Raw genomic sequence first — 57671 nt, forward strand, 5'->3', positions numbered from 1 at the left:
GCCTTGGCTGCGCCAACAGCCCGATCAATCACCGAACGCGCGCGCCTGAACCCCAAATACCCCGCAGGATCGGATCCAGCGCAGCAAAATCTATTCCCTTCAACCACATAGACAGATGGGTGTTCTATTGCGCAGTTGTAGAAGGTCATCCAGCGTCCGATCCCGGCCTTCGCCTGCGAGCCCGTCTCCCAAGCATGCAGGTAAACGCACTCGTATTTCAACGATCGCCAGAGCCGTTCGATAAAGATGTTGTCGATGCAACGGCCTTTTCCGTCCATCGAGATATTGGCGCCGACGCGCTTCAGTCGGTCGGTCCAGGCGAAGGACGTGAACTGGCTGCCCTGGTCGGTATTCACGATCTCGGGCGCCCCGAAGCGATGGATCGCCTCGTTCAGGGCCTCGACGCAGAACTCGGCCTCATAGGTATTTGATACCCGCCAGGCCAGCACCTTGCGGGTGCACCAGTCCATGATGGCGATCAGATACAGGAAGCCGCGTTTCATCGGCAGATAGGTGATGTCAGCGCACCAGACCTGATTGGGGCGGTCGACCCGCAGCCCCCGCAACAGGTAGGGATAGGTCTTGTGTCCCTTCGCCGGCTTGCTGGTGTTGGGCTTCTGGTAGATCGGCATCAGGCCCATCAGGCGCATGAGCCGCCGGATGCGCTTCACGTTCACCGGATGGCCTTCATTCTGCAAATGCCAGGTCATCTGCTGGACGCCGTAAAACGGCGTCTCCAAAAACTGCTTATCGATCAGCAGCATCAGCGCGAGGTTCAGCTCTGTCTCGCCCTGCGGCTCGTAATAGAACGATGACCGCGAGATCGACAGCAAGCGACACTGCATGCCGATCGATAGCGCTGGGTGGTGAGGCTCGATCATGCCGCGCCTCACTTCCCGGTCCAGGGCTTGAGCTTTCTGGACAAAAAATCGTTGGCTACCGCCAACTCCCCGATCTTCGCGTGCAAGTCGCGGACAGCGCCCTCGTCGATCTCGGCCTTCTTCTTGGCTCCACGTTCGAAGATGTCGGTCGCTCCTTCGAGCAGCGCCTTTTTCCATTGGTGGATCATGGTGGGATGCACGCCATAAGCTGTCGCCAGCTCGGCAGCGGTCTTCTCGCCCTTCAGGGCTTCCAGCGCGACGCGCGCCTTGAACGCGCCGTCATGATTTCTCCGCTTCGACATGCCTGATCTCCTCTCTGTTGGAGACCAGCAGACATCAGATTGTAGCTTCCGTCAGTGTCCGATTTTCGGGGAGGTGCTCACTTTCTGACCAAATTAGCGAGCGCCAAGAGCCCCGGCGATCTGATTCAAATCCAGACCGACTATGCTCAGGCGGCGTTCGAGGCCACGCTCGCACGGTCGAACAAGATCCGCGTGCTGCTCGGCGAGCTTTCCCGCGACACGATCGCCTCAGTGACCGCGGGCGCGGAACAGGCGAAAGTCGAAGCGAAAACACTCCCGGTCGCCAAGAAGCTCGAGGCCGCCGAATAGCGCATCTTCGTCCGCCGATGCCGGAAACAAGAAAGCGGCGCAAACGCGCCGCTTTCCCGTCAGCATCCCACGCGAATTGGACTCAACGCACCCGCATATCGCCCCTGGCGGCGCTCATGCGTGCAGCCCCGCTCATTCGTCCCGCGTTGACGTGGTTCGGGGCAATGCGCCCTCCGGCTGAAAAACCGCCGCCTGAACGCGCGGGCATGTTCCTGTTGGCGACCGGCCCCCGGAAAGAGCCAGGACGAGCCATGTCCGCTGCCCCACCGACTGCTCCCCAACGTTGTCCGCCAACGCGACGGCCATAATATTCGCTCCCCCGATTGCCGCCGAAAATTCCAAAGCCGAAGCTGTCGAAAGGATAGCTGGAATTATAGTAGCCATAATCGTCGCCAGCGAAGGCGGCATTATCGCCGTTATAATAGACGTAACGGCCGCCATAGCCCGAGCATCCTGCGTCGAATGAGGGATCGCATGCGGCGCCCGATGAAAACTCCGTGCGGTCTCTATAAACCACGGTCGGAGTTATCGGCGCGGGCGCGACGATCGCCCGTCGCGGCCCGAACGCAATGAGCGTCGAGGAAAGATAGCCTTCGGCCCCTTCCCAATTCACTCGACACCACGAGCCTGAGCATGAGCCGACCTCGATCTGCGCTTGGTCGGGAACGATGCCGACAATAGCGCTTCCGACCCCGGGACCGCTCCGCAGATTTGCGTTAAAGGTCGCGAACGCCGGCCGTGCGAGAGCGCTCGCACATGAGCTGGCCATGAGCCCGCCGACAAGTACCGCTACTGTTTTGTAAGGCATGTGATCCCCTCCATACTGGGTCGCACACGCGTACAGAAATATTTAGCTGAAGCCGATGAATGGTTGCGTTCTAGACTCTCGCTAAACGGCCGGACGCGCGCTGTTTATCGTTATAAAACTGCTATTGAGCTAGTCTGTTCCAAAAATTGTTTGCTTATTTCGTGCTTGAACTTTTCTTATTCCGAAACAAATAACAACATGAAGCGTTAAATACATGCCGCCGCCGTCTTGAGCGATGGCTAAAGCTCGAAAGCGAGGATGGCGCGGCGGGATTCATTTCAGCCGGAAGGAACAATCTTCATCGACGGCTGTTCGCTAAATAGGTTCAATTTCGGATCGGGAGACGTTCCAATGAACAAAGACAATCTGGAAGGCGCTGTGCGCTCGGCGGTGGGCCAGGGTGAAAAATTCGTGGGCCAGGCGATCGGCGATAGGGCGACGACGGCTCAGGGCCGTTACGACGATGCGGCCGGCAAGGCGCAGTCAGCGTTTGGGAGTGCGCAGGATGCGGTCAGCGGGACCGTGAGCGCTATTTCCGCACTCGACTTTTCCGGCATGCGCGATGAGATCAGCAAGCTGACCCAGCAGGTCTCGGATCTCGCACAAAACCAGCTCTCCACGAGCCGCGACCAGGTGGTCGGGGCGATGGGAGCGGCGCGCGACAATCTGTCGGAGTCCGCCACCGTTGCGCAGGATCGGTTCATAGCAATCGAGAAGGATGTCGAATCGCGGATCAAGGGAAATCCCTGGGGCGCGGTGGCCGTCGCCGGCCTGGTTGGACTTCTGATCGGAAAGATGAGCTAGCCCATGCGCTCGACACTCGAACTGTCCCATGACGTCATCAATCAGGTTCAGGATTTGGTGCGCGTGGAGCTCGCCTTGTTCCGCGCCGAGATGGGCGAGCGCACCAGCGGGATTCCGTCCAGTCTGGCCGCGGTGGGGATTGGAGTCGTTCTTCTCCCCGTCGGCATAGGTATGGTTCTGGTCGCCGCCAGCCTGTTTCTTTTTCGTTACGGACTTCCGCTCGATCTGGCGTTTCTGATCGTCGCGGTGGTTGCGATCGTCATGAGCCTGATCCTGCTCCGCTCGGGCGTCGCGAGATTGAAGCTGTCGCGCTTCGTCCCAACCAAAAGCATCTCGCAAATCTCATCCTTGTTTGGAGGGCTTTAGCGTGGGCGTGAACTTCGCGACTTCGAGCGAATATGAAGCGGAAGCCAATCGCTTGAGGTCGGAAATCGGCGCGACCATCGGCGCCTTGCGCACCAGCCTTACGCCTTCGAACCTGATGTCGGAGGCGGCGGCGCGCGCTGGGGTCGCCGATATGTCCTGGGCAGGCGCGTTCGATTATGCGAGCAAGCGGCATCCGATTCCAACCGCCGTCATCGGATTGGGTCTTGCGCTACTGACGATGTCGGCGATTCGAAAGCGGGCGACGCGTGGAAATGTCGCAGCCCTGACGACAAGCTTGCGCGAATCGTCCGATTCACTTTTCGAAACTGCGAGCCAGGCGTTTCGGGAGCGAGCGGAGCTCAAACGGAAGGAATTTCTCGACGTCGCGCGGACGCAGGTCGCGACAGGCGCGGCAATGCTGTCCGATGAAATCGAGAAAGGGCTGGAGGGCGTCATGGGGCATGCGCCGGGCGGACCGAAGGTTCGATCTCTCATCGAATCGTCAATTCAGCTTGCGCTTGCGGCTGCGCTTGAGGGTCTGTTTGCTGCGCGCATGACGCCGCGCCCATCGCAGCATGGCGACCAAGAACTATAGGTTCAGGCCGCACGGTCTTTGCGTTGGGGCTGCATTGCTCCCTCCTGCCCCCAATTCGCGACTAGATCCGGCAATCGCTCTGGAATGCGGAGTGGTAGGCCCTGCCCAAGTCTAGAATTGTGCCGGCCAACGCCTCGACGGGAGCGCTGGGCCGGCGCACGGCCGGAACGACCACGAATTCTGTCGCGCCAAGGGCGGGAAGACCGGCCTCCGGTCCCAGCGCAACGACGCCATCGGCCTTCAGGCAAGCCGATTGCGCGCCAACGCCGAGGCCCCCGGCGACGGCGCCCACCAGACCGGAGAGCGAACCGCATGAGCAGGCGATGCGCCAGGGAATGTCGGCGCCTTCGAGGGCGATCAGGACAGCCTCGCGGGTGATGCTGCGCGGCGGATAGACGACGATCGGCAAAGGCCGATCCGGATCGCGACGCCAGTCCTTCGCAGCCACCCAGACCATGTCTTCACGCCACACACTGCGCCCGCGTTCTTCGCCAGCCCTGCGCTTGGCGAAAATGAGGTCGAGCGATCCCTGATCCATCCGCTCGTAAAGATCGGCCGCCAGCCCGACGGTCATTTCCAGATCGACTGCGGGATGTCTCGACGCAAAGGCGCGAAGAACCTCGGGCAGCAAAGGCGAAAGCGCGAAATCCTCCGACGCGCCGAAACGCACGCGGCCGCGCAGTTCGGCATGGGAGAAATAACGTTCGGCGCGCGAATGGGCGACGAGAATATCTGACGCCAGCAGGGTCAGCGCCTGTCCGTCGACGGTCAGGGCGACGCTATGCGTGTCGCGGTCGAACAGACGCCGTCGCGTCGCCTGTTCGAGCCGGCGCACATGCTGGCTGACGGTCGATTGCCGCAAGCCCCGGCGGCGCGCCGCCTCGGAAAAGGAGCCGGCTTCCGTGACAGCGAGGAAGGAGACGAGCAGGTTCGGATCGTAAAGCATGGCTATCATGATACACGATAACTGATACCTTCAATAGAGCCATTCAGAATGAGCAAAAACTGGGGCATTGTCGGGCTCTCCCGTCACAGGACCCGTCAGACCCATGCGCCAGTTCCTGCTTCGCGTATCGCCCGATCGCTTCACGCTTCTGCTCATCGGCACCGTTGCGCTGGCGAGCGTTGCGCCGCCCTCGGAGGCTTTCGAGACGCCGGTGAAGATCGCGACGTCCGTCGCGATCGCCTTGATGTTTTTCCTTTACGGCGCCCGCCTCGCCACGGCGAATGTCGTCGCCGGGATCGGGCATTGGCGGCTGCATTTGGTTGTGCTCGCCTCGACTTTCGTGATGTTCCCCTTGGTCGGAATTGTCCTGGGGCGCCTGCCACAGCAGGTCATGCCGGCGCCGTTGGCGTTGGGAATGCTCTATCTGTGCCTGTTGCCCTCGACCATTCAGTCGTCGCTCGCCTTCACCTCGATCGCGGGCGGGAATGTCCCCGCCGCCATGTGTGCGGCGACATTGTCGAGCCTTGTCGGCACGGTGCTGACGCCGATCCTTGTCGCAGTCCTCGCTTCGGCCCATGGCGCAGCGCCGGCGGGCGCCGCCATACGCGAGATTGTCTTTCTCCTGGTCGTGCCCTTCCTCGCCGGGCAATTGCTGCGGCCCTGGATCGGCGGCTTCGTGGCGCGGCACAGAGCGCTGCTTGGCGCGACCGATCGCGGGTCGATCCTTCTGGTGGTCTATTCCGCTTTCGGCCATGCGGTGCGGGCAGGCCTTTGGAGCGCATTGCCGCCGGGCGGTTTGGTCGCAATGCTCGCGCTTGAAGCGCTTGTTCTGGCCGCCGCGCTGCTGGGCACGCATTTCGCCGCCGAGCGACTCGGTTTCAATCGCGCCGACAGGATCGCCATCGTTTTCTGTGGATCGAAGAAAAGCCTCGCCGCGGGCGTGCCGATGGCCGGCGTGCTTTTCCCCGGTCCGGATCTCGGCATGATCATCCTTCCGACCATGCTCTTTCATCAGATGCAGTTGATGGTTTGCGCCGTTCTGGCCAAAAGATGGTCTCACGAGACATTGGCCGAAGCGCCGGAACTGACGAGCGCAGCGCAGGCGCCGTCGCCATAGCCGCCCCGCTTTCGACTGGCAGTCTCACCCACGAAAGTCTGAAATTCTTGAAATATGTTCTAAGCGCTGCGCCCGATCGCGTGGGCAATTCCGGCATATTGGCAGCCGGCGGCGATGGCGACGAAGCAATGCCAGATGGCGTTCTGATATTTCAGACTGTTCCATTTATAAAACAGCACGCCGACCGAATAGAACAACCCGCCGACGATGAGCAGGATCATCGTCGGCGCGGGTAGGATGGCGACCAATTGTTTTCCCGCGAAAATAGCCACCCAGCCGAGCGCCAGATAGACGACGATCGAGGCGCGGTCGAACCGGCCCGGCAGCAGGATTTTCACCGCCGCGCCACCGAGCGAAACGATCCACACGATCGCCGCCAGCGTCCAGGCGAGGGCGCCGTTCGGCAATTGCGACAGCAGCGCCGTATAGGTGCCGGCAATCATCAAATAAATCGAAGCGTGGTCGAACCGCCGAAGCTGCCATTTCAGATGCGATGGCGGAGTCATGTTGTAGGCCAGGGAAAAACCGAACAGCAGGAAAAAGCCGGCCGCATAGACGCCCATGGCGAGGGCGTCGGAAAGTTCGCCCTGCCGGACGACGCTCCCGATCAGCACGGCAAAGGCGATCAACCCCGCGACAATGGCGACGGCATGGACAAAGGCGTCGGCGATCAGCTCGGCATGACTATAGCCGCGTTTGAATAGGCGAGGATGGTCTTCGGGTAGCGTCATTGAGGCCCCCAACGCCTACGGACTGTCGCAACTTCCCGCAGCTAAGCAAAGGCTTGTGGCGAGGGCATGGCGGGAGAATTTGATGCTTGCGGCTTGCCAGCCGCATTCGCTCGGATCGGCGGTGCCGGATCATCAGGATTCCGCCCGATCGCGCCAAAGCCTGTGTCGTCCTAAGCGGCGAGCCTTCTGTCAAGTCGCCTGCTTGAGCGCGATCGTGTCCACGGGCAGCTTTCTGAGACGCTTGCCTGTCGCCGCGAATATCGCGTTTGTGACCGCCGGCGCGATGGCTGACGTTCCGGCTTCGCCCATGCCGCCTGGCGGCTCGGAGTTTTTGACGATGTGGACTTCTATGGCAGGCGCCTCGTTCATCCGAACCATTTTGTAGTCATCGAAGTTGTTTTGTTCGACGCGGCCGTTCTTCAACGTAATATTGCCATAGAGCGCCGCCGTGATGCCGAAGATGACCGCGCTCTGTATTTGCGCGCGTACGGTATCTGGATTGACGACGGTCCCGCAATCGACCGCGCAGACGACCCGCCTGACCCGAACTACACCTTCCTTCGACACTTCGACCTCGGCCACATGCGCCATATAGCTTGCGAAGACGAACTGGAGAGAGACGCCGCGACCGACTCTTTCGGGCAATGGGTCGCCCCATCCGGCTTTTTCCGCAGCGAGTTCGAGGACGGCTTTGGCGCGGGGGGAATTGCCGAGCAACGCGCGCCTGTAGACGACGGGATCCTGCTTCGCGGCAGCGGCCAATTCATCCATGAAGCTTTCGGTAACGAAAACATTATGCGATGGCCCCACGCTGCGCCAGAAAGCCGTCGGAACGCCCGGCGGCTCCACCCGCAGATATTCGACGTGAAGGTTCGGGAGCGCGTATGTCAGATCAATCGCGCCTTCGGTGGTGTCCGGGTCGAGGCCGTCCTTGAACGCCGGAGGGAGATATCTCGCGATAATCGAGGAGCCTGCGAAACGATGCCTCCAGAATATCGGCATTCCCTTTTCGTCGAGGCCGGCGGACAACCGGTCGAGGAAGGCGGGCCGATACATGTCGTGCTGGATATCTTCCTCGCGCGTCCACACCACCTTGACGGGGCCGTTGACGTGCTGGGCGATCTGCACGGCGCGGGCGACGTAGTCGGACTCGAGCCGACGGCCGAACCCTCCGCCGAGGTAATGGTTATGGACCGCAACCTTCTCCGGCGGAATGCCGGCGGCATTCGCGGCCGCCGCTTGCGCCCGCGCGATCGCCTGCGTGCCAACCCAGATCTCGCAGCCGCCCTCCTTGACGTGGACCGTGCAGTTCACAGGCTCCATCGGGGCGTGGGCAAGAAACGGAACCTGATAGATCGCCTCGACCTTTGAGGCCGCGCTCGCTTCCGCCTTCTCGACATCGCCAATATTCTGTGCGACCGCACCTGAACTGAGCGTCGCCTTCTCGAGTTCCGCAAATATTTCTTCGGTGGTGAGGCTGGCGTGCGGCCCGCCGTCCCATTCGATCACCAAGGCTTCCAACCCCTTCTTCGCCGCGCCCATGTGATCAGCGACAACAGCGACGGCATCATCGAGCCGCACGATCTGACTTACGCCCTTGACGGCTTTCGCCGCGCGGTCATCGACGCTTTTCACGTGACCGCCGAAAACAGGCGACTGCGCCAGCGTCGCAATCTTCATTCCCGGTAGCCGGACGTCGATTCCATAAATCGCGGCGCCATTGACCTTGGCCGGCGTGTCAAGACGCTTGGCTGGCGTCCCGATAAGCGTAAAATCTTCGGGACGCTTGAGCGCCACATTTGCCGGGACCGGGATTTGGGCGGCGGCGGCGGCGAGTTCGCCGTATTTGAGGCTGCGCCACGTCGGCGTGTGAAGCACTGCGCCGCTTTGCGCCCGGCAGGACACAGGATCGACGTTCCAGCGCTTCGCCGCCGCCAGCACCAACATCGTCCGCGCCGTCGCGCCAGCTTCACGCAGCGGCTTCCACGCTCCGCGTATCGCGTTCGAGTTGCCGGTCGCCTGGATGCCGAGCAAAGGGTTGGCGTAAAGCTTTTCATTGGGAGGAGCGGACTCAAGCCGAACCTGTTTCAGGTCCACCTCCAGCTCTTCGGCAATGAGCATCGGGATCGACGTGTACGTGCCTTGACCCATCTCGACATAGGGCATGGTCAGGACAATTTCCCCGTCGCCGCCTATGCGGATGAAGGCGTTCGGCGCGAATGCGATTGTCCCCGCCGTTTCCGCTTCGCAACGTCCATACGGCAAGCTCAGGCTCACCATCAGCCCGCCTCCTGCGGCCGCTCCGACCCGGAAGAATTCTCGCCGGGAAAATGCGCTCGACGATCCAGATTGTTCAGGCAAGGTCGGGCGGGATGGTTGGTTGTCGAGACTCATGGCGTGCGTCCCTGCTTGCTCGATTGCGCCGCCAACTTGATCGCTTCGCGAATTCGCGAATAGGTTCCGCAGCGACAAATGTTGCCCGACATCGCGTCGTCGATGTCGGCGTCTGTCGGATGCGGGTTCCTCGCGAGCAGCGCGGCGGCGGACATGATCTGGCCCGACTGGCAATAGCCGCATTGCGGGACCACGTCGTCGAGCCAGGCCTTCTGTATCTTCGCGCCCGCTGGGGTCCCGCCAATCGCCTCAATCGTGGTGATTTCGGATGAGCCGACGCTGTCGACGGGAGTGATGCAGGAGCGGACAGGCGCGCCATCCATATGGACTGTGCAGGCGCCGCACAGCGCCTTGCCGCAACCAAACTTCGTGCCCGTCATGCCGAGAACATCGCGCAAAACCCAGAGCAGCGGCGTGTCGTCGTCCACATCGACGGTGTGGGTCCCCCCGTTGACTCGGATCGCGAAAGTCATCACGCCCTCCTTGAACAGATCAAGCTCTTCCGACCTCGATGACGGCTTCGGCGAAGGCCTTCGGAGCTTCCTGCGGCAGATTGTGCCCTACCCCGCCCTTGATCAGCCGGTGCTCATAGCGACCCGAAAACATCTTTGCGTAAGCAGCAGCGTCCGGGTGTGGGGCGCCGTTGGCGTCGCCTTCCATGGTGATAGTCGGCGCCGAAATGATTGGGCCATCGGCAAGTCGTTTTTCCAAATCGTCGTACTTCGTTTCGCCGTCAGCCAGGCCGAGTCGCCAACGATAGTTGTGGATGACAATGGCGACATGGTCAGGATTATCGAAGGAAGCGGCGGTGCGCTCGAATGTGGCGTCATCGAATTCCCATTTCGGGGAAGCGAGGCGCCAAATGAGCCGCGAAAAATCGCGCCGGTATTTTTCGTAACCGACTCGCCCGCGTTCGGTCGCAAAATAATACTGATACCACCATTGAAGCTCGGCCTCCGGCGGCAGCGGCGCCTTGCCGGCTTTCTGGGAACCGATCAAATAACCGCTGACGGAGACCATGGCTTTGCAGCGTTCCGGCCACAGCGCCGCGATAATGTTCGCCGTTCGAGCGCCCCAGTCAAAACCGCCGATCGTCGCCTTTTCGATTTTGAGAGCGTCCATCAGCGCAATCACATCGACGGCAAGCGCCGCCTGCTCGCCATTGCGCACCGTGTCGTCTGAAAGAAATCGGGTCGCGCCATAACCGCGCAGATAAGGAACGATCACGCGATATCCGGCCTGCGCCAGAAGTGGCGTTACGTCGACGTAGCTGTAAATGTCATAGGGCCACCCATGCAGAAGAACGACCGGGGGACCGTCGCCCGGACCCGCTTCCGCGTAGCCGACATTCAATACGCCAGCGTCGATCCGGCTCAGCGGGGCGAATGATGTGTTGGTCGCCGGCTTCGACGCCGGCGAACTGGACGTTATTTCCTGCGCAGTCGTTGAATCCGACATGCCGATTTGGGCGGCGGCGAAAGATAAGGCGGCCGCGCCAACAAACCGGCGGCGATCGCGATCGATCTCTGAGGATGATTCTGGCGTAAGCACAGCCAAATCTCCTATACTGGATTCTTGCCCTGTCGTTCAGGCCGCCTTTGCCGTCCTCGCGCCGCGCAGCTCGCTCACCTCTTCGGGTAGGCAGTGAAAACATAATCCTTTGCCTTCACGATCGTATGGCACGCGTAGCCGCAGTCCGCGCCGCTCCCATTGGGCTTGAACCCGTCCGACGGGGCGTCATAGTCGAATTCGGCATATCCCCATCCGCCGGTGTCGGGAAATCTCTTGCTATCCCTGATCATGAAATCAACGTCGTGTAAGGCGCCCGAAATTGTCGTCGGCGCAGGAGCGTCAGCGCTCTTTGTTGGCGTCCAATGGATTTTCGCCATTTTTGCGCCGTCGGGAAAAGGCTTGTCCGCGCCATAACCCCCGGCCCGATAGGCCTCGATCATCACGGGATTGGCGAGGATCACGGCGATCGCGTCCTCGGTCTGACTGACGCTGACGACCCGCCAGTCTTCGTATCCCCTGAAATCCGAGAATGCGAGCCCATTCGGCACTCGGAGAGTGTATTTGTCTTGCGCGGAAATGGCGCTGCCGTCCATGACGGCGAACAATGGTAAAATGATCGTTATCTGCGAAGGCGCAAGTCTGATCATGCCCAACCCTCCCCGACGAATGGCAGGTAACGTCCCTGCCATTTGTTCATACGGCTCCGGCATTTACTGTTGAGCTTCAGTTCTTTTTAATTGTGCTCTTATGCAAATCACAACATGTCGTACAGAAAGCGCAAACGTTGCAATTACCTATCGCGCGCCACGTTTTAAACTGACGAACCGAGGAAAAGTTGCACTCAAGCAAAATTGCCGGTTCTTCCGATGGTCACTTATTCAGTGAGGGATCTTGTTCCGCGAGGGATTTTGGTCCGCTGACGAAAGGACTGTTCCGAAGATAAAAACGCAAGAGGCGGTTCGCATCCCGCGAAATGCCGATTCTAACGCTCTGCCCGATTTCGCCGGGTTCGCGGTCACACCATCCGAGCCATAGAGGGCCTTCTCGGCAAAGATCGATCCCGTCGAGCGAACGATCGACCCGCAACGCCGCCGTGAGCCTTCCAGGTCCTCGCGCCAAATCGCGCAAGCGCGCGACGCCGCGATTGAGTTGCATGATCGAAACGCCATCGAGCGGCTCGAGCGCCCTGATCAGGACGCCGGCTCCGGTCCCGGGCGTCTCGCTCGAGACATTCAACATGTACGAGACGCCATAGGCGAGATAGACATAGGCGTGCCCACGCTCAAGAAACAGCGAATGATTACGCTGCGTCATCCCCCTGTAGGCGTGCCCCGCGGCGTCGCCGACGACATAGGCCTCGGTCTCAACAATACGACCGCTGACGAAGCCTTCTGGCGCCTCCCGCACCAATAATTTGCCAATGAGATAGCGGGCCAAAGCAACCGTATCAATCGGCAGCTCTGAGCGAGCGAGCGGCAAATGGCCGTCCTGACGGCGACCCGGTTTCATGTTGTCCGCTCGACCCATTGCGCCCGCGAAGGGCCCGGCGCGAACGGATCGCCGAAATACTGGGTCTCGCGGGCGACCTTCCCATCGAGAAACTCCATGATGCTCACTGTGTAAGACGGGCGCCCGTCATAGGTGAGGACATATTCAGTGACCCAGAGGTCGCCCGCGCCAATAATCCGCCGCACTGTGAAGCGTTTCCGGTTCGGCTGCGCGGCGCGAGACGCTTCAATCTTCCGCCGCCCACGGATGCGCTCGCCCGATTGAGGATATTCGAGCACCGCGTCGTCACGGTAAATCCGGTGCTCCCCTTCGAAGTCGTTCGCATCGGAGGCGGACCAGTGGCGATCCAAAGCCGCGCGAATTTGGCGATCGTCCATGTCAAATCTCCCGCGAGCGTCAAAAATGGCTCGGCTTGTTTCCTCTAATCCGGTCCATATCCGCCCGAGCGGCTGCGCATCGTGAAATCCCGGCTCGGGCCGGGATTTCTTATTTGCATGGTCGCGAGTGCTTACGGCAGGGTCAGCACGGTCAGCTTTGTCGTTTCCTTGCCGCCCCCGAAAAAGGCGGAGACGGAGCCGGACAGGACCGCGACATATTGCCTGCCGTCCAGCGCATAGGTGAAGAGACCGCCGCCTGCGGAAGCCGGCAGTTGCTGGCGCCACAGGACCTTTCCGCTGTCCGCGTCCAGCGAATAGAGATTGCCCTTGAGGTCGCCGGCGAAGACGATTCCGCCCGAGGTCGAGGTCACATTGGCGAGCATGGGCGCCGGCGACTCGAATTTCCAGCGCAGCTTGCCAGCCGCGACATCCACCGCCGCGAGCACGCCGCGCGACTGGTCGATCGGGTCCTGCACGATGCCGCCTCCGTAGAAATGCACGCCCACCTGATGGATCGGCGCCGCAGCCTCGTGCGAAACCATCCCGCACCAATCCACCATCGGCGAGAACGCCAGCCCTCGGGCCGGGTCATAGGCGGTGCTGCTCCATTCCTGCCCGCCCAGCAGTCCGGGGCAGATGTGCGTCGGCGTTTCCGTCGCGGGCTTGTCAGCGTTTTCCTGTTTCGAAATCACGAGGTCGTAAAGCACTTCGGACGTTTCGCGATCGACGCCGCGCAGGCGCCCGTCCTTGCCGCTGACGATCAGGAGATTGCGCGTCTTGCCTTCGACCGTCGCGGTCAGCAGCGGGCTGGTTTGCGACAGATCCCAGTCATGCGTGTCATGGGGCACGAATTGCCGGGCCCAGATCAGCGTGCCGGTTTTCAGGTCAATGGCGGCGGCGGTGTTGGTGCCTTCATTGTCGCCGGGGCGGGATTCGCCATAGAAGTCCGGCGCGGGATTGCCGACGGGGACGAACAACACGCCTTTTTCACGATCCACCGCAACCGGCGTCCAGAAACTGCCGCCGCCATGGGCGATGGCTTCCGCCGAGCCCCAGCTTTTCGCGCCCGCCGCGTCCGGCGCGGGCAGAACGCCATAACGCCATAGTTCGACGCCGTCCTTGAGGCTGAAGGCGCCGATCCAGCCCTGCCCACCCCAATCGGCGCCGGCCGTACCGTAAATGATCCTGTCGTCGACAATCATCGGCGGCATGGAAAGATAATGGCTCTCCTCGGCGCTGGTGATCTGTCGGTCCCAGAGCAGACTGCCGTCCGCCATCGACAAAGCGATAAGATGCCCGTCCGCCGTGCCGCGCACGAGACGGCCTTCCTTGATCGCCGGGCCGCGATTGACGGTCGAAAGCGCCTTTCCCTTGGGCTTCCATTCATGCCGCCAGATTTCCTTGCAGCTCTGGGCGTCGATGGCGATCGTCGTCTGCGCGGCGGTGAGGTAGATGCGGCCGTCATAAAGCAGCGGCGTGGATTGCGCCTGAGCCGGCAGGCCGCTGTCGAATGTGCAGACCTGCTTGAGACTGGCGACATTGGCGGCGTTGATCTGGTCGAGCTTCGCGTGACGCCAGCCGTCATAACTCTTGTTGGTCATCAGCCAGCTATCGACGGCGGCGGCCGATTGGTCGAGTTCCACCTGGCTTGGTCCCGTCGGAGACGCCTGGGCCGCAGGGCCAGAGATCAGGGCAAGAAGGGAGGCGGCTGCGCCGAGATGGGCGAGCTTGCGGTTTTTCATTTTGAAAATTCCTGTTGGTATGGCTTGAACGCGAAAGCGCGCCGGGCTTGGCGGCCCGGCGTCGCATGGGCAGGCGTATGGCGGACCGCCTGCCGCTTCTCATCAATGCTGGAGCGGGGCCTCGGCGCCGCGGGTCGCCTCGTGCAGGAACCAGGCGCGGCGTTCCGCCTCGTCGATCCACACCTCCAGCAGGCTCGCGCTCGCGACGTCGCCGTGGCCGTCGCAGATCGCATGGGCTTCGCGGAAGGACGCAGCGAGCTGGTTGTTGTCGTCGCGCAGCTCGGCAAGCATGTCGAATGGCGCGACGGATTGCGCGTCATTGTCCTCGATGCGCTGCAAACGGGCGATGTGTCCGATCGAACGCAATGTCAGGCCGCCGATCTTGCGCACGCGCTCCGCGATGTCGTCGGAGATGGCGTAGATCTGGTCCGCCTGCTCGTCGAGCAGCAGATGATAGTCGCGGAAATGCGGCCCGGACATATGCCAATGGAAGTTCTTGGTCTTCAGATAGAGGGCGAAAATATCCGCCAGGGCCTCGTTCATGGCCGCAGAGATTTCCTGCACGGCGCTCGGGGAAAATCCGGCGCGCGTTTCCGCCGCTCCGGTTTGTTGGGGTTTACGTTCATTCGGTCTCATGTCGCGTTCCTCTCGAAATCCGGCGGCGTTCAGGCGGCGCCGCTGAGCCGCGTCCGGCCCTGGGCGCGCGCGAAGGCGAGCAGGTCGGCGTTGACCTTGTCTTTTTCCGTCGTGCACATGCCATGTGGCGCGCCAGGGTAAATCTTGAGTTCTGCATGGGGGACGAGCTTCGCCGAGAGAAGCGCGGAGGCCGCGATCGGCACGATCTGATCGTCGTCGCCATGCAGGATCAGCATCGGCACGTCGACCTTCTTCAGATCTTCCGTCATGTCGGTCTCGGAGAAGGCCTTGACGCAGAAATAGGACGCCGGCATGCCGGCCATCATGCCCTGCAGCCAGAACGACTGGCGCACGCCCTCGGAAACCTTTGCTCCTGCCCGGTTGTAACCGTAGAACGGCATGGTCAGATCCATGAAGAACTGGGAGCGGTCCGCGAGAACATTGGCGCGGATCTGATTGAAGGCCTCGATCGGCGTTCCTGCGGGATTGTTCGGCCCCTTGACCATGACCGGAGGAACGGCGCCGATCAGCACGGCCTTGGCGACCCGGGACGTCCCGTGGCGGCCGATATAGCGGACCACTTCGCCGCCGCCCGTGGAATGGCCGACATGGATTGCATCGCGCAGGTCGAGCTGCCGGACCAGTTCGGCAAGATCATCGGCATAAGTGTCCATGTCATTGCCCCGCCAGGGCTGGTCCGAACGTCCGTGGCCACGCCGGTCATGGGCGATGACGCGATAGCCCTGGCCGGCCAGGAAGAACATCTGGTCCTCGAAGGCGTCGCCGGACAAGGGCCAGCCATGGCTGAACACGATTGGCTGGCCTGAGCCCCAGTCCCGGTAATAGATCTTCGTTCCATCCGTCGTGGTGATCATCGTCATGATTGCCTCGTTTGGTTGGCTGTCCGCGCGCAGGAGTCGCGGACGCAACGGAACACCCGGGCGCGCCTTGCCGGCGCGCCGGAACCTTTCGAACGCCGGGAGGTTTTCACGCCAACAGCTGCGAGACGAGTTCAGTCTCGGGAAAAGTCGTGAAATTGCGCGAATTGCGACTTTCGTATAGCGTCATACCCGGCGCTAAGCGCGGATATGCAAGCATTCCGCGGCGGCGAATTCAGGGGTGCGTGCGATGGACGATATCAACGCCCTGCGGCAGCCAAGATCTGCGCGGGCGGAGAGTAATCGCGTCTTCGTCTTTGCCGATTTCCGTTTTTCGCCGGGCGCGCGGTCCCTCCTGCGCAATGGCGCGCCGGTCAGGCTCGGCGCGCGCGCCTTTGACATCTTGCTCATCCTGATCGAACACGCCGGCGAAGTCGTCGCCAAGGCGGAGCTGTTCGACCGCGTCTGGCCGGGCGTCTTCGTTGACGAAAGCAGCTTGCGGGTTCATGTCGCGGCGCTGCGCCGTGCGCTTGGCGACAGCGCGAGCGGCGGACATATCATCGCCAGCGTTCCGGGACGCGGCTACAGCTTCGTCGCCCCGCTCCGCGACGAAGACGGCGCCGGCGCGACCGAGAGCGATGCGGCCAATCCGCCCGCTGGCGGCAGGCCGGCCGCGCTCGAAACGATTTTCGGCCGTGACGACATCGTGCGGACCATCGCCCGGCGGCTGCCGCTCAAGCGCTGCGTCACCCTCACGGGCCCGGGCGGAATCGGCAAGACGGCGGTCGCGCTCGCGGTCGCCAATGAGGTCGCCGCGCATTACCGCGACGGCGTCCGGGTGATCGACCTGGCGCCGCTGGCCTATCCCGACGAGGTCGCCCCCCATGTCGCGTCGCTGTTGCGCATTTCCGCGCCGAACACGGAGCCGCTGCTCGCCCTCACGGCGCAATTGGGCTGCCGCAATCTGTTGATCGTCCTGGACAATTGCGAACATGTCGTCGAGGCGGCGAGCGCGATCGCCGAAGCGATCCTGGGCGCGGCGCCAGAGACCCATATCGTGGCGACGAGCCGCGAGCCGCTGCGGGCGCGGGGCGAATGGACGCAGCGTCTGGAGGCGCTCCCGCTGCCGCCAGCAGACATGGATCTGACCATCGCCGCGCTGTGTCGCTTTCCGGCCTGCGCCCTGTTCCTTGAACGCTGGGCGGCCTGCGACGGCTCGATCGAGCCCCGAGACGAAGACGCGCAACTCGTTTCCGACATCTGCCGCAAGCTCGACGGCGTGCCGCTGGCGATCGAACTCGCCGCAGCCCGCGCCTCCCTGTTCGGCCTGCGCGGCCTGCGCGAGCGGCTTGACGACCGCTTCGCCATCCTGACCAAAGGCCCGCGTTCGGCGGCGCCGCGCCATCGCACTTTGACCGCAACCATCGACTGGAGTTTTGAAACTCTGGGCGACGACGAAAGAAAATTGTGGCGTCGGCTCGGCGTCATGCGCGACGCCTTCACCCTGGAGGCCGCCGAGAGGCTCGGGCGCAATGGGCAGGACGATTTCAGCATCGTAGAAATTCTCGGCAGCCTTGTGGAGAAATCGCTCGTCGCGATCGACGCCCGCGGCGGCGAAAGGCGCTACCGCCTGCTCGAATCCCTGCGGCTTTACGCCTTCGACAAGCTGGTCCTGAGCGGTGAACTCGAATGCGCCCGGCGGCGGCACGCCGAATATTGGCTCGCGCGCTCGATTCAAGGCGGCGACGGCTGGACGGAATTACCGACGCAGGACTGGCTTCTGGCCAATGGGGGCAACATCGCCGACATTCGCGCCGCGCTGGACTGGGCGCTCGGGTCGACAGGAGACCCGGCGCTGGCGATCGCGCTGGTCACGGCCTCCGCCCCGATCTGGTTCAAGATGCTGATGATCCCCGAATTGCGCCGCTACCTTGAGCGCGCGCTCGCGCTGGCCGCGCAGCGTCCCGATATCGAACCGCGCCTCATCATGCGGATGCATGTCGCGCACGCTCACGCGGTCTTCCATACGCTCGGTCATGCGACGGAAGTGCGCGCAGCACTGGAGGCCGCCGCGACCATCGCCGAACGGCTCGGGGACACCGCGTCGCTGGCGCATATCCTGTGGGCCATGTTCGGCTGCTCCTCCGTCCATGGCGATTACGCCGCCATGACAAGCGCGGTCGAGCGGTTCGACCACCTCGAACGGGTCGATGGCGGAGCTCTCATTCACGTCACGCATGAGCGGATGTCGGCCTGGAGCGATCATTTGATGGGCCGCAACGAACTGGCCTTGCGTCATGCCGAGGCGGCCCTCGCCCACCCGGCTGTCCGCATCGGGGACGGCGGCGTGATGTTCGATCATACGCTCACGACAACATCTCATTATTGCCGTATTCTGTGGGCGCTGGGGCGGTCCAACGCCGCCGCCGAGGTCATCGACGAAGCAATCACGCGCACGCTCGCCGTCAATCAACCCTTTGCGCTCGGCTATTTCCTTAATTTCGGGGCCTGCCCCATCGCGATTTGGAGCGGGCGGATAGACGCCTTCCGCCATTATGTCGCGCTGCTCTTCGACGAGTCGATCGGCATTCCCCTGACCGTCTGGCGGAAATGCGGCGAGCTTTATCGGCAGATGCTGGTTTATCTGACCGATCCCGCCAGGGCCGAAGCGACGCGCCTCGCCCTTGCAGGGGCGCCCTTGACCGCGTCTCAGGCTGAACGACTCTCCACTTTCGATTGGCGCCTGCTGCGCCCGGAATGCGTGCAGGACGCGATGGCCGGACGGACCAACTGGTCCACGCCGGAAATCCTGCGCGCGCAGGGCGAAAATCTGCTCTCCGTCGCGCCCCTCGCGGCCAGGCCCGAGGCAGAAAGCCTGTTCCTTCGCGCAATCGAACTGAGCCGGACCCACAAGGCGCTGTCATGGGAGCTGCGGGCGGCGACAAGTCTCGCCGCGCTGTGGCGGGATGAAGGCCGGAAAAGTCAGGCCGACGAATTGCTCGGCGGCGTGGTCGACCGTTTCGCAGCGAGCGAGGACACGGCGGACCTTCGCGCCGCCAGAGCCTTGCTCGGCGAAGCGCCCCGCCCATGACGCCGGTAGTCCCAAGGCGACATGTCAGCCCCGTCTCCTTACAGCAAGTCGGACTCTCACTTCGGGGCGCCGCCGATTTCCACCTGCTGGCCCTTGGCGATCGACCCCAAATACGCTGTGATCGCCACCAGATCAGAACTGCCAAGCTCCGGCGGCGTCCCGGCCAGCCCGCCCTTGATGCAGGACTGCACCTGGCCCTCCAGGGTGATCACCTGACCGGCGCCACGGCTAAAACGGGGGTAAATTGCGGCCGCGTTGAGTAAGCTGGGCAATTTGCGGTCTCCGACCTGGCCCGGCGCCTTGCCGCCTCCCTCGTGGCAGCTCTCACAGGTTCGTCCGTTGCCGCCGAAGGTCGCGGTGGCGAACAGATGGGCCCCCTTGGCCACGGCCGTTTCCAGCGGCGTTTCAGCGGCGCTGGCGGACTGGGCGGCGGCCAGTTGCAGGGCGGCCCCAAAGGCGGCAGCCAGGATGCGAATGGCCGGCATGGGATTCCCCCTCATAGCTTTTTGACCCCTGGGCGCACCACGGTAGCCCAACCGGGGTGCGCAGGGAACCCGTGAATCCCGGCGTGGCTCGCTAGCCGCGCCGAGCCTTGGACAATCCGTGCGTCTTGGCGCGTCGAAATATGGGGCAGCTCATGGACACGGCGTGGGAAGAAACCGCCCTTCGCCGACGTTGAGCATGGCCACTTCGATCGAAGCCCTCGCCTGCTCAGTGAGTTCGAACTGGACCGACCTACGCCGCTTAGGCTCCGGACGAGTTTCGCCCGCAGAAAATCAGGTATATTCTATCTCGTTAGCCATATGGCGCCACCTTGACGGCGGCGACGACCTGATCGGGGTTCCGGCGGCTCAACAGGAGCAGTACCGTGAGCAACGCAGACGAGAAGCGTGTCAATCACTTAGCTGAGCGCAAGGGTTTTCATCTGGAGAAAGCGGGACACGGAAAGGCCCATGGCCGCTTCTACCTCATGAACGTAGCCGAAGGTTCGAGGATGCGTTCTGGCGTCGCCGACCACGAGTATTCCTTTTCGTTGGTCGAGGCCGAGGCTTGGCTTTCGGCCTACTCGAAATGATCCCGAAATTCACCGGATAGTCCTCCCGAAGCTAGCGCAGAGCCGCCGGTGATATTTCTGCCTTCCGCGTATCTTCTGCTTTTGTCATTCACGGACTCCCACTCTGAGGCCTTCTGCCGTTAGGGGGCCCCAGGCAAAACGAGTGCGTGTTGCGGTTGAGCCTGCGTAGTGATGCCGCAAACCGCGGACATCGGCTGGAACACATCTTGATTCACAGCGAAGGCATGCCCATGTGGCTTTAGTCCTTTAGCACTCACCATTGATGAGTGCCAAGCGGCGGAAACTTTCGCCCAGCGGCGCACCTTCCTGCTCAAAGCGTGCTCTGGCTCCAATCAAGGAAAACAATATGGCGTTCCGTCCCCTTCATGACCGGGTTGTGCTCAGACGCCTTGAGGGCGAAGAGAAGACCAAGGGTGGCATCATCATCCCCGATACAGCCAAGGAAAAGCCACAGGAAGGCGAAGTCGTCGCCGTCGGCCCCGGCGCGCGCGATGAAGCCGGCAAGCTCGTCCCGCTGGATGTGAAAGCCGGCGATCGTGTCCTGTTCGGCAAATGGTCCGGCACCGAAGTCAAAATCGACGGCCAGGAGCTGTTGATCATGAAGGAAAGCGACATTTTGGGAATCGTCGGCTGAACCTCCCCGCTTTCCGCATACCCAAGAATCTTTTCTTTCGGAGTTGAACCATCATGGCCGCCAAGGACATCCGTTTCTCCACTGACGCGCGCGACCGCATCCTGCGCGGCGTCGAAATCCTGAACAATGCGGTGAAAGTCACTCTTGGCCCGAAGGGCCGCAACGTCGTCATCGAAAAATCATATGGCGCGCCGCGCATCACCAAGGACGGCGTCACTGTCGCCAAGGAGATCGAGCTTGCCGACAAGTTCGAAAACCTTGGCGCCCAACTCGTGCGCGAAGTCGCGAACAAGCAGCATGACGCCGCCGGCGACGGAACCACCACGGCGACCGTCCTCGCCGCGGCAATAGCGCGCGAAGGCGCCAAGGCGGTCGCAGCCGGCCTCAACCCGATGGATTTGAAGCGCGGCATTGATCTTGCCGTCGAAGCCATTGTCGTCGATCTCAAGAAGAATTCGAAAAAGGTCACCTCCAACGACGAGATCGCCCAGGTTGGCGCCATTTCGGCGAACGGCGACAAGTCGATCGGCGACATGATCGCCAAGGCGATGCAGAAAGTGGGCAATGAAGGCGTGATCACGGTCGAAGAGGCCAAGAGCTTGGAGACCGAACTCGACGTCGTCGAGGGCATGCAGTTCGACCGCGGCTATCTCTCGCCTTACTTCATCACCAACGCCGAGAAGATGATCGCCGAGTTCGACGAGCCCTACATCCTGATTCACGAAAAAAAGCTGTCTTCGCTGCAGGCGATCTTGCCGCTGCTCGAAGCAGTCGTCCAGACGGGCAAGCCGCTGGTGATCGTCTCAGAGGATGTCGAGGGTGAGATTTTGGCCACGCTCGTCGTCAACAAGCTGCGTGGCGGCCTCAAGATCGCGGCCGTCAAGGCGCCCGGCTTCGGCGACCGCCGCAAGGCTATGCTTGAGGACATCGCCATCCTGACCGATGGCCAGGTCATTTCCGAGGATATCGGCATCAAGCTTGAGAACGTGACTCTGGCGATGCTCGGCCGCGCCAAGAAAATCCGCATCGACAAGGAAAGCACGACCATTGTCGACGGCGCCGGCGACAAAAAGGACATTGAAGGCCGGATCGCCCAGATCAAGGCGCAGATGGAAGAAACCACGTCCGATTACGATCGCGAAAAACTGCAGGAGCGTCTTGCCAAGCTGGCTGGCGGCGTCGCGATTATTCGCGTAGGCGGCTCGACCGAAACCGAGGTCAAGGAAAAGAAGGACCGCGTCGACGATGCCCTCAACGCCACCCGCGCCGCGGTTGAAGAAGGCGTGTCGCCCGGCGGGGGCGTCGCTTTGCTTCGCGCCATCCCCGCGCTCGCAGACGTAAAGGTCCAAAACCCGGATCAGAAAACCGGTGTGGACATCGTCCGCAAGGCGATCCAGGCTCCGGCCCGTCAGATCGTCGACAACGCCGGCGACGACGGCGCGGTCGTGGTCGGCAAGCTGCTCGAATCGCAGGACTACGCCTTCGGCTACAACGCCCAGACTGGCGAATATGGCGATCTGGTCAAGCTCGGCATTATCGACCCGACCAAGGTCGTGCGCACCGCGATTCAGGACGCCGCTTCGATCTCCGGCCTGATTGTAACCACCGAGGCGACGATCACCGATGCACCCAAGAAGGACGCGCCGGCAATGCCGCCCGGCGGCGGCATGGGAATGGATTACTGAAGCCCAACCCATGTCGGTAGCGACGCACGAAACAGGCCCTGGGGAGCTTTTCCCGGGGCATTTTTTCGTCACCGATCGCCGAGGGAAGGGTTCTGTCCCTGATCGAAAGGATCAGCGCGACCACGCTGGGCGCCCACGCACCGGGCGTTGACGCTATTCATTTTTAATTGAAACCCCATTGGGGCCGACGAGAATTTGCACGCCCTGCGGCTGCTTGCGGGCCTGGTAGAGCTGATAGCCGAGTATGCTGGCGATGATGACGAGGCCGCCGATGATAAGAACGTAGATGTTGCCGCGATTCATGGTTTTGATCTTGGGGATGGGAGGCGCGCCGGCTGGAAGCTAAGAAAATCTCGTCGAGGACCAAAACCACAATTTTCGGGTGACAATTTCGATCGGCCTGTCGATTGACGTCGGACCCGGCTGCGACGGCAAAGGAGGTCGTTTATTGGACGCCGCACGCCATGAAACTTCGAAAGCGACGACAGCATTTCGAATCATAGATCCGTCAGAATTTCCGCCGTTTCCATCACAGCCGCCTCACGTACGGGCGGCGCATTTGAGGTCAGGGTATCGAGCAACGATCCTGTCAAACAGTTTCGGAAACTACTCAATCGGTTCGGCTGGCGTTTCGCCGGGCGCAACGGTCATCACATCTTGCCATTCTGGAGATTTCTCATACCGCGAACGAACGTAGGAGCAGTGCGGGATGATCCGGAAACCCACGGTTCGCGCGTCGGCGATCAGATAGTCAACCAGCGCCGCCGCCGCGCCCGTTCCCTTTAAGCTTGCGGGGGCGACAGTATGGTCCGCGCTGATAAGGCCGGGACCGGAATGTGTGAAGGTCAATTCGGCCTCGGCTTTATTTCCTGAGACACGAGCGACATAGCGACCGCTATGACCATCGTCCTCCTTACTGATGTTGATCTCCGTCACGCCTCTCTCCTTCGTCGCCAATCACGTTCCTATCGCACAGTCGACGTCCTGGCCGGTCTCTTCGTCTCGGCAAGGTCGGCGAGCCAACGAGATCGTTGGTCTGCTTCCGTACCCAACCAAGCTCATAACGATCGACTACGGCCGGCATGAGTATTTTCCGAGTCTGCTGCCATATGTGAACTGGAGCAAAGCTAGCGCCTCATTGCACGGAGCGCGCCGCCTTAACTCGGCTCCGCCACGTGATGAAGGAGACGGAAGCTCATGCGAACCTTCTTTCTTGCGGCGGCGGCGATCTCGCTGACTGGCTGTGCCAATCTCTATGCCAATTCTGCGGAAGCCGCGCCTTTTTTCAATGGGCTGCGCGACCCAGTCCCGGCGAGCGACATCGAAAACATCCATTAACGCTTCGGCGGCCGTCGGTACTGCTGGTACGCCTATGGATGGCAAGGACCCGGCTGGTACTGGTGCGGTTATGCGAGGCGGCACGGCATAGGTTGGGGCGGCGGTTATGGCTGGCAGGGCTGGGGCTCTCCCGGTCACCGGCCGGGCGCCGACGTGCGCCGAGGCCCCGCGCCCGGATTTGTTGCGCCTGGCGCTCCGCGAGGCGGTGTTGGCGCCGGACCTGGAGCGAGGCCAGGGACAGGACCCGGAGCGGGACATGATGCAGGCACCGGCAGCGGCCCGACAGGGGGGCGTTCTGGAATGGGGCCGGGTGCTGGCCAAGGCCGCGCGCCCGGAGGCGGCGGTCCCGGCGGTGGCAGTCCCATGCGAGGCGGCGCTCCGGGCGGTGGCAGTCCAGGTGGCGGCGGTCCGGGTGGCGGTGGCGGACCGGGCGGCGAACGCTGATCGACGCGCCGACGCCGGAACATTTCTCCGGCCCGGACCGCAAAAGGGAAGAGGCGCGAATGTAGCGCGACAACCAACCGGATGGAGTTTTCTGCGATGAACGAATGCCTCCTGCCGGGAGAGCCCGTCGTGCTCATCGCCGATGACGTGGTCGAGCACATCCAACGCATGTCGGATGATATCGCCCGCGAAGGCTGCCGACGTGTCGCATGACGCCGCCGTCGCGGCCTTCGATCAAAAGTATCCGGACCAGCCGCCTATCGGCGACGCTGAGACCATCGCGCGGCGCGATCCAGGGCCGACCAAGAAAATTCTGTTCGAAACAACTGTTGAGCTTTGGGCCGATCGCACGGGTGAGCCGGTGGCGCCCTTTAATCAGGAGAAGGTTATTCCTTCCCCCGACGATCCCAAAAAGGGCAAGCTCAGGGTTTCGCGCGACTTTGCGGAAGACGTCGACCTGCGCCCGTTCCGCCGTGTCGAATTCTTGCCGGCGCAAAGCGGGTGGGCGCCGCCACGGCTCGACGCATCTTTGATTCTGCCGGGCTTTTTTGGCTCAGAGCCGACCATCTACGCCCCCAACGTCAGGACGGAACTGCTCACTCGCGGAACGGGGCAGAAACTGACCGTTGTTCCCACCGTCTCGCGCGTGCCTGAGGCCGAGTTCATCCCGATTGCTTCAACCTCGGCGACGACGGCGGACGATTCCGCAGCTGCCGGCACCGACTCATCGATCAGCGCGGCATGATCTGCCCCGCGTCTCAACTTCTCATCGAAAAGGAACGCAAATGACTTACTCGAACAGCGCCATCAATTCCGGCAGATCGTCGCCCGAACTGCGCGAGGCCATGGTCGACGGCATCGTGATGCGCGCGCTCGGTTACGCGCCGAACGGCAAGAACGGGACGCCTAAGATCGCCAATGAGCAGAGCTCGCGCGAATTCGCCAACATGGGCCTGTTGGAAATGGGCGCGGAGCTGGCTGGCGTGCCCAATTCGCACCGCATGTCTCGCATTCGGCTCTATGATGAGCTGGCGCAGCGCTCCATGCTCGGCTCGTCGGATTATCCGCTGCTTCTGTCGGCCGCCGCCAACAAGTTCCTGCTGGCGCAATATCAATATCAGGCGCCGTCCTACCGCAGCTTCTCGGCGAAAAAGACCTTCCAAGACTTCAAGGCGCACAATTTCCTGCGCGCCGGCGATTTTCCGATCCTGGAACAGCTGTCGGAAGGCGGCGAATTCCGCAGCGGCGCCATCTCGGAAAACCGCGAGCAGGTCTACGCGCTGACCTACGGCAAGATCGTCGGCCTGTCGCGCCAGATGTTCGTCAATGACGACCTCTCGGCCTTCGCCGATCTGACCGGCATGGCCGGGCGCCGCGTGGCGGATTTCGAGAACTCCATCGCGTGGGGCGTCATCCTGTCGAACACCAAGGGCGGCCCGACTCTCTCGGACGGCGGCAACCTCTGGAACTCGACGGCTGTGACGACCGCCGGCGGCCACGCCAACCTCGCCGGCGCGGCCACCGCCGTCACCGTCGCGGCCATCTCGGCCGGCCGTCTCGCCATGCGTCAGCAGAAGTCGCTCGACGGCATTCCGCTGAACGTCAATCCGTCGATCATCGTCGCTGGTCCCGCCAAGCAGACCGAAATCGAGACGCTGCTCTCGACCTCGCTGCTGGCGACCCAGATCAGCAACATCAACCCGTTCAACGGCGGCGGCATGACCAATCTCCGTCCGGAGATCGACGCCTATATCACCGACAACGCCTGGTATCTGTTCGCCGACCCGGCATTGGCGCCAGCCTTCGTCTGGGGCTACGTCTCCGGCTTCGAAGGCCCGCGCTTCGCCATTGACCAGCCATTCCGCATGGATGGCCTGTCGCTCAAGGTCGCGGAAGACTTCGGCTTCGGCGGCATCGACTGGCGCGGCTCCTACCGCAACGCCGGCGCGTAAAGGCGGCTGGCGGCAGAACATCGAGATGGCGGAAGGGGAGTTCCTTTCGAGGGCGACGAGAGCAGCCCAATAACGGGAAGGCCGCCTCCCGGCTCCCCTCCGCCGCTTGAATGCGGAAGCGGGTCAAGGCGGCCAGGCTCTCACATTTCAGTCTTCCAAAAAGCAGAACGGCCGCCCCGGAGGTACGGGCGCCCGTTGCCAGTATATGAGGAATGACCTCGCCAGCCTGTTGCAGGGCGCCGCGAAATGATTTGCAGACCTCGCGGCTTTGAGGAAGGCCTAGCCGCAGATCGTCCCGCAGATCAGCGCGTCGGCTCCCCACTTTTTGGTGGCAGCGCAAAGTTGCGGCCGACCACGAAGACGGTCGTATCCTCGGCGCTGACAGCGAAGTCGCGGACCTCGAAGACGCGACGCTCGGTCTCCTCGGCAAGTCCGGCTCGCGCCACGACATAACACCGCCCCGGATCCAAGGGAGGCGTGCCCATCATGAACGCTTCCATAACGAGTTCCCGCCGCGACAACTGCCGCCAATGCTTGTCGCCGGCCGCCGTCATCTGCCCGCGCGCCAACGATCGGACGTCACCCGCTCGTTCGCAGAGAGCGCTGACCTTCGATGGTTCGAGCCGCATGCTTTCTAGCCATTTGCTCTGGGCCATCGCAGGAGGCGCGGTAAACAACAGCGTCGCGATAATCGAGATTAGCGTGCGCATCGTTCTCGCTCCTCTATACCATTTTTTAGTATAGATCCCGGGCCTCGCCACGACATTGATAAAGATCAAACCGACGCCCCAGGCTATTCCCTTGCGCGTTCCCTCAGTCAGTCACGGCAAGCCTTGGGGTGTTTCGGATGAATGATAGTCTCCGCTCGCGCTATAGCTGCAAAGGTCTTTGGCGGAATGATCGCGGAAAGCACGGCAGGACGACCAGACGCGGCCGATCCTTGTCACGCACGTGGCAGATCGACGAGAACCTCATCCGCTGCAACCTGACGCCAGCACAGGAAGCGGGCGCGATTTCCCGGCGCAAAGCGATCTATGAGGAATTGCACCCGGAGACGAAGCGGGGCGGCAATTTTGGACCGAACGGACAATTTGTCCGAACGGCGGAAGAGACGTTCACGTCTGCAACTGCTGATGCAACTGGCCGCACGGATCGTGACGTGCGCCGCGCCGCCGCACTTGGTGAAGCCCTCGGCGACGACCTGAACGACATCGCCGGCACATCGCTCGACAAGCCCGGAGTCCGATCATGAGGCAAGCTTCGTTTGCATGAATTTGGCGAGCTTGTCGGCCTTGTGGATCATGCCCTCGTTGATCTCGTCCTCGCTGAGCGTGCCGGTGTATATGATCAGGCGCCGCACGACTTCCTGGACTTCGCCGACCTCGCGAGCGAGCCTCTGCGCGTTGGTAAGTTCTTGGCCCGGCTGAACTTCCTTCAGGCCGAAACGTAGCGCTTTGCTGACACGCACCGCGACCTCGCAGCATTCCTCCGCCAAAATCGTGAGGAGTTCGCGCGCATACCCCTCGGTGGGCTGACCGTAATTCTCAGGCACTTGTTTGCCTTTCTTTAAAAATCATATTTCATAAGTCGATTTTTCTATCGCAATTTAGACAAATTTAGCAATTTCTAGGATGCAAACATCGTTAATCACCTCGAGTGGATACCGAACCGCACGGCTACGAAAACTATTTGAATCTTATAAGCTTTCTTCGCCCTCTCCATTTTTCAAGCGGTTCTAAATATTCGAAAACTTGTCGTTCGTTTCATCGACGCCAGTGGTTCACTCGTCATTCGACGCGTTCAGGTCGTCAAGCGGGATTTTCATCGATCGAGCATCGTCGCGCTGCCGTCGCCGCTCTGTTGGTCAATAAGCCATTCCTCGTCATCATCGTGGCAGAACAGCGCATCGAAGCTGCCGGCCTCGTGAAGGTCTTCAATCGGGCCCAACAGCGGCTCCGAGGGGTGCATGGCACAGCGTCCCCACTGGATTGCTCGCGTATGGCACGATGCCAATGTTGACGTGGCATGTTCTGGTGTGTGCGGGCCAAGCTTGATGCCGGCTAGGTTACCCCACAAAAAAACTTTGCGAAAAGATATCCCCGCGAGTCCTTCCCCGCCGCCGCACACGACCAAAAGCAGCAAAAAAGCGGCCATCCGTGCTGTTTCATTTTGGAACGGGGTGCCCGCCGCCCGTGGCGAAGCCCTTGGCGACGACCTGCCGGCTCAGTTTGACTACCCCGGCTACCGCGAAAGTGTCATCGCAATAAATTGAACTTCACGTTAGCGTTATCGAGGATCGTGCGGCGAGCAGCGCAGGCGGCTTTCGGGATGGTCAGAATGCCTTTTCGCAAAATCGATAGGCCACGCTCATGCTGAAGCTGACATCCGACCACCTTGCCGAGTTGGAAACAATGCGGGCCCAGCTCGACACAATGAGCAAACGTGTCCGCGAATTGTTTTTTCAGTTGGCTTCCGATGATGATCACGACCCCGATTTTGTCGTCGCGGCTCGATTTTCCAGAGTTGACAGCGGTTTTGACGTGCTGGACTCACTCATGTCTGACGCTGCCGATGCGGTCGCGAGCACACTGACTACACCTAACAGGATCGATAACGTTCTAAGGCTTCACCACAAGCTGACCGGCCAAAAACACTGACCGCCGAGCTTGAGCGCCAAATAAAATCACCGAACCCATTTGCGCCCGAATTGGTCGCGATGCGAGATTAAACATTGAAGCACGGCGGCGACAGCAAGAGCGATCAAGTGGAAAAGTTTTCCACTCGAACTTTTGCCGATGCCACGGCTGACGCGACAGGCAAGACCGACCGCGCCATCCGTATGGCCGCCGCCCGTGGAGAAGCCCTCGGCGATGACCTGAATGACATCGCCGGAATATCGCTTGATAAAGGCGTGGAGCGCGTGAGGCGGGCCCCGGAAGCGCGCGCATAATATTAGTCCGGGGCCGCCCGCGCCATTCGTCCTAGAGGAGGCTAGGACGAGCGCGCACGATGAAACTGCACTTGCCACTCAATCGAGGCCAGTCGAAAAAAGACGTAGCGCCTTAAAGATGACCGGCGAAACGAAGGCGTAGTGCCTTAAAGGTGTATTCGCGCGTCGACAGAAAGCTGGGTGAGCAAGATCAAGCTTGAGCCGGGCAATTCGCCGCGAATAGCGACATTTTACGCAGTGCGAGATGTGGCCCCAGGAGTGCGTCTGAGGCGGCGGTCTGAATGCGGCGCATCGCCCTCTACATCACGATAGATTTCTTGAGTCTCACGCCCGCGCCACTGCCATTTTCGGGGATGAACTCGACGCCAGCGGCTTCGAGCGCGGAGCGGATCGCTGCCAGAGCGCCTTCTGATACGGGGCGCCGTGATCGTTCGAAGTCGACAACTGTCGAAAGCCCTAACCCCGCAGAATCCGCAAGTTTTGGCTGCGTCCAATCGATAAGCGCCCTCGCGGCGCGACACTGTGCGGGTTTCATTTCAACATTTTCTGTTGACTGCGATTAAACCGAAGCGTATCAACATAAACTGTTGATAGCAACCCCATCGGAGATATCCATGTCGAAAAACACCATTTCGGCGAGCGCTACCGGCTTGCCTTCTTCCGACCCGATTTTCAAAGCCCTCGACGAATGCGAGCGCACGAAAACCGCCTACGAGGCGGCGAACAAAGCCAGCAAGAAAATATACGACGACAACATGCACTTGGGCCTTCGCGTCACCTTCCGCGCATCGTACGACGGCAAGTCCGCGACGGTTCACAGCCTCAGCGAATTGGAGGAATTCTTTGAACAGATCGCACCGCATCGGGGTGACGCCGGAATTCGCGAGATCGGCAAGATTGCGGAGCAACGCTATGGCGTGACGCTGCCGGCTTATCAGGGTACGGCGCCGGAAATCATCGACGCATGGGCGTCAGCCCGCGCCGAATCCATCGCAGCGTTTGATGAGGCCGCCAAGGTGCGCGACGAAGCGCGGGCTGAGGCTGGCATCATGGAGGCCGACAGGCTCGATGAGGAGGCGTGGAAAGCTTTCAACGAAGCCGAAATGGCTGTCCTTGCAACCAAGCCGACGACGCCAGCGGGCGGCTTGGCGCTCGTTCAATTCTGCGCCGAGTATATGGCGCAATATGAGACGGATGAGAAAATCGCGCCCGCGCTGGTCAACGCGGCGCTCGCTCTGGCTTCCAGTTCGGGGGCCGATATTGTCGTTTCCAAGCGGCTGGCGTCCCTCTATGCGGATAATTGGCCACCTGTCGAGAGCAAGCCCGACCTGCCGCGCGAATTGCTCGAAAACTATCATACGTGGTTGTTTTTCGAATATCAGGCCATGTCCGACGAGCTTTCACCCTACGGCCGCAGCAGGCAGGGCGATTTTGTCTATCTCGCCAATCCGGCCGCGAAATATCATGACGCCTTTTCGGGCGATCGCTCGGCTACTCCGGCGCCAACGCGAGCAGCGACCGTATTGGCGGCTGTCGGCTGCGACTGGCAAGAAGAGCCGAGGAAATGAGCGAGCCCCGCACGTTCATCGAGTTCCGGCCCGGAATGCGCCGCCTCATCGAGGACGCCATCGAGAGTCTGATCCTGCTCCTGGACGAGATCGACGGCGACGACGATCTTGAGGATGGATCGGACGACGAAGATGGCGCCGACTGTGAGCCCGCCCTCGGCGCACCTGAGCGCCATAATCGACAGACTACGGCGGGTTGTGATCAACGGCTATGGGCTCAGGGCGAAGCTGACGATCGCGAAGATGACGACGAGCGGGAGCCGGAAGAAGGTGTTTTCTATCTCTAAAAGGCGGTCTTGAAATCGTCCCCGACCGCGCCCATCCTGAAATCAATTCAGCCACCTTCCCGGCTGAGGGAAACGGAAACGCCCGCCACGGATGTACTGGCGGGCGTTTTTGTTTCTGTCTCCGGACCAGCAGCAGGCCCCGCACGGTGAAAGCCGGTTGCGGGGATTTTCGTTATCGCGCGACGAAAGCGTTTTCGATCGATCACGGTGGGCCGGTGTCGGTCAAACTACCGCTATCGGCGGATTTCGTTGAAAAAGTCGTCGAGTGAGCGATTGCATGCTCCGTAGCGATCATTTTCTGTCGGTGATTGCGGAAATTTCTAGTTTCTTTGCTTCGCCGTCTATTCTCGGCGGAGCCCTCGATAACGTCACCTTGCCGCAGCGGCGTAGCGCACGGAAGGAGTTTAATATCTGACGCATCGCAAATTGCCGCAACCTTTTTCGCTGCCTTTTTGCGTCATTGCCGCGGTCGCGTATTGGCTATTAATTTGGAGTCCAATTCCAAAGGAGCGTCCATTGAGGCTCGAGCTTATTTCAAAATATCCCGCCTGCCAAAGCCCGGTGCCGCCGCTACTGTTTGTTCATGCGGCCTGGCATGGCGCTTGGTGTTGGGACGTCCATTTCCTCGATTTTTTCTCTGACAACGGTTTCGAAGCTCATGCGCTTAGCTTGCGTGGGCACGGCCAAAGCGAAGGCCGCGACAAATTGCGCTGGACGGGGATAGGCAGTTATGTCGAGGATGTCGCAGAAGTCGCAAGGCAAATGGCGCGCCCGCCGATCGTGATTGGCCATTCATTGGGTGGCTTCGTCGTTCAAGTCTATTTGGAGACCCATGCGGTGCCAGCAGGCATTTTGGTGGCTGCGATTCCTCCCACCGGGGTGTTGCGTCCCCTGCTGAGGGCGGCGCTGCGCCATCCATGGATTTTCTTAAAGACACAATTGACGCAAGATCTCTATCATTTCGTGGCCACACCCGAACTGGCGCGCGAAGCTTTCTTTTCATCTGGCATAAGTAACGAGTTGGTGGAAGCCTATTGGCGACAGCTTCAGAACGAATCTTTTCTCGCCTTTCTCAGCATGTGCATCGGCCGGCCCAGGCCTACGCGGGTTAAATCTCCAATGCTGGTGCTAGGTGCCCGCAAGGATGCCACAATTCTTCCATCAGAGATCGAAGCGACTGCCCGTGTTTATGGAACGACCGCGCAAATTTTTCCCGGCATGGCGCATGATATGATGCTGGAGCCGCTATGGAAGGACGTCGCCAACGCCATTTTGGCTTTCGCGACCGCAATCGCGGGAACGCCTGGCCCACCAGAGCCCAATGCTTCGTGAATGCTCCTGCTTTTCGTACATGGAAAGCTAGTGAGGAATTCAAGAATTTCACTGACGCGTTTCTGATTTATGAAATCAGTCGGTTCTTTGCCGCGAAAGTCGGTTCTGGAAGTTCTTGTTAGCGCGCCCTGATCAGATGGCGGCTATGAGCCGACAGCCGTAAATTGCCTATCCCGGCTTCGACCCGCCGATGCTATGCGCCCTGAGCGAAAAGTAATCGCGCTCGCCGGTCAGCATCAGGGCGAGGGCGTCGATCGCCGCCACAACGGTCGAGCCAGAATAATAGAGTGGCCCGGCGACTTTCATCCTCGTCATCTCCCCAATGACGGCGCCCCGGCACGTTCCGAGGGCCGCCAGCAATGCAGGGCGGTCGACCAGCGAGTCCGACCGGGTTGTTCGCCTATTCATGGCTTTTCACCCGTCGACGGCCGCAATTGGGACGGAAGAAGCGCGCCTCGGACATAGCCGCGCGAGACGGCCGCTTCGGAACCGATGGCAAGCTCGGCAAGGTCGTGAAGGAGAGCCCGAATCGCCTCACGCGGATCGCCGCCGAACTCTTCCATCAGGGCATCGATTTCCTCGTCCGTCGCATCGAGGGCGACACGTTGAACCCCATCTGCCATGATTCCTGCCCTGTCCTACGGTGAGAATGTAAGTGGAACATCGTGGCCGCCGAGGGTCAATCAGATGGTGTTGGCGTGACGGGTTGCGGCGAGCATAATCGGCCAATGTGTAATCTCTACTCAATGACAAAGACCCAGGACGCCATGCGGGCCCTGTTCCGCGTCAAGCGCGACCTGACGGGCAACCTACCGCCCATGCCCGGCATTTTCCCGGATTACGCCGCGCCGATCGTCCGCATGGCGGAGGGCGAGCGCGAGCTTGCCACGGCGCGGTGGGGCATGCCCTCGCCGGCCTTCGCCCTCAAGGGCCGCACAACAGACCCCGGCGTGACCAATGTCCGCAACACGTCGTCACCCCACTGGCGCCGCTGGCTCGGCCCTGCAAATCGCTGCATCGTGCCGTTCACATCATTCTCGGAATATGAAACCGGGCCAGACGGCAAAAAGGTCCCGGTCTGGTTCGCGCTCGGCGAAGATCGCCCTCTCGCCGGCTTCGCCGGGATTTGGACCAACTGGACCTCAGTCCGCAAAGCCAAGGAGGGCGAAGTCACCTGCGATATCTTCGCGTTCCTGACGACCGAGGCGAATGCGGAAGTAGCGCCAATCCACCCAAAGGCCATGCCAGTTATTCTGACAGACGAAAACGAGGTCGACGTCTGGCTCAGCGCCCCGGCGCAGGTGGCGATGGAACTACAAAGACCATTGGCAGCCGGAAAACTGAAGATCGTAGCCAAGGGCGACCGGCAAGACAGCACGCCTGCGTAAAGCAGGATTCGCAGTGCGTGGCGACATGGTGGCGACACCGCGCATTTGAACCGAGATAGCGGAAGCCGCGCCGTCGCCACAAACTCAAGCAAAATCAATTAGATGATTTTGGAGCGGGTGGAGGGAATCGAACCCTCGTATTCAGCTTGGAAGGCTGCTGCTCTACCATTGAGCTACACCCGCGCGCGACCCCGTTATGCCAAGAGGCGCGGCGCTTGGCAAGAGTCGTCAGAAAAAGGCGCGCCGGGCGTTGGCGTGGAAAAATAACAGCCTTTACAAATCGTTCCCGAACGCCCCGGCCCGCGCGACGGAAAACCGTCTCCTCTCATTTCTTTCATGATATTTGAGGCGCAATATGCTGATTAAATGCGCTTTTAGGCATCCGACGAATCTGTCCCCAAAAAGCCGCCGCTCTGCCTGCGCCATAATTGGGCGTAGAGTCCGTTACGCGCCAGCAGCTCGTCGTGGCCGCCGTCTTCAACGATCCTGCCCCGGTCGAGCACGATCAGCCGGTCCATATGGGCGATGGTCGAGAGGCGATGGGCGATGGCGATGGTCGTTCGGCCCTCCATCAGCTGTGTCATTTCCTGCTGGATCGCAGCCTCGACCTCGCTGTCGAGCGCGCTGGTCGCCTCGTCCAGCACCAGAATCGGGGCGTCTTCGAGAATCACCCGCGCAATGGCGATGCGCTGGCGCTGGCCGCCCGACAGCTTGACGCCTCTTTCGCCGACCTGCGCGCCAAAGCCCGCGCCGCCATCCTTGTCGCGCAAGGCGAGGATGAAATCCTCCGCATGGGCGCGCCGCGCGGCGGCGACCATCAGATCGTCGCTCGCCTCCGGCCGGCCGTAGCGGATATTCTCGGCGATGGTCCGGTGCAGCAGCGTATTATCCTGCGTGACCACTGCGATGTGGCGGCGCAGGCTCTGTTGCGTGACGCGAGAAATATCCTGCCCGTCGATCAGGATGCTACCCGATTCAAGATCATAGAAGCGTAGCAGTAGATTGACCAAAGTGCTCTTGCCAGCGCCGCTGCGGCCGATCAGGCCAACCTTTTGCCCCGCCGGAATGGTCAGACTGAGCTTCTCGATCACGCCGCCCTCGCCCGCTTCGCGCTGGCGGCCGTAATGAAATTCAACCTCACGGAATTCGACCTTGCCGCCGTCGCGCGCCACCTTGAGCGGGTGGGCGGCGGGCGCGTCCACCACCGAATAGGGCAGCGCGATCGTCTCCATGCATTCCTCGACGCGCGCCAGCGTCTCGGACACATTGGTGACTTCGTTGCGGATCCAGCCCGACATATTCACCATCTGCCAGGCCATCGGGACGATCATCACCGCCACGCCGGAGGTGATGCGCCCTTCCTGCCATTGCGACAGCGCCAGAGCCGGAGAGGCCATCAACAGCGCGACGTTCAGCGCCGTATGGGTGGCGCCCATCTGCCAGATCTTGTGCAGGGCGGCGCGGAAACTGTCGCTGTGGCGGCCGAGTTCGACGAGATTGGCCGAGGTTTCCTCCTGCTCACGGCCAAACAGCTTCACCAGCCCGATATTGACGAAAACATCGTTCACATGGCCGACCAGTTCGGTGTGGTGGCGCGCATGAGCGAGTTGCAGCGCGCGCACGCGCGGCAGGAAATAGACGAGCGAGGCAATGAAAGCCGCCAGCCAGATCAGAGTCGGCGCAGCCAGCCAGACGTCGAAGCGCATCATGGCGAAGATGGAAGCAAAGACAAAGAAGCCGCAATACCAGATGGCGCTCATCGTGCTGCGCAACGGATCGCGCAGGGCCGCGCCGCCGTCCACCACCTTGTTGGCGAGCCGCCCGGCGAAATCATTGGTGAAATAGGCCATGCTGTGGCCGAGCGTATAGCGGGCGAGCTGGTAGCGGATGAGATTGTTGAACCGCGCCGTATAATGATGGTCATAAATGTACCAAAGCAGCGCCATGCACAGGCCCCAGCCGATCAGGATCGGGGCCGCGGTGCGCCACAGCCAGGGGTGGCTCAGCACGTCGCGCGTGTCGGCGGAGGCGTTGACGTCATTGACCAGCCAGCTGATCATCACCGGGATCATGGTCGCCCCGGCGGCGACGCAGGCCTCCAGCACGAGCAGCACCGCGAGCAGGCCTTTGATCTGACGGACGAAGTGCCAGACGAAGGGCCAAAGCCGCGCCGGCGGCGGACCGGCCGGCGCCCCCTCGATGGATATGATTTCGAATGTCATGGTTTCTTACCGCTGCGCGCCGCGACGCAATGCTCCATGGCCAAAGCTTAAGGCCAAAATTCATGGCCGAAGCTCATAGCAAAGGTTGCGGGTGCGACGAAAGCCTTGTTCTCAAATCGCGAAATCCGGGAAGGCGAATGCGCGAAATTGGTTTAGGCTAAGTCAATCCGGCCCGACGCCCCAAGGGCGAACGCATCGTGAGCCGAGAACAAAAATTCGGGAGCACGTCCATGCCAAATCATCCCGCGCTGCCCTATCTCCGCTCCGCGGAGAAGGGGAAGATCGTCAGCGCGCAGGAAGCCGTGCGCCTCATCCGCCATGGCGACACCGTCGCGACCGGAGGCTTCGTCGGCATCGGCTTCGCCGAGGAAATCGCCCTCGCGCTGGAGGAACATTTCCTGAGCTGCGAGAGCGAGCAGCCCTATTCACAGGGCCGGCTCGGCGAATTGACGCTCGTCTATGCGGCGGGCCAGGGCGACGGCAAAAGCAAGGGCCTCAATCATTTCGCCCATGAGGGCCTGCTGAAGCGGGTCATCGGCGGCCATTGGGGGCTCGCGCCGAAATTGCAGGAGCTGGCCATCGGCAACCGCATCGAGGCCTATAACCTTCCGCAGGGCGTCATCACCCATTTGTTCCGCGACATCGCCGCCCATCGCCCGGTCCATATCACCCGCGTTGGCATGGGCACTTTCGTCGATCCGATTCATGGCGGCGGCAAGCTCAACGCCCGCACCACGGAGGATATCGTCGAGCGCCTCACCCTCCACGGCGAGGATTACCTTCTCTACAAGACCTTCCCGATCCATGTCGGCATCATCCGCGCCACCACCGGCGACGCCGACGGCAACCTCACCATGGAAAAGGAGGCGCTGACGCTGGAGGCGTTGGCCATCGCCATGGCGGCGCATAATTCGGGCGGCATCGTCATCGCGCAAGTCGAACGCGTGGCCGAAAGCGGCAGCCTCAATCCGCGCCAGGTCAAGGTGCCAGGCGTGCTGGTCGATTGCGTCGTCGTCGCCAGGCCCGAAAACCATTGGCAGACCTTCGGCACCCAATACAGCCCCGCCTTCGCCAGCGAGATCCGCGCGCGCGCCGGCTCCGTGCCCCCGATGGCGATGAGCGAGCGCAAGATCATCGCGCGTCGCGCCGCTTTCGAGCTGAAAGCCAATAGCGTGGTCAATCTCGGCATCGGCATGCCCGAGGGCATCGCCGCCGTGGCTAATGAGGAAAAGATCATCGACCTCATCACCCTCACGGCCGAGCCGGGGGTGATCGGCGGCATCCCCGCCAGCGGCATCGATTTCGGCTGCGCCACCAATACCCAGGCCGTGATCGACCAGCCCTACCAGTTCGATTTCTACGACGGCGGCGGTCTCGACGCGGCGTTTCTGGGCCTCGCCCAGGTCGACCGCCATGGCAATCTGAACGTCAGCAAGTTCGGGCCGAAGCTCGCCGGCGCCGGCGGCTTCATCAATATCAGCCAGAACGCCAAGCGCGTCATCTTCGTCGGCACCTTCGGCGCCGGCAAGCAGCAGGTCGAGGCGCGCGACGGCAAGCTGCACATTATTCTTGAAGCGCGCGCGCGCAAGTTCGTCGACGCCGTGGAGCATGTCACCTTCAGCGGGACGGAGGCGGCGAAATCGGGCAAAAGCGTCCTGTATATCACCGAGCGTTGCGTCTTCGCCCTGCGACCCGACGGGCTGGAGCTGACCGAAATCGCACCTGGCGTCGATCTTGAACGCGACATTCTTGCCCATATGGATTTCAAACCGCTAATCCCGCGCGATCCGATCCTGATGGACTCGCGGATCTTCCAGGAAGGGCCGATGGACCTGCGCTCGTACCTGCTTGACGTGCCGCTCGATCAGCGCCTGACCTTCGACGACGAGCAGGACCTGTTCTTCGTCAATCTCGAGCATTACGCCCTCCGCAGCCAGAAGGACATTGACGACATCCGCCGCATGGTTGAGCAGAAGTTGGCCCCGCTCGGCCGCCGCGTCTACGCCATCGTCAATTACGACAATTTCTCCATCGTGCCGGAACTGCTGGATTCCTATTCCGCAATGGTGCGCGGCCTGATGGACCAATTTTATTCCGGCGTCTCGCGCTACACCACCAGTGGCTTCCTGCGCATGAAGCTCGGCGAAGCGCTAGAAAATCGCGGGGTCGAGGCGCATATTTTCGAAAGCGCCGAAGAGGCGGAAGAGGATATGCGGCATCTCGAAAACGGGTTGCCGTAAGGTTGCGGCAAAGCAGCGCCGGAGAGTCCGATGGATCGCACCATGCAAACCCTCGCCCTCGTGGCGCTGCTGCTCTATCTTGCCCCCGCCGCGCTCGGGCCGCGCCTGAGCGACAACCAGCGGACCTGGCTCTGGCGCGCCGCCGCTGGCGCGTTGGCGGTTGGCCTCGCGATCGCAGTGATTGAAACCATTCGCTGGTTTGCGCGCTGAAAGCCTTGGCGGGCTCAGAACTTGGCGAGGACTTCAGCTTAGCTGTTTTGCTGCACTGCACAATTTTGTTGCAGCGCGTCGACCGTTCCCTTAGGATGCGCTCCGCGAGGCCGAAAGTCATGAATCGCGTCCTCGCTTAAGGACGTTTTCGCACAAATCGTCCATGAGGAGCCCAAATATGTCGAACGACCCGATCAAGAACCCCGCCGAGCTGTTCAATCTTTCCGGCGCCAATGTCCGCGAGATCGCCGAAAAGGGCGTGACCCAGACCCGCGAAGCTTTCGAGAAGCTCAACGCCTCCGCCAAGGAAGCCGCCGGCACGCTCAACGCCAGCGCCTCCGTCGTCGCCCAGGGCCTCTCCGAGTTCAACGCCAAGGCCTTCGAAGCCCTCCAGGCCAACACCTATTCGACGCTCGACTTCCTGTCCTCGCTCGCCTCCGTGAAGAGCCCGGGCGAACTCGCTCCGCTGCAGTCGGCCTTTGCCGAAAAGCAGTTCAAGGCCCTGACGGAGCAGGCCAAGGACCTCACCGCTCTGGCGCAGAAGATCTCCAAGGAAGCTGCCGAGCCGCTGAAGGGCCAGATCGAAAAGACCATCAAGTCCGTCGGCTGATTGGACTTTGCGCCGCCGGCTTTTGCGCCGGCGGCCCATTCCCGCCACGATTTCGAGCGCTGCGGGACCTGATTTGAGACGCTTGGGACGGCCGGGATAAGTCAATGGATGGTTTCGCCGACTTCATCTTGACGCCCATCGCCCTGTTCTCGGGGCGCCCGCTCGCGGTCGGCATCGCGCTGGGCATCCTCGGCGCGGCGCTGCTGATCTGGCTGCTGGCGCTGGTTCCGGCGGAGCGCCGCTTCGTCGGACGCCTCCGCCGCCTTTCCCGCGCCCTGCGCGCCCTGCGCGGCGGGAATCACGCGCCCGAGGAATTGTTCGCCCAGGCCGACTCTCTGTTCGAAGGCGACGACCTCGCCCCCGCTTGGCGGCGCTACCGCTCCAGCGTCGAATTCGAGCATGGCAAGGCCGTAAGCTATTCCGACCCGGCGGATTTCTTCGCCCTCGTCCATTTGCCCGGCCATTCCTATCCGAAATGGTCCTCGACGCTTGCCGGCGTGTTCCTGACCGTCGGCCTGTTCTTCACCTTCGTCGGCCTTTCAGCGGCCCTGCTGCAACTTGGCGGCGGCGGCGCGGGGCATGATTCCCTTTCCCCCGAGCAACTCAAGCGCGCGGTCGAAGGCATTCTCGCCGTCAGCTCGGTGAAGTTCATCACCTCGATCGCCGGCATCCTGGCCTATATTTTCTGGAGCGTGGTCGCGCGCCAGCAATCCTCCGCCCAGACGGTCGCCGAGGAAGACCTGCTGCAGGAGATCCGCGCGCTTTCGACCTATGTCGCGCCGGAAATGATTCTGCGCCGGCAGTTACGACTCGCCGAGGCGCAGAACGCCCAGTTCGGCGCGCTGGCCGAAAATCTGTCGGCGCGTCTCGACGCCGCCTTTTCCAAAATGTCGGAGACTTTGGCGGATGGCGCGGCTTCGGCCTTCACGCCTTTGCGCGACGAAATCGCCGCCATGAGCGCGCGTGTCGGCGAGGCCAATGCCGGGGTGGCCGAGAGCGCTGGCGCGACCTTCGGAAATCTCTGGCAGGACGGCATCGGCCGCCACCTCGATTCCTTCGGCGCGCAAATGGGCGCGCTGCTAGCCGCGCTCGATTCCATGCCGCGCAAATTCGCCGAGGTCGAAACCGGATTTGGCGGCGAGATCGGACGCGGCGCCGACCAGCTGACCCAGTCGGCGGGGCGGATGGCCGCGCTGATGGAGCAGAGCCAGGACCGCATGGCCGCGACGCTCGCCGCCTTCGAGACGAAGATCGCTGGCCTGCCGGCCACCTTCGCCGCAACCTCCGAACAAGGCGCCCGCGACTTGGGCGCCGCCTTGCGCCAGACGCTCGAGAACGCCAATCAGGCGGCGGAAGACTCCAGCCGCGCCAATGCCGAGAAAATGTCGGCGCGCATCGAGAACGTCGCCGCCGCCCTCGCCTCGGCGGCTTCGGCCTTGACGCAGGCGGGCGCTGATTCCCGCACGCAAATGGCCGAGGGCGCGAAACTGGTCTCGGCCTCCGGCGAGGAATCCGCCGCACGGCTGACCCGCATGGTCGAGGCCTTCGCCTCCGCCGTCAGCCGTCTCGCCACGCGCCTCGACCAGACCGAACAGGCGCTCGGCCTCCATAACGAGCGCCTCGACAAATCCGGCGAGATTGTCGCGGGCGCCTCCAGCGAACTGGTTAACGCCGCCGGCGCGATGGAAGGCGCCGCCGCGCCCCTGACCGAGGCCACCCACACCTTCCGCGAGGCGATGATCGGCTTGGGCGAAGCGGCGCGCCGCATCGAGGTCGTTTCCGCCTCGGGCGACCAGATCGCCAGCCATATCGCGGCCTATGGCGCGCATATGTCGCATTCGCTGGCGTCATTCGAAACGCTTTCCGAGACGGTCAAGGCGACGCAAACGGGCTTCGGCGACGAGATCGGACGCGGCGCCGGCGAACTGTCGCAATCGGCGTCCCGGATGGCCACGCAAATGGAGCAGGCGCAGGATCGCCTCGCCGCAACCCTCGCCGCTTTCGAAGGCAAGATCGCCGGCATCGCCCCCGCCATCGCTTCGGCCGCCGAGCAAAGCACCCGCGAAGCCGGCGCCGCCTTGCTTGCGACTCTCGACAGCGCCGCGCAGGTGACCGAAGAGGCCAGCCGCACCAATAGCGAACAGATCACCGCGCGCGTCGAAAGCGTCGCCGCCGCCCTCGCCGCCGCCGCTTCGTCGCTGGCCCAGGCGGGCGTCGAATCCCGCGCGCAAATGACCGAGGGCATGCAGGCCGTCAACGCGTCTGGCGAGGAATCGGCCGCGCGGCTAACCCGCATGGTCGAGGCTTTCGCCGCCGCCGTCGGCAAGCTCTCGACGCGGCTCGACCAGACCGAACAGGCGCTTGGCGCGCATAACGAACGCCTCGACAAGGCGGGCGAAATCGTCTCAGGCGCCTCGAACAATCTAGCGCTCGCGGCGGGCGCGATGGAAGGCGCCGCCGCGCCGCTGACCACCGCCACCCTAACCTTCCGCGACGCCATGGCGCGTTTCGGCGAGGCGGCCGGACGGATCGAGCAGATTTCGGCTTCGGGCGATCAGATCGCCAGCCATATCGCCGCCTTCGGCTCGCAAATGACCCATTCGCTCGCGGCCTTCGATACGCTCCCGGACAAGATCAAGGCGACCGAAGGCGGCTTCGGCGACGAAATCGGCCGCTCGGCGGCGGCCCTTACCGAAGCCGCGCGGAAAATGAGCGCCGGCTTCGAACAGGGCCAGTCATCGCTGGCCGCGACTTTGGCGTCGTTCGAGGCCAAGATTCTCGCCATGCCCCATGCTCTCGCCGACGCCTCGGAGCAATCCTCGCGCGACATCGGCCAAAAGGTCCAGACCGCGCTGGATAGCGTCGCCGCCGCCGCGACCCAGGCCAGCCGGGGCGGCGCCGATCTTTTCTCCGCGCGGGTGGAGGAGATTTCCCGCTCGCTGTCGCTGGCTGCAGAGCGGCTGATGCAAGCGAGCGAGGCGTCTGGCGCGCAATTGCGCGACAGCCAGGACGCGCTTGCCTCCGGCGCGGCGCAGGGCGCAAAAATCCTGTCCGGCGCAGCGGAAAACTCGGCGGAAATGATGACCAGGACAGTCGAGCGTTTCGCCGATTCCGCGCGCGGCCTGTCGCTCAAGCTCGCCGAAGTCGCCCTGGGCATGGACGCCCAGAATGCGCGGCTGGAAAAGGCCGGCGCGATCGTTTCCGGAGCGTCCGAATCGCTGGCCGGGGCCGCCGGCTCCGTCGCCAGCGCCGCGGCGCCGCTGTCGGCGGCCACCGCCTCGCTGCATGGCGCCATGGATAATTTCTCCGGCGCGGCCGAGCATATCCGCGTCATGTCCGACGCGGGTCGCACGGTGGTCGATAATTTCCGCCGCGCCGCATTGCAGGCCAACAAGAGCCTTGGCTCGCAGGCCGACAACTTCCGCAATGTGGAGCAGGCCGTCGCCCGCACGCTCAACGAACTGACCGGCGGCGTACAGTCGCTCGGCCGCGAAATTTCGCAATGTATCGAAACCTATGACAATGAAATCGCGCGCTCCATCGGCAGCCTCGAAGCCGCGCTGATCGACATCGGCGACATCGTCGATAATCGCGAGGCCAAAAAGGCGGCGGAGGCGCGCTGATGTTCGCCTCCCGCGTTCACAAGATCGAGGAAGAGGAAAAGAAGGACGTCTTCGCGCCCGTCGCCGATCTCATGGTCGGCGTTGTCTTCATCTTCATCATCATGGTGCTGGCCTTGTCGCTGGTGATGATGGAAGACGCGGTGCCGCGCCCGCTTTACGACCAGACCGCGCAGGAGCTGGCGCAGGTCAAGATCGAACGCGACGCCCTCAAAAAGCGCGCCGCGCAACTTTCCGAATTCGTCTCCTTCGTCAAGACGGAAGGCGTCGTCCCCCTACTCGACCGTCTCGCCGAAGCCGACGCCACGCGCACCAAAATCCTGCAAATGCTCAAAGACCGGCTGGCGGCGCAGGGCGTCAATGTCGAGGCCGATTTCCGCAGCGGCGTGTTGCGTCTGCCGACGGGAAACCTGTTCGAATCCGCCCAGGCCGACCCGACGCCACACGGCCGCGACGTCATCCGCCTATTGGGCGTGGCGCTGGCCGATGTGGTGCTCTGCTTCCTGCCCGGCGCGCCCGCCGCCTGCCCGCCGCAGTCGCAAGGCAGCCTGCTCAACGCCGTCTATGTCGAGGGCCATACCGACGCGGCCCCATTGCGCGGCGGGGCCGATCGCTTCCGCGACAATTGGGACCTTTCCGCCGCCCGCGCCATCGAGGCCTATCGCATCGCTCGGGATTCAGATCCGCGCGTGCCCAATCTGAAAAACGCGGAAGGCAAGAGCCTGCTGGGCGTCAGCGGCTATGCCGACACTCGGCCTGTGATCGACGGGTTGAGCGAGAAGCAGCGCAATGACAAGGCGGTGATGGAGACGGACCGCCGCATCGAAGTCAGGCTGATCATGGCGGTCAATCGCGATCAGGTCGAACGAGCCCTGCGCGACCTGAACCAGCGGCTGGACAAGCTCGATGCCGGAGGAAAATAGCCCGGGCCAGGGCCAGGGCCAGAACTCGTCGCCGCTTCTTTCTCCGCTCCGGCGCTCGCGGCTGACGCGCCTCGCTGGCGAACTCGAAGAGCGCCACGGCCCGGGACGCGCCGCGCCCGGCGCGCCGGATTCCCTGATCGACCGCGCGGCGCGCAAATTGGCCGCGAGCCGGGGCGATCTCGCCACGCTGGATTTCGCGGAAAAGAAGGCGACGCTCGAACTGTTCTGGCGTCCGCGCGCGCCGTGGATCGCGGGCGTTTCCGACATTGAAAACTGGCTGCGCTGGGCGGAGACGGATTGGAAGCCGCGCATAGCCGAAACGCGCGTCTGCATCGCGCTATTGCGCCATTTCGACCCGGACAATGTCGCCGCCGGACTGACGCAGGAGTGGCTCTCCGGCCGTCAGGACCTGCTATGGGGCAGGTTCGGCGAATTCGCGCGCGTCTGGAGCCTGTGGCGCGGCTCGGAGGCCGTTTCTCGCGCCGCAGAGGCGTTGGCCTCGGGCGACCCCGCCTTTCTGCATGAGGCCGCGCGCAACGCCCAGACCCGGACGATCCTGCAACATTCCGGCTTTCTCGTCGCCGTTGCGGAAGCCTATGCCCTGCACGAGTCCCAGAGCGGGGCGCAAACGCAATGGGACGCCGCCGGGCTGTTGCTGGATTTCTTCGAGCCGGCTGGCCTGCTCGCCGCCGGAGGTCCGGCGGCGGCGCGAACGCGGGCGAAAATCGCCTTCATTTCCGGCCTGATCAGTTGGGCGGCCGCGCGCGGCGACGTGGACGCCATCGCCCGCGCGCTCAAACTCTGTTTCCGCATCGCGGGCGATCCGCGCGCGGGGCTGGACGACTGGCGCGATGTGCCGGAAGCGGCTCTCGCGCAGGCCGAGAAATGGCTGGTCGAGGAGACGCTCGAAACCTCCTTCCGCATCGTTGACGACTTGCGCACGGACGACGCCTCCGTGCTGGCGGCGCGCCGCGCGTTCTGGCGCTCCTATCTGCCCTTCGCCACGCGGGCGCGGCTGATCGGCGCCCGCAAGGCGCAAAGCGCCGCAGCCGCGCTCGGCGCGCCGTGCCGCGCGCTGAAAACTTATCTGAGCGACCATTGCGGCTTCGTGCTGGAGTTGCGGGGGCCAGACGGCCGCGAGGTCGTCATCCTGGAGCTGAACAATCTCGCCCAGACCCTGTTCTGGTCCCACGACGATCCGCACGCGCCGGGCTTCGACCAGCGCTCCTACGACGGCCCCGCCTTGCGCGCGAAATGCGATCTGGCCCTGAGCCACCTTCCGCCGGTCGGCTGGACCGGCAAATTCGCCGCGCTGATCGAGAAACAGGCCGGAATCGCCCAGCCTGCAACGAAATGACCTCGGCGGGCAAGACGCCGTAAATTGACCTTTCGTCAGCCTCATAAATGCTTGCGCGCGCGTAATTCTGGTGTCGCACGGCGCGCCCATGGTGCAAGCTGGCGCGCCAGATTCGCGCTGCGCTCCCGCTCGTCCGACCGAGGACGGCGCGTCAAGATAAAGGAAACGACCATGAAAAAAGTGCTTCTCGGCCTCTTCGCCCTCGGCATGATCGTCGCCGACGTCTCCGCGGCCAACGCCGTCGTCTGCGCCCGCGGCGTCTATCGCGCCGGTTGCGCCGGCCCGCGCGGCGCCGTCGTCGCTCCCCGCGGCCCCGTCGTCGTGGCGCCCCGCCCTGTCGTGGTCGCCCCCCGGCCTGTCGTCGTGGCGCCGCGCTGCCATTACCGCGGCGGCGTCCGCGTCTGCCGCTGAACCGGCTGAATTTCAATATGAATTCAGGCGGCTTCGCTCAGGCGAAGCCGCCTTTTCTTTTGCCGCCCACCTATTCTTGACGGAGGCGCAAGACTGGCTTCTGTTTGATCTTCGGGGAAGAAAGCCGTCTAATCCTCACCCAGCAGAAAAATGCGCCCTTAGCGGCGCCGCCAATTGGAATTTTTCGCCCATGAACGAACTCGCCTCTCCCGCCGTGCAAGGACAAGACCCTGAAATCGACGCCTCCGCCGACGGGCGCGCGGCCGAAATCATTCAATTGCGCGACGCCGTGTTGGAGAAGCTGAATTATTCCGTCGGCAAGGATCGCAACACGGCCAGCGAGCGCGACTGGTTCATCGCCGTGGCGCTGGCGACGCGCGACCGCATCGTCAACGACTGGATGCGCTCCGTGCGCGAGGCCTATCGCGAGAATCGCCGCCGCGTCTATTATCTCTCGCTGGAGTTCCTCATCGGCCGCCTGCTGATGGATTCGCTCACCAATCTCGGCCTCGTCGAGCCGATGCGCGCGGCCCTCGCAGGGCTCGACATCGACCTCGACAAGTTGCGCAATGTCGAGCCCGACGCCGCGCTGGGCAATGGAGGCCTCGGGCGCCTCGCCGCCTGTTTCATGGAGAGCATGGCCACCTTGTCCATCGCCGCGCATGGCTATGGCATTCGCTACGATCATGGCCTGTTCCGCCAGACCATCAGCGACGGCTGGCAGCATGAATTTCCCGAGGACTGGCTCGATTTCGGCAATCCGTGGGAGTTTCCCCGTCCCGAGGTGAACTATAATATCGGCTTCGGCGGCGTGGTGGACAGCACGCCGCGTCCGCATGGAACGCCCACGCAGGTCTGGCGGCCGTCTGAAACGGTCGTCGCCGTGGCCTATGACACGCCGGTGGTCGGCTGGCGCGGCGTTCAGGTCAATACGTTGCGGCTATGGTCGGCGCGCGCCCAGGACCCGCTGCGGCTCGATGTCTTCAATCAGGGCGATTATGTCGGCGCGCTCGCCGATCAGGTACGCGCGGAATCCATTTCCAAGATCCTTTATCCGAGCGATTCGACGCCCGCCGGCCAAGAACTTCGCTTGCGGCAGGAATATTTTTTCGCCTCGGCCTCGCTGCAGGACCTCATCCGGCGTCATCTGAAGCAGAATGGCGACATCGACACCCTCGCCGACAAGGTCGCCATCCAGCTCAACGACACCCATCCGGCCATCGGCGTCGCCGAATTGATGCGCCTGCTGGTGGACGTTTACGGGCTGGAATGGGACCGCGCCTGGGAGATCACGCAGGCGACTTTCTCCTACACCAACCACACGCTCTTGCCGGAGGCGCTCGAAACCTGGCCGGCGCCACTGATGGAGCGGCTGCTGCCGCGCCACATGCAGATCATCTATCTCATCAACGCCCGCCATCTCGACAATCTGCGCGCCGATGGCGTGAACGATCCGGGCAAGCTTTCGGCCTTGTCGGTGATCGACGAGCACAATGGCCGCCATGTCCGCATGGGCCATCTCGCATTCCTCGGCTCGCACAAGGTCAATGGCGTTTCGGCGCTGCATTCCGAACTCGTCAAGGAAACGGTGTTCCGCGACCTGCACGAGATTTTCCCCGACCGCATCGTCAACAAGACCAATGGCGTCACCTTCCGGCGCTGGCTGTTCGAGGCCAATCCGCATCTGACGCGGCTGCTCGAAGAGACAATTGGCAAGGGCTTCTACGACGATGCGTCCGAGCTGGAAAAACTGGAGCCGCTCGCCTCCGATCTCGATTTCCAGGCGCGCTATTCCTCCGCGCGGCAGGCCAACAAGGGGGCCCTGGCCAATCTCATCGCCGATCGGATGCTGATCAAGGTCGACCCGAGCGCCCTGTTCGACGTTCAGATCAAGCGCATCCACGAATACAAGCGGCAATTGTTGAATATTCTGGAGACGATTGCGCTCTATAACGAGATCCGTGCGCAACCCATGCGCGACTTTGTGCCTAGGGTGAAAATCTTCGCGGGCAAGGCCGCCGCGAGCTATCATATGGCCAAGCTGATCATCAAGCTCGCCAATGACGTGGCGCGCGTGGTCAATAACGACCCCACGGTGCGCGATCTGCTGAAGGTGGTGTTCCTGCCCAATTACAATGTCAGCCTGGCCGAGGTGATCATTCCGGCCGCCGATCTGTCGGAGCAGATTTCAACGGCGGGCATGGAGGCTTCCGGCACCGGCAACATGAAAATGGCGCTCAACGGCGCCCTGACCATCGGCACGCTCGACGGCGCCAATGTCGAGATCAAGGAGCGCGTGGGCGACGACAATATCTTCATCTTCGGCCTCACCGCCGAGGAGGTAGCCGCCCGGCGCGCTCAGGGCAATGACGCGCAGGAGACCATCGCCGCCTCGCCGGTGCTGCGCGAGGTGCTGGAATCCATCGCCGACGGCGCCTTCTCGCCGGATGACCGCAACCGCTACGCCGCGCTGGTCGATATGCTGACCTATCACGACTATTTCCTCGTGACCGCCGATTTCGACGCCTATTACGCCGCCCAGGCGGCGGTCGGGCGGCGCTGGCGCGACCGCAAGACGTGGTGGCGCTCGGCCATCCTCAACACCGCCCGCACCGGCTGGTTCTCGTCGGATCGCGCCATTGCCGAATATGCGGAAGAAATCTGGAAGGTTCCGGTGCGCCGAACATGACCATTCGCCCGAACTGGGCGCCGGACGCCGACGTCGAAGCCATCGTCGCCGGACGGCACCCCAACCCTTTCTCCGTGCTGGGACCGCACGCCTGCCCCGGCGGCGCCGCGCTGCGCGCCTTCGCGCCCGGCGCGCGACGTCTGACCGCCCTTTTCGCGGACGGCGAGCAGGCGGCGCTGGAAGCGCGCGGCGGAGAGGGCTTTTTCGAGGGCTTTGTCGCCCGCCGCCCGCCTTTCGCCTATCGTTTCCTTGCGGAAGGCGAGGCCGGGAGCTGGGACTGGGACGACCCCTACCGCTTCGGCCCGATCCTCGGCGAAATGGATGACCATCTGCTGGTCGAAGGCGCCCATCTGGAGCTTTACCGGCGTCTCGGCGCGCACCACATGACGCATGAAGGCGTCGAGGGCGTGCATTTCTCGGTCTGGGCGCCGCATGCCAAGCGCGTCTCGGTGGTGGGCGAATTCAACCAATGGGACGGGCGCCGCCATCCCATGCGCAAGCGTATCGACAGCGGGCTTTGGGAAATCTTCCTGCCCGGCGCCGCCGAAGGCGCGCTCTACAAATATGAAATCCTGCCCGCCTCCAGCGCGGTCTTGCCGCTCAAGGCCGATCCCTTCGGACAGGAAGCGCAATTGCGCCCTTCCACCGCCTCCGTCGTCGCAAGCACAAAAGCCTTCCGCTGGACCGACGCCGCCTTTCTCGCCGCGCGCGGCAAGAGCGATCCGCGCCGCGCGCCCCTGTCGATCTACGAGGTTCATCTCGGATCATGGCGCCGAGGCGAGGGCAATCGCTTCCCGACCTATGACGAACTGGCGGACAGCCTTATCCCCTATGCGCGGGAGCAGGGCTTCACCCATCTCGAATTGCTGCCCGTCTCCGAGCATCCGCTCGACGCTTCCTGGGGCTATCAGCCGATCGGCCTGTTCGCGCCGACCTCGCGCTTCGGCGAGGCCGAGGGCTTCAAGCGTTTCGTCGATCGCGCCCATGCCGAAGGGCTCGGCGTGATCCTCGACTGGGTGCCGGCGCATTTCCCGACGGACGAGCATGGCCTCGCCTGGTTCGACGGCGGGCCGCTCTATGAACACGCCGATCCGCAGCGAGGTTTCCAGCCGGACTGGAACACGGCGATCTATGATTTCGGCCGCAGCGAGGTCGCCAATTTCCTCGCCGTCAATGCGCTCTACTGGTTCGAGCAGTTTCATATCGACGGGTTGCGCGTGGACGCCGTCGCCTCCATGCTCTACCTCGATTATTCGCGCAAAGAGGGCGAGTGGTCGCCCAACGTCCATGGCGGAAAGGAAAATCTGGAAGCCATCGCCTTCCTGCAGAAGGTCAATACGCTGGTCTATGAGCGCTATCCCGGCACCTTGATGATCGCGGAGGAATCGACCTCCTGGCCGGGCGTGTCCCAGCCGGTTCATGCCGGCGGGCTTGGCTTCGGCTTCAAATGGAACATGGGCTGGATGAACGACACCCTGCGCTATATAGCGCAGGATCCAATTTTCCGCCGCTGGAGCCATGACCGCCTGACCTTCGGCCTGCTCTACGCCTTCGCCGAGAATTTCGTGCTGCCGATTTCCCATGATGAAGTCGTACATGGCAAAGGCTCGCTGATCGGCAAGATGCCCGGCGACGAATGGCGGAAATTCGCCAACGCCCGCGCCTATTTCGCCTTCATGTGGGCGCATCCCGGCAAGAAGCTTTTGTTCATGGGCCAGGACTTCGGCCAGACCCGCGAATGGAGCGAGGACCGTTCGCTTGACTGGGATCTGCTGCAATACCCGCCCCATGCCGGACTGAGCCTGCTGGTGCGCGACCTCAACCATCTCTATCGCAAGCATGCCGCTCTCCACGCCCGCGATTGCGAGGCGGAAGGCTTCCAATGGCTGGTCGTGGACGATTCCGATGCCTCCGTCTTCGCCTGGCTTCGGCGCGGCGGTCACGATGACCCTGCCGTGGCGATCCTGGTCAATTTCACGCCCGTACCGCGCCCGGATTATCGCATCGGCCTGCCCGCGCCGGGCCGCTGGCGCGAAATCCTCAACACCGACGCGCAGATCTATGGCGGCGGCGGACTGGGCAATCTCGGCGCGGTCGAAGCCGTGGCCGAACCGCACAACGGCCAACCGGCGTCGGCGCGCGTGATGGCGCCGCCGCTTGGCGCGATTTACCTGCTCTATGAACCGGATGCTAAGCTTGAGACTTGATCCAGATTGACGCGGGCGGGCCAAGCCCGGATTACAAGGAAGAACCCGCCGCGAAGAAGGCGCTGGAGGAACACGCCCGATGACGAGGAAATCCTTCAATGTTCCGCTATCGAAACCCCCGTCCGCCAACGCCCCCCTGGCTCGCCACGCGCTGGCCTTCGTGCTCGCGGGTGGACGCGGCTCGCGCCTGATGGAGTTGACAGACCGCCGCGCCAAGCCCGCCGTCTATTTCGGCGGCAAGGCGCGCATCGTCGATTTCGCTTTGTCCAATGCGCTCAATTCCGGCATCCGCCGCATCGCGGTCGCGACGCAATACAAGGCGCACAGCCTGATCCGCCATTTGCAGCGCGCCTGGACCTTCCTGCGCCCCGAGCGCAACGAGAGCTTCGACCTGCTGCCCGCCTCGCAGCGCATTTCCGAAAACATGTGGTATGTCGGCACCGCCGACGCGGTCTATCAGAACGCCGATATCATTCTGGACTACGAGCCGCGCTTCATCGTCATTCTCGCCGGCGACCATATCTATAAAATGGACTATGAGCTGATGCTCCAGCAACATGTCGACCAATGCGCCGACGTGACCGTGGGCTGTCTCGAAGTCTCCCGCGAGGAGGCGACCGGCTTCGGCGTGATGGGGATCGACGAGAACAACCAAATCATTTCCTTCCTCGAAAAGCCGAAAGACCCGCCCGCCATGCCGGGCAAGCCGGACCGCTGCCTCGCCAGCATGGGCATCTATGTCTTCGAGACGAAATTCCTGTTCGATCTCCTGCGCCAGGACGCCGCCAATGGACTTTCCAGCCATGACTTCGGCAAGGACCTGATCCCCTATATCGTCAAGCATGGCAAAGCCTGCGCCCATCATTTCTCCTCGTCCTGCGTGCGCTCGACCATGGAAGTCGCCCCCTATTGGCGCGATGTCGGCACGGTGGACGCCTATTGGTCCGCCAATATCGACCTGACGCAGATTGAGCCGGAGCTGGATATTTTCGACCGCGACTGGCCAATCTGGACCTATTCCGAACTCACCGCCCCGGCGAAATTCGTCCATGACATTGATGGGCGGCGCGGCCACGCCGTTTCGTCGCTGGTCTCGGGCGGCTGCATCGTTTCCGGCTCGACCCTGCGTAATTCGCTGATGTTCAGCCGCGTCCGCGTCAATTCCTACGCCCAGGTCGAGAGCGCCGTGGTGCTGCCCGACGTGGACATCGGACGAGGGGCCCGGCTCACCAAGGTCGTCGTCGATCATGGCGTGCGCATCCCCGAGGGTCTCGTGATCGGCGAAGACCCCGAACTCGACGCCGCCCGTTTCCGCCGCACCGAGGCCGGCGTGTGCCTCGTCACCCAACCCATGATCGACCGGCTCCCATCATGAAAAGCATCTCCGCGCTTTCGGTCGCCTCCGAAATCTTTCCGCTGGTCAAGACTGGCGGCCTTGCCGACGTCGCGGGCGCGCTGCCCGGCGCGCTTCTGGCGGAGAATGTGGCGATGCGCACGCTCTGTCCCGGTTATCGCCCCGTCCTCGCCGCGCTGAAAAAAGCGGAGACGGTCGCCAAGTTCGAGGACCTGTTCGGCGGCCCAGCGCGCCTGCTGGCCGGGCGGGTCGGCGCGCTCGATCTTTTCGTCCTCGACGCGCCGCATCTCTATGACCGCGACGGCGGCCCCTATGCCGGGCCGGATGGACGCGATTTCCCCGACAACGCCTTTCGCTTCGCCGCGCTCGCCAAGACTGGCGCGGCTCTTGGCCAGGGACTCGTTGCGGGCTTCGCGCCGCAGGTCGTCCATTCCCACGACTGGCAGGCGGGCCTGACCGCCGCTTATCTGCATTACAGCGGCCTGCCGCGTCCGGGCACGGTGATGACCGTGCATAATCTCGCCTTCCAGGGACAATTCCCGGCGGAAATTTTCCCCGCGCTTGGCCTGCCGCCGCAGGCCTTTTCCATCGAAGGGGTCGAATATTACGGCGGCGTCGGCTTCCTCAAGGCGGGGCTGCAACTCGCCGACCGCATCACCACGGTCTCGCCGACCTATGCGGAGGAAATCCAGCAAGGTCCGTCCGGCATGGGCCTCGACGGCCTGTTGCGCGGGCGCGACGGCGAGTTGTCAGGCATTCTCAACGGCATCGATACCGAGGTCTGGAACCCGGAAACCGACCCGATGATCGCCACGCTTTATTCGGCGAAAAAGCTCGCCATCCGCGCGGACAACAAGAAAGCCCTGCAATCGCGGCTCGGACTGGCCCATGAGGCGAACCGTCTGCTGGTCGGCGTCGTCAGCCGCCTGTCGTGGCAGAAAGGCCTGGACCTGCTGCTCGACTGCCTGCCCGTGTTGGCTGAATGCAACGCCCAGCTCGCGCTGCTCGGAAGCGGCGATCCCGCATTGGAGGCCGCCTTTCAGGACGCGGCGCAGAACCATCCGGGGCGGGTCGGAGTCCATTTCGGCTATGAAGAGCGCCTCGCCCATCTCATCCAGGCCGGCGCCGACGCCATTCTCGTACCCTCGCGCTTCGAGCCCTGTGGCCTGACCCAGCTTTGCGCCATGCGCTATGGCGCCGTGCCGGTGGTCGCGCGCGTTGGCGGCCTCGCCGACACGATCATCGACGCCAATGAAATGGCGGTGCTGGCCAATTGCGCCACCGGCCTGCAATTTTCGCCGGTTTCCGCCGACGCGCTGGCTGGCGCGCTGCGCAAATGCAATGCGCTCCACGCCGACAAGGCCCTTTGGAAGAAGCTCCAAAGCAATGGCATGAAGACCGATGTGAGCTGGACCCAGCCGGCCCGTCATTATGCGCATATCTTTCGAGAGATCGCGCAGGACGCCCGCGCTTGAATTGGCGCATGCTACCCGGCTCGCCGGAACCTCTGGGCCTGACGCTGCCCGAAGGCGGCGCCAATGTCGCGGTTTATTCCAAGACGGCGGAGAAGATCGAGCTTTGCCTTTTCGACGCAAGCGGCGCACGAGAAATCTCGCGCCTCGCGCTGCCTGAACGCACAGGCCCCGTCTTTCATGGCTTCGTCCCCGGCCTGAGAGAAGGCGCGCGTTACGGCTTTCGCGCGCATGGCCCATGGCGCCCCGGCGAAGGCCTGCGCTTCGACCCGAACAAGCTGCTGCTCGACCCGCATGCGTTGGCGCTCGATGGCCCGATCAAGCTGCACCAAAGCTTTTTCGCATCTTCGCCTTTGGACAGCGGCCCCTTCGCGCCCAAGGCCGTCGCAGCCGCGCCGCAATTGGCCACGCCGAAGCGGCGCAAAATTCCGTGGCCCGAAACCATTATCTACGAACTGCATGTGCGCGGTTTCACCCGCACACTCGAAAGCCTGCCCGAAGCCGTGCGCGGAACCTTCGCGGGCCTGGCCCACCCGGTGGCGATCGCGCATCTCAAATTGCTCGGCGTGACAACGCTTGAAATCATGCCCTGCGCGGCATGGATCGACGAGCGTCATTTGCAGGCCGCGGGCCTGACCAATTACTGGGGCTACAATCCAGTCGCGCTGATGGCGCCCGAGCCGCGCCTGGCGCCGGGCGCCTGGCGCGAAGTCCGCGAGAGCGTCGCCGCGCTGCAGGCGGCCGGCCTCGAAGTGCTGATCGACGTCGTGCTCAACCATAGCGGCGAGAGCGACAAGGACGGCCCGACGCTCTGCCTGCGCGGGCTGGATAACGAGGTTTCCTACCGCCTCGACCCGGCCGACCGCGCCCGCTACATCGACGATGCCGGCTGCGGCAACATCCTGCGGCTCGATCATCCCGCGACCCTGCGCTATGCGATGGACGCGCTGCGCGCCTGGGCGCTTTACGGTGGGGTCGACGGCTTCCGTTTCGACCTCGCCACGACGCTCGCCCGCCGCGCGGAGGGGTTCGACCCCCACGCGCCTTTGCTCGCGGCCATTGCGCAGGACCCTGTTTTGCGTGAGTTGAAACTGATCGCCGAACCCTGGGACATCGGGCCCGGCGGCTATCAGATCGGGCGCTTCCCGGCGGGCTGGGGCGAATGGAACGACAATTTCCGCGACACGGCGCGAAAATTCTGGCGTGGCGACGCGGGCATGATTGGCGCGTTGGCGACGCGGCTCGCCGGCTCGGCGGATGTTTTCCAGAACCGAAAACCGCCCTCGCGCGGAATCAATTTCGTCACCGCCCATGACGGCTTCACCCTCGCCGATCTGGTCTCCTACGAGCGCAAGCACAATGAGGCCAATGGCGAGGACAATCGCGACGGGACCGACGCCAACCATTCCTGGAACAATGGCGCCGAGGGCGACACGGCGGATGAAGCCATATGCGCGGCGCGGCGGTGCGACCAGCGCAATCTCCTGACGCTGCTATTGCTCGCGCGTGGGACGCCCATGCTGTCCATGGGCGCGGAGCTTGGCCAGACCCAGCACGGCAACAACAACGCCTATGCGCAGGATAACGCCACCGCCTGGCTCGACTGGGCAAAGGCCGACGCGCGGCTGGTCGCCTGCGCGCGCGCCCTGATCGCCTTACGCAAATCGACCCCGGCCTTCACGCAGGATCGCTTCCTGACTGGCGCGCCGCAGGACGGCGGTCTCGCCGATGTCGAATGGCGCGGCTCCGATGGTGAGATCTTGCGCGAAGGGCAATGGCAGGAAAGCGAGCGCCGTTTTCTGGCGGGGTTTTTCCATGCCGAAGGCTCTCGCGCGGGCGTGCTATTCAACGCGGGGCGGGAGGTGGCGCAATTCCGTCTGCCGCAGGCGCGCGAAAAATTTCTCTGGCGCCGGGCGCTTGATACGCAAGCCGAGGACGGCGCGGCGGACGGCGCCTGTTTCGATTGCGGCGAGGTCTTGGTCGTCGCGCCGCGCGCGTCGCTGGTTCTGGTCGAGACGCCGGAAGAGGACGCCGCGCGACTTGACGAGACGCCAGAACGGGAGACGCTCGATGCGCTCGCGCGGGCGGCGGGATTGGCGCCCAATTGGCACGATATCGGCGGTACGCGGCATGTCGTGCCAGATTCGACCAAGCGTGCTTTGTTGAAAGCCATGGGCCTCGGCGCGGTGACGCAGCGCGAGGCCCGCGCCAGCCTGAAACGCCTCGCCAGCGAGCGCGACCGCCGCGTGCTGCTCCATGCGCTCGTCGTCCGCGAGGGCGACAAGATCGAGGCGCCTCTCGCCATCGACGCGCCTGCGGAACTGGAAATCGTGGACGAGAGCGGCGCGCGGCGGATCGTCGCGCCGGAGGGCTTTCGCCGCGAAGAAAAGCGCGCCTGCGACGGCGTAACTTTCATCGCGCAAATCGCGATCCTGCCGCCGCTCCCCATCGGCCGCTACAAGCTCTCGCTCGCCGGCGATCCCGCCACGTTTTGCCATCTGACCGTCGCGCCGCGCGCCTGTTACTGGCCCGAAGCGCTCGACGCCGGCGTCGCCGGGATCAGCGCCCAGCTTTACAGCCTGCGCCGCGACGGCGATCAGGGCATTGGCGATTTCACCACGCTTGCCGAACTCGCCGAGGCCGCCGGGCGCGCGGGTTACGCGACGCTCGGAATCAATCCGCTCCACGCGCTCTTCACGCAGGATCGCGAGCGCGCCAGCCCCTATCATCCCAGCGACCGCAATTTCCTCGATCCGATCAGTCTCGACCTCGACGCGCTCGCGGAGACAACCGGCGTGCCCTGCCCGCTCGACGTGGAAACGCGCACGCAAGCCGAGGCTCTCGCGCAGACCAGCGCGGTGGATTATCCGGCCGTCTGGGCGCTGAAGGCCCGCGCGCTCGCCGCGCATTTTTCGGACTTCGAACAAAAGGCGGCGGCCGATCCCGGCTTCGCCCCGGCGCGCGATTTCGAGGCATTTATCGCGGAGGGCGACGCGCGGCTGCGTCTGTTCGCGGCTTTCGAAGCCATGGCCCGGCGTGGAGACTTGGCCCGGCGTGGAGTCCCACGGCAGCGGTCGAGCGAACTTGAAGCCTTCGCCCACGACCATGCCAAGGAGCTTCGCGCGATCTGTTTCGAGCAATGGCTGTGCGACCGCCAGCTGGCGCGCGCCGCCGCGCGCGGCAAGGCCGCCGGGCTCGCTCTCGGCCTGTTTCGCGATCTCGCGGTGGGGGCCGCGCCGGACGGCGGCGAAGTTCTGGCGGAAGGCGACCTGTTCATGCAAGGCGTCTCGGTCGGCGCTCCGCCCGATCCTTTCGCCGAAGGCGGGCAGGTCTGGAACCTGCCGCCGCCCAATCCACTGGCGTTGGCGCGCACGGGCTATGAAGCCTTCAGCGCCCTCTTGCGCGCCAATATGCGCCATGCCGGCGCGCTGCGCATCGACCATGTCATGGCGCTGGAGCGGCTGTTCGTCGTCCCCGACGGCGCGCCCGCGCTGGACGGCGCCTATCTGTCTTACCCGCTCGACGATCTGCTCGGCGAACTGGCGCTGGAAAGTCTTCGCGCACGATGCGTCGTCATTGGCGAGGATCTGGGCACGGTGCCGAATGGCTTTCGCGAGAAAATGGCGGCGGCCAATGTGCTGAGCTATCGCGTGCTGTTTTTCGAGTGTCACGGCGAAGACTTCGCGCCGCCCTCGGCTTATCCCCGCAAGGCGCTGGCCTGCGCCTCGACCCACGATCTGCCGACGCTAGCTGGCTGGCGGCGAGGCGCCGATATCGAGGAGAAAGCCGCGCTCGGCCTCATCTCGCCCGAGGCCGCCGAAAGCGAACGCATGCGGCGCCGCGACGACGAGGCCCGCCTGCGGAAGGCGCTCGCGGCGGAAGGTCTCGAGCCGGACGATTCCGAACCCGCGCTCATTGCGGCGATCCACGCTTTTATCGCCAAGGCCGACGCCGCTCTGGTCCTGTTTCAGATCGACGACCTTCTTGGCGAAACGACCGGCGTCAATCTTCCCGGAACCGACCGCGAACGCCCCAACTGGCGCCGCAAGCTCGCCCGCGACGCGGCCGGCGCGTTGACGCCAGCGCCGAGACCGCGTGAAACATGATCGACGGCGTCACGCGCCATGCAGGGCGAGCCAGACGGTCGGCGCGCCCGCCTCCGTCCATTCGACACGATGCCGGACATGCGGCGGGATCTCGACATAGTCGCCGAGCCGGAGGATGCGGGGGCTATCCTCGCCTTCCATGAGAAGCGCGGCCGAGCCAGACAAGACGACCACCCATTCCGTCCAGGCCTGATCGTACCAATAGCCCTCCGGACTGGCCTGCCCCGTGGAGACGATCCGCTCGACGCGCGCTCCCGGCAGCGTCAGTAAATTCGTGAATTCCTCCTCCGCGCTGGAGGTGGGCAGCTTGGCAAAAAGATTGCCGGATTTGACCATCGCAACCTCAAAAGAATGCGGCGGCGGAGCCGATCAGGCCGATGAGGCCGACGCTCGCCGCCAGAACGATCATGATCGCATGTCGCGCTCCGCGCTGGCGCACTGGCGGCGCCAGAACCCTGGCTGTCAGGGCGACCAGCAGCCCGACGACCAGCGGGAACAGCAGCGCATTGGCGGCTTGCGCCGCGATATTCAGCCAAACCAGATCCTGCGCGAAATACACCAGCGCCGCCGCCCCGCAGAGGCCGGAGCCGTAAAGCACG

At 63.0% G+C, this 57671-nt stretch carries 54 protein-coding genes, 1 tRNA gene and 1 pseudogene (1 of these 56 running past the window's edge); 32 read left to right on the top strand and 24 right to left on the bottom strand.

Annotated elements, in window-relative coordinates; genetic code table 11:
• Both QZ409_RS07660 and QZ409_RS07665 read right to left on the bottom strand, forming a co-directional pair.
• Window positions 1-1058 (bottom strand): IS3 family transposase (locus QZ409_RS07660; RefSeq protein WP_296708901.1); only part of this gene is annotated, 1058 nt, incomplete at its 3' end.
• Window positions 1043-1183: pseudogene (locus tag QZ409_RS07665) on the bottom strand (transposase); the annotation flags it as partial. The pseudogene QZ409_RS07665 and the gene QZ409_RS07660, both read right to left, overlap by 16 nt.
• Before the next feature lie 54 nt (window positions 1184-1237).
• Here QZ409_RS07665 and QZ409_RS07670 point away from each other — a divergent pair.
• From QZ409_RS07670 to QZ409_RS07685, 4 genes are all read left to right on the top strand, one after another.
• Window positions 1238-1492: a phasin family protein gene (locus QZ409_RS07670; protein WP_296708903.1), complete on the top strand. Its 255-nt coding sequence runs from the start codon at window positions 1238-1240 to the stop codon at window positions 1490-1492.
• 1159 nt (window positions 1493-2651) lie between these two features.
• Complete coding sequence (locus QZ409_RS07675) at window positions 2652-3104, top strand: hypothetical protein (protein WP_296708905.1); 453 nt, start codon at window positions 2652-2654, stop codon at window positions 3102-3104.
• Window positions 3105-3107: 3 nt separating this feature from the next.
• Window positions 3108-3470: a phage holin family protein gene (locus QZ409_RS07680; RefSeq protein WP_296708908.1), complete on the top strand. Its 363-nt coding sequence runs from the start codon at window positions 3108-3110 to the stop codon at window positions 3468-3470.
• Between the two features lies 1 nt (window position 3471).
• Window positions 3472-4065: a hypothetical protein gene (locus QZ409_RS07685; protein WP_296708913.1), complete on the top strand. Its 594-nt coding sequence runs from the start codon at window positions 3472-3474 to the stop codon at window positions 4063-4065.
• A gap of 61 nt (window positions 4066-4126) precedes the next feature.
• Here QZ409_RS07685 and QZ409_RS07690 read toward each other — a convergent pair whose 3' ends face one another.
• A complete protein-coding gene (locus QZ409_RS07690) occupies window positions 4127-5011 on the bottom strand; it encodes a LysR family transcriptional regulator (protein WP_296708915.1) in 885 nt (294 codons plus the stop codon).
• 103 nt (window positions 5012-5114) lie between these two features.
• Between QZ409_RS07690 and QZ409_RS07695 the strand changes: the two genes are divergently transcribed.
• The gene (locus QZ409_RS07695) at window positions 5115-6128 is read left to right on the top strand and encodes a bile acid:sodium symporter family protein (protein WP_296708918.1); all 1014 of its coding nucleotides are present in this window, start codon (window positions 5115-5117) and stop codon (window positions 6126-6128) included.
• A gap of 59 nt (window positions 6129-6187) precedes the next feature.
• Here the strand turns inward: QZ409_RS07695 and QZ409_RS07700 are convergent, their stop codons facing one another.
• The 10 genes from QZ409_RS07700 to QZ409_RS07745 form a co-directional block, all read right to left on the bottom strand.
• On the bottom strand, window positions 6188-6859 hold the full coding sequence (locus QZ409_RS07700) for a hemolysin III family protein (protein WP_296708922.1): 672 nt from the start codon (window positions 6857-6859) through the stop codon (window positions 6188-6190).
• 189 nt (window positions 6860-7048) lie between these two features.
• On the bottom strand, window positions 7049-9139 hold the full coding sequence (locus QZ409_RS07705; RefSeq protein WP_296708927.1) for a xanthine dehydrogenase family protein molybdopterin-binding subunit: 2091 nt from the start codon (window positions 9137-9139) through the stop codon (window positions 7049-7051).
• A gap of 110 nt (window positions 9140-9249) precedes the next feature.
• Window positions 9250-9726, bottom strand: coding sequence for a (2Fe-2S)-binding protein (locus tag QZ409_RS07710; RefSeq protein ID WP_296708930.1), 477 nt, complete (start codon window positions 9724-9726; stop codon window positions 9250-9252).
• Window positions 9727-9745: 19 nt separating this feature from the next.
• A complete protein-coding gene (locus tag QZ409_RS07715; protein ID WP_296708935.1) occupies window positions 9746-10606 on the bottom strand; it encodes an alpha/beta hydrolase in 861 nt (286 codons plus the stop codon).
• Between the two features lie 272 nt (window positions 10607-10878).
• Window positions 10879-11475 carry a cytochrome P460 family protein gene (locus QZ409_RS07720; RefSeq protein WP_296708940.1) on the bottom strand — a complete coding sequence of 199 codons (597 nt, stop codon included), beginning with the start codon at window positions 11473-11475 and terminating at the stop codon, window positions 10879-10881.
• Between the two features lie 160 nt (window positions 11476-11635).
• Window positions 11636-12274: a DNA-3-methyladenine glycosylase gene (locus tag QZ409_RS07725; RefSeq protein WP_296708943.1), complete on the bottom strand. Its 639-nt coding sequence runs from the start codon at window positions 12272-12274 to the stop codon at window positions 11636-11638.
• Window positions 12271-12651: a nuclear transport factor 2 family protein gene (locus QZ409_RS07730; protein WP_296708946.1), complete on the bottom strand. Its 381-nt coding sequence runs from the start codon at window positions 12649-12651 to the stop codon at window positions 12271-12273. Before QZ409_RS07730 ends, QZ409_RS07725 begins: the two co-directional genes overlap by 4 nt.
• A 131-nt stretch (window positions 12652-12782) precedes the next feature.
• On the bottom strand, window positions 12783-14393 hold the full coding sequence (locus QZ409_RS07735) for a PQQ-binding-like beta-propeller repeat protein (protein ID WP_296708950.1): 1611 nt from the start codon (window positions 14391-14393) through the stop codon (window positions 12783-12785).
• Window positions 14394-14495: 102 nt separating this feature from the next.
• Window positions 14496-15029 (bottom strand): DNA starvation/stationary phase protection protein, encoded by a 534-nt coding sequence (locus QZ409_RS07740; protein ID WP_296708953.1) that lies wholly within the window; start codon window positions 15027-15029, stop codon window positions 14496-14498.
• 29 nt (window positions 15030-15058) lie between these two features.
• A complete protein-coding gene (locus tag QZ409_RS07745; RefSeq protein WP_296708956.1) occupies window positions 15059-15910 on the bottom strand; it encodes an alpha/beta hydrolase in 852 nt (283 codons plus the stop codon).
• Between the two features lie 247 nt (window positions 15911-16157).
• Here QZ409_RS07745 and QZ409_RS07750 point away from each other — a divergent pair, with 247 nt between their 5' ends.
• Window positions 16158-18998, top strand: a complete 2841-nt coding sequence (locus tag QZ409_RS07750) for a winged helix-turn-helix domain-containing protein (protein WP_296708960.1) — start codon at window positions 16158-16160, stop codon at window positions 18996-18998.
• A 56-nt stretch (window positions 18999-19054) separates the two neighbouring features.
• Here the strand turns inward: QZ409_RS07750 and QZ409_RS07755 are convergent, their stop codons facing one another.
• The gene (locus QZ409_RS07755) at window positions 19055-19483 is read right to left on the bottom strand and encodes a hypothetical protein (RefSeq protein WP_296708965.1); all 429 of its coding nucleotides are present in this window, start codon (window positions 19481-19483) and stop codon (window positions 19055-19057) included.
• A 383-nt stretch (window positions 19484-19866) separates the two neighbouring features.
• On the opposite strand from QZ409_RS07755, the gene QZ409_RS07760 reads away from it, so the two are divergent.
• The 3 genes from QZ409_RS07760 (at window position 19867) to groL (ending at window position 22392) form a co-directional block, all read left to right on the top strand.
• A complete protein-coding gene (locus QZ409_RS07760) occupies window positions 19867-20073 on the top strand; it encodes a hypothetical protein (RefSeq protein WP_296708969.1) in 207 nt (68 codons plus the stop codon).
• A gap of 346 nt (window positions 20074-20419) precedes the next feature.
• A complete protein-coding gene (gene groES / locus QZ409_RS07765; RefSeq protein WP_296708974.1) occupies window positions 20420-20707 on the top strand; it encodes a co-chaperone GroES in 288 nt (95 codons plus the stop codon).
• A 53-nt stretch (window positions 20708-20760) separates the two neighbouring features.
• The gene (groL, locus tag QZ409_RS07770) at window positions 20761-22392 is read left to right on the top strand and encodes a chaperonin GroEL (protein ID WP_296708978.1); all 1632 of its coding nucleotides are present in this window, start codon (window positions 20761-20763) and stop codon (window positions 22390-22392) included.
• A gap of 153 nt (window positions 22393-22545) precedes the next feature.
• Here the strand turns inward: groL and QZ409_RS07775 are convergent, their stop codons facing one another.
• Together QZ409_RS07775 and QZ409_RS07780 are read right to left on the bottom strand one after the other, a co-directional pair.
• Window positions 22546-22695 carry a hypothetical protein gene (locus tag QZ409_RS07775; protein WP_296708982.1) on the bottom strand — a complete coding sequence of 50 codons (150 nt, stop codon included), beginning with the start codon at window positions 22693-22695 and terminating at the stop codon, window positions 22546-22548.
• A gap of 303 nt (window positions 22696-22998) precedes the next feature.
• Window positions 22999-23328 carry a GNAT family N-acetyltransferase gene (locus QZ409_RS07780; protein WP_296708985.1) on the bottom strand — a complete coding sequence of 110 codons (330 nt, stop codon included), beginning with the start codon at window positions 23326-23328 and terminating at the stop codon, window positions 22999-23001.
• 261 nt (window positions 23329-23589) lie between these two features.
• Between QZ409_RS07780 and QZ409_RS07785 the strand changes: the two genes are divergently transcribed.
• The 3 genes from QZ409_RS07785 (at window position 23590) to QZ409_RS07795 (ending at window position 26126) form a co-directional block, all read left to right on the top strand.
• On the top strand, window positions 23590-23730 hold the full coding sequence (locus QZ409_RS07785; RefSeq protein ID WP_296708988.1) for a hypothetical protein: 141 nt from the start codon (window positions 23590-23592) through the stop codon (window positions 23728-23730).
• Window positions 23731-24376: 646 nt separating this feature from the next.
• The gene (locus QZ409_RS07790) at window positions 24377-24919 is read left to right on the top strand and encodes a hypothetical protein (protein WP_296708991.1); all 543 of its coding nucleotides are present in this window, start codon (window positions 24377-24379) and stop codon (window positions 24917-24919) included.
• Between the two features lie 40 nt (window positions 24920-24959).
• Window positions 24960-26126 (top strand): hypothetical protein, encoded by a 1167-nt coding sequence (locus QZ409_RS07795; RefSeq protein ID WP_296708993.1) that lies wholly within the window; start codon window positions 24960-24962, stop codon window positions 26124-26126.
• 302 nt (window positions 26127-26428) lie between these two features.
• Here the strand turns inward: QZ409_RS07795 and QZ409_RS07800 are convergent, their stop codons facing one another.
• The gene (locus QZ409_RS07800) at window positions 26429-26836 is read right to left on the bottom strand and encodes a hypothetical protein (RefSeq protein WP_296708995.1); all 408 of its coding nucleotides are present in this window, start codon (window positions 26834-26836) and stop codon (window positions 26429-26431) included.
• A gap of 230 nt (window positions 26837-27066) precedes the next feature.
• On the opposite strand from QZ409_RS07800, the gene QZ409_RS07805 reads away from it, so the two are divergent.
• The gene (locus QZ409_RS07805) at window positions 27067-27378 is read left to right on the top strand and encodes a hypothetical protein (RefSeq protein ID WP_296708997.1); all 312 of its coding nucleotides are present in this window, start codon (window positions 27067-27069) and stop codon (window positions 27376-27378) included.
• Here the strand turns inward: QZ409_RS07805 and QZ409_RS07810 are convergent.
• Entirely contained in the window at window positions 27373-27678 is a 306-nt protein-coding gene (locus QZ409_RS07810) for a hypothetical protein (protein ID WP_296708999.1), read from the bottom strand. The genes QZ409_RS07805 and QZ409_RS07810 overlap by 6 nt on opposite strands.
• Window positions 27679-27947: 269 nt before the next feature.
• Window positions 27948-28073, bottom strand: a complete 126-nt coding sequence (locus QZ409_RS07815) for a hypothetical protein (RefSeq protein WP_296709002.1) — start codon at window positions 28071-28073, stop codon at window positions 27948-27950.
• A gap of 422 nt (window positions 28074-28495) precedes the next feature.
• On the opposite strand from QZ409_RS07815, the gene QZ409_RS07820 reads away from it, so the two are divergent.
• From QZ409_RS07820 to QZ409_RS07845, 5 genes are all read left to right on the top strand, one after another.
• Window positions 28496-28783: a hypothetical protein gene (locus tag QZ409_RS07820; RefSeq protein ID WP_296709004.1), complete on the top strand. Its 288-nt coding sequence runs from the start codon at window positions 28496-28498 to the stop codon at window positions 28781-28783.
• Window positions 28784-28857: 74 nt separating this feature from the next.
• A complete protein-coding gene (locus QZ409_RS07825) occupies window positions 28858-29076 on the top strand; it encodes a hypothetical protein (protein WP_296709006.1) in 219 nt (72 codons plus the stop codon).
• Window positions 29077-29690: 614 nt separating this feature from the next.
• A complete protein-coding gene (locus tag QZ409_RS07835; protein WP_296709012.1) occupies window positions 29691-30644 on the top strand; it encodes a hypothetical protein in 954 nt (317 codons plus the stop codon).
• Window positions 30641-30931, top strand: coding sequence for a hypothetical protein (locus tag QZ409_RS07840; protein WP_296709013.1), 291 nt, complete (start codon window positions 30641-30643; stop codon window positions 30929-30931). Before QZ409_RS07835 ends, QZ409_RS07840 begins: the two co-directional genes overlap by 4 nt.
• 516 nt (window positions 30932-31447) lie before the next feature.
• Window positions 31448-32263: an alpha/beta fold hydrolase gene (locus QZ409_RS07845; protein ID WP_296709015.1), complete on the top strand. Its 816-nt coding sequence runs from the start codon at window positions 31448-31450 to the stop codon at window positions 32261-32263.
• A gap of 168 nt (window positions 32264-32431) precedes the next feature.
• Here QZ409_RS07845 and QZ409_RS07850 read toward each other — a convergent pair whose 3' ends face one another.
• Window positions 32432-32569, bottom strand: a complete 138-nt coding sequence (locus QZ409_RS07850; RefSeq protein ID WP_296709018.1) for a hypothetical protein — start codon at window positions 32567-32569, stop codon at window positions 32432-32434.
• Window positions 32570-32697: 128 nt separating this feature from the next.
• Here QZ409_RS07850 and QZ409_RS07855 point away from each other — a divergent pair, with 128 nt between their 5' ends.
• Together QZ409_RS07855 and QZ409_RS07860 are read left to right on the top strand one after the other, a co-directional pair.
• On the top strand, window positions 32698-32910 hold the full coding sequence (locus QZ409_RS07855) for a hypothetical protein (protein WP_296709022.1): 213 nt from the start codon (window positions 32698-32700) through the stop codon (window positions 32908-32910).
• Between the two features lie 81 nt (window positions 32911-32991).
• Window positions 32992-33651, top strand: a complete 660-nt coding sequence (locus tag QZ409_RS07860; RefSeq protein ID WP_296709025.1) for an SOS response-associated peptidase — start codon at window positions 32992-32994, stop codon at window positions 33649-33651.
• 109 nt (window positions 33652-33760) lie between these two features.
• Here QZ409_RS07860 and QZ409_RS07865 read toward each other — a convergent pair.
• Both QZ409_RS07865 and QZ409_RS07870 read right to left on the bottom strand, forming a co-directional pair.
• Window positions 33761-33834 (bottom strand) — tRNA-Gly (locus QZ409_RS07865).
• A 191-nt stretch (window positions 33835-34025) separates the two neighbouring features.
• Complete coding sequence (locus tag QZ409_RS07870) at window positions 34026-35873, bottom strand: ABC transporter ATP-binding protein (protein WP_296709029.1); 1848 nt, start codon at window positions 35871-35873, stop codon at window positions 34026-34028.
• Window positions 35874-36103: 230 nt separating this feature from the next.
• On the opposite strand from QZ409_RS07870, the gene QZ409_RS07875 reads away from it, so the two are divergent.
• The 12 genes from QZ409_RS07875 (at window position 36104) to glgX (ending at window position 57072) form a co-directional block, all read left to right on the top strand.
• Window positions 36104-38113: an acyl CoA:acetate/3-ketoacid CoA transferase gene (locus QZ409_RS07875; protein ID WP_296709032.1), complete on the top strand. Its 2010-nt coding sequence runs from the start codon at window positions 36104-36106 to the stop codon at window positions 38111-38113.
• Between the two features lie 30 nt (window positions 38114-38143).
• Window positions 38144-38323 carry a hypothetical protein gene (locus tag QZ409_RS07880; protein WP_296709036.1) on the top strand — a complete coding sequence of 60 codons (180 nt, stop codon included), beginning with the start codon at window positions 38144-38146 and terminating at the stop codon, window positions 38321-38323.
• Between the two features lie 178 nt (window positions 38324-38501).
• Window positions 38502-38933 carry a TIGR01841 family phasin gene (gene phaP / locus QZ409_RS07885; RefSeq protein ID WP_296709039.1) on the top strand — a complete coding sequence of 144 codons (432 nt, stop codon included), beginning with the start codon at window positions 38502-38504 and terminating at the stop codon, window positions 38931-38933.
• A 104-nt stretch (window positions 38934-39037) separates the two neighbouring features.
• On the top strand, window positions 39038-42556 hold the full coding sequence (locus QZ409_RS07890; RefSeq protein ID WP_296709044.1) for a hypothetical protein: 3519 nt from the start codon (window positions 39038-39040) through the stop codon (window positions 42554-42556).
• On the top strand, window positions 42556-43476 hold the full coding sequence (locus tag QZ409_RS07895; RefSeq protein WP_296709047.1) for a hypothetical protein: 921 nt from the start codon (window positions 42556-42558) through the stop codon (window positions 43474-43476). Before QZ409_RS07890 ends, QZ409_RS07895 begins: the two co-directional genes overlap by 1 nt.
• Entirely contained in the window at window positions 43460-44833 is a 1374-nt protein-coding gene (locus QZ409_RS07900) for an EH signature domain-containing protein (RefSeq protein ID WP_296709050.1), read from the top strand. The genes QZ409_RS07895 and QZ409_RS07900 overlap by 17 nt, the downstream gene beginning before the upstream one ends.
• Window positions 44834-45004: 171 nt before the next feature.
• Complete coding sequence (locus tag QZ409_RS07905; protein ID WP_296709054.1) at window positions 45005-45244, top strand: hypothetical protein; 240 nt, start codon at window positions 45005-45007, stop codon at window positions 45242-45244.
• Window positions 45245-45434: 190 nt separating this feature from the next.
• Window positions 45435-47933 (top strand): glycogen/starch/alpha-glucan phosphorylase, encoded by a 2499-nt coding sequence (locus QZ409_RS07910; protein WP_296709061.1) that lies wholly within the window; start codon window positions 45435-45437, stop codon window positions 47931-47933.
• Window positions 47930-50140 (top strand): 1,4-alpha-glucan branching protein GlgB, encoded by a 2211-nt coding sequence (gene glgB / locus QZ409_RS07915; protein WP_296709066.1) that lies wholly within the window; start codon window positions 47930-47932, stop codon window positions 50138-50140. Before QZ409_RS07910 ends, glgB begins: the two co-directional genes overlap by 4 nt.
• 79 nt (window positions 50141-50219) lie before the next feature.
• Window positions 50220-51515, top strand: a complete 1296-nt coding sequence (gene glgC / locus QZ409_RS07920; protein WP_296709069.1) for a glucose-1-phosphate adenylyltransferase — start codon at window positions 50220-50222, stop codon at window positions 51513-51515.
• Entirely contained in the window at window positions 51512-52969 is a 1458-nt protein-coding gene (glgA, locus tag QZ409_RS07925; protein WP_296709072.1) for a glycogen synthase GlgA, read from the top strand. The genes glgC and glgA overlap by 4 nt, the downstream gene beginning before the upstream one ends.
• Window positions 52966-57072: a glycogen debranching protein GlgX gene (glgX, locus tag QZ409_RS07930; RefSeq protein WP_296709078.1), complete on the top strand. Its 4107-nt coding sequence runs from the start codon at window positions 52966-52968 to the stop codon at window positions 57070-57072. Before glgA ends, glgX begins: the two co-directional genes overlap by 4 nt.
• A 9-nt stretch (window positions 57073-57081) precedes the next feature.
• Here the strand turns inward: glgX and QZ409_RS07935 are convergent, their stop codons facing one another.
• Together QZ409_RS07935 and QZ409_RS07940 are read right to left on the bottom strand one after the other, a co-directional pair.
• On the bottom strand, window positions 57082-57408 hold the full coding sequence (locus tag QZ409_RS07935) for a cupin domain-containing protein (RefSeq protein WP_296709081.1): 327 nt from the start codon (window positions 57406-57408) through the stop codon (window positions 57082-57084).
• Window positions 57409-57415: 7 nt separating this feature from the next.
• Window positions 57416-57671 carry the 3' end of a divalent metal cation transporter gene (locus QZ409_RS07940; protein ID WP_296709084.1) on the bottom strand. The gene runs 971 nt beyond the window's last position, so 256 of the gene's 1227 nt are visible here — the last part of the coding sequence; its start codon lies beyond the right edge, outside the window; the stop codon is at window positions 57416-57418.

Origin of the sequence: Rhodoblastus sp. (genome assembly GCF_019449565.1) — a bacterium.
Classification (GTDB): Bacteria; Pseudomonadota; Alphaproteobacteria; order Rhizobiales; family Beijerinckiaceae; genus Rhodoblastus.

Coding starts and splice junctions, on each gene's coding strand:
- QZ409_RS07820 (WP_296709004.1), top strand. CDS start 28,496: ATGCTGAAGCTGACATCCGACCACCTTGCCGAGTTGGAAACAATGCGG.
- QZ409_RS07725 (WP_296708943.1), bottom strand. CDS start 12,274: ATGAAACCGGGTCGCCGTCAGGACGGCCATTTGCCGCTCGCTCGCTCA.
- QZ409_RS07870 (WP_296709029.1), bottom strand. CDS start 35,873: ATGACATTCGAAATCATATCCATCGAGGGGGCGCCGGCCGGTCCGCCG.
- QZ409_RS07720 (WP_296708940.1), bottom strand. CDS start 11,475: ATGCCGGAGCCGTATGAACAAATGGCAGGGACGTTACCTGCCATTCGT.
- QZ409_RS07695 (WP_296708918.1), top strand. CDS start 5,115: ATGCGCCAGTTCCTGCTTCGCGTATCGCCCGATCGCTTCACGCTTCTG.
- QZ409_RS07710 (WP_296708930.1), bottom strand. CDS start 9,726: ATGACTTTCGCGATCCGAGTCAACGGGGGGACCCACACCGTCGATGTG.
- QZ409_RS07890 (WP_296709044.1), top strand. CDS start 39,038: ATGGATGGTTTCGCCGACTTCATCTTGACGCCCATCGCCCTGTTCTCG.
- QZ409_RS07785 (WP_296708988.1), top strand. CDS start 23,590: ATGCGAACCTTCTTTCTTGCGGCGGCGGCGATCTCGCTGACTGGCTGT.
- QZ409_RS07900 (WP_296709050.1), top strand. CDS start 43,460: ATGCCGGAGGAAAATAGCCCGGGCCAGGGCCAGGGCCAGAACTCGTCG.
- QZ409_RS07860 (WP_296709025.1), top strand. CDS start 32,992: ATGTGTAATCTCTACTCAATGACAAAGACCCAGGACGCCATGCGGGCC.
- phaP (WP_296709039.1), top strand. CDS start 38,502: ATGTCGAACGACCCGATCAAGAACCCCGCCGAGCTGTTCAATCTTTCC.
- QZ409_RS07740 (WP_296708953.1), bottom strand. CDS start 15,029: ATGAGACCGAATGAACGTAAACCCCAACAAACCGGAGCGGCGGAAACG.
- QZ409_RS07730 (WP_296708946.1), bottom strand. CDS start 12,651: ATGGACGATCGCCAAATTCGCGCGGCTTTGGATCGCCACTGGTCCGCC.
- QZ409_RS07700 (WP_296708922.1), bottom strand. CDS start 6,859: ATGACGCTACCCGAAGACCATCCTCGCCTATTCAAACGCGGCTATAGT.
- QZ409_RS07895 (WP_296709047.1), top strand. CDS start 42,556: ATGTTCGCCTCCCGCGTTCACAAGATCGAGGAAGAGGAAAAGAAGGAC.
- QZ409_RS07705 (WP_296708927.1), bottom strand. CDS start 9,139: ATGGTGAGCCTGAGCTTGCCGTATGGACGTTGCGAAGCGGAAACGGCG.
- QZ409_RS07775 (WP_296708982.1), bottom strand. CDS start 22,695: ATGAATCGCGGCAACATCTACGTTCTTATCATCGGCGGCCTCGTCATC.
- QZ409_RS07905 (WP_296709054.1), top strand. CDS start 45,005: ATGAAAAAAGTGCTTCTCGGCCTCTTCGCCCTCGGCATGATCGTCGCC.
- QZ409_RS07675 (WP_296708905.1), top strand. CDS start 2,652: ATGAACAAAGACAATCTGGAAGGCGCTGTGCGCTCGGCGGTGGGCCAG.
- QZ409_RS07880 (WP_296709036.1), top strand. CDS start 38,144: ATGGATCGCACCATGCAAACCCTCGCCCTCGTGGCGCTGCTGCTCTAT.
- QZ409_RS07840 (WP_296709013.1), top strand. CDS start 30,641: ATGAGCGAGCCCCGCACGTTCATCGAGTTCCGGCCCGGAATGCGCCGC.
- QZ409_RS07835 (WP_296709012.1), top strand. CDS start 29,691: ATGTCGAAAAACACCATTTCGGCGAGCGCTACCGGCTTGCCTTCTTCC.
- QZ409_RS07800 (WP_296708995.1), bottom strand. CDS start 26,836: ATGCGCACGCTAATCTCGATTATCGCGACGCTGTTGTTTACCGCGCCT.
- QZ409_RS07910 (WP_296709061.1), top strand. CDS start 45,435: ATGAACGAACTCGCCTCTCCCGCCGTGCAAGGACAAGACCCTGAAATC.
- QZ409_RS07745 (WP_296708956.1), bottom strand. CDS start 15,910: ATGACGATGATCACCACGACGGATGGAACGAAGATCTATTACCGGGAC.
- glgA (WP_296709072.1), top strand. CDS start 51,512: ATGAAAAGCATCTCCGCGCTTTCGGTCGCCTCCGAAATCTTTCCGCTG.
- QZ409_RS07795 (WP_296708993.1), top strand. CDS start 24,960: ATGACTTACTCGAACAGCGCCATCAATTCCGGCAGATCGTCGCCCGAA.
- glgC (WP_296709069.1), top strand. CDS start 50,220: ATGACGAGGAAATCCTTCAATGTTCCGCTATCGAAACCCCCGTCCGCC.
- QZ409_RS07850 (WP_296709018.1), bottom strand. CDS start 32,569: ATGAAAGTCGCCGGGCCACTCTATTATTCTGGCTCGACCGTTGTGGCG.
- groES (WP_296708974.1), top strand. CDS start 20,420: ATGGCGTTCCGTCCCCTTCATGACCGGGTTGTGCTCAGACGCCTTGAG.
- QZ409_RS07750 (WP_296708960.1), top strand. CDS start 16,158: ATGGACGATATCAACGCCCTGCGGCAGCCAAGATCTGCGCGGGCGGAG.
- glgB (WP_296709066.1), top strand. CDS start 47,930: ATGACCATTCGCCCGAACTGGGCGCCGGACGCCGACGTCGAAGCCATC.
- QZ409_RS07755 (WP_296708965.1), bottom strand. CDS start 19,483: ATGCCGGCCATTCGCATCCTGGCTGCCGCCTTTGGGGCCGCCCTGCAA.
- QZ409_RS07735 (WP_296708950.1), bottom strand. CDS start 14,393: ATGAAAAACCGCAAGCTCGCCCATCTCGGCGCAGCCGCCTCCCTTCTT.
- QZ409_RS07680 (WP_296708908.1), top strand. CDS start 3,108: ATGCGCTCGACACTCGAACTGTCCCATGACGTCATCAATCAGGTTCAG.
- QZ409_RS07875 (WP_296709032.1), top strand. CDS start 36,104: ATGCCAAATCATCCCGCGCTGCCCTATCTCCGCTCCGCGGAGAAGGGG.
- QZ409_RS07935 (WP_296709081.1), bottom strand. CDS start 57,408: ATGGTCAAATCCGGCAATCTTTTTGCCAAGCTGCCCACCTCCAGCGCG.
- QZ409_RS07690 (WP_296708915.1), bottom strand. CDS start 5,011: ATGCTTTACGATCCGAACCTGCTCGTCTCCTTCCTCGCTGTCACGGAA.
- groL (WP_296708978.1), top strand. CDS start 20,761: ATGGCCGCCAAGGACATCCGTTTCTCCACTGACGCGCGCGACCGCATC.